Source organism: Sphingomonas sp. CCH9-E2 (assembly GCF_001557215.1).
GTDB lineage: Bacteria > Pseudomonadota > Alphaproteobacteria > Sphingomonadales > Sphingomonadaceae > Sphingomonas.
Genome location: NZ_LSJM01000305.1, coordinates 1 through 57,442, shown reverse-complemented (window position 1 = coordinate 57,442; position 57,442 = coordinate 1). Strand labels below are relative to the sequence as shown.

The 57,442-nt window shown below is 66.2% G+C and carries 51 protein-coding genes and 1 tRNA gene (1 of these 52 cut by a window edge); 25 read left to right on the top strand and 27 right to left on the bottom strand.

The window, feature by feature from the left end:
• The 11 genes from AX681_RS14215 to AX681_RS14165 form a co-directional block, all read left to right on the top strand.
• On the top strand, positions 1-1,012 hold the 3' portion of the coding sequence (locus AX681_RS14215; protein WP_066661496.1) for a glycosyltransferase. It extends 146 nt beyond the left edge of the window; 1,012 of the gene's 1,158 nt are visible here — the last part of the coding sequence; the start codon falls outside the window, past its left edge; its stop codon occupies positions 1,010-1,012.
• A 72-nt stretch (positions 1,013-1,084) separates the two neighbouring features.
• Positions 1,085-1,966: an FkbM family methyltransferase gene (locus AX681_RS14210; protein ID WP_066661494.1), complete on the top strand. Its 882-nt coding sequence runs from the start codon at positions 1,085-1,087 to the stop codon at positions 1,964-1,966.
• Positions 1,963-2,736: an FkbM family methyltransferase gene (locus AX681_RS14205; protein ID WP_066661492.1), complete on the top strand. Its 774-nt coding sequence runs from the start codon at positions 1,963-1,965 to the stop codon at positions 2,734-2,736. Before AX681_RS14210 ends, AX681_RS14205 begins: the two co-directional genes overlap by 4 nt.
• Positions 2,729-3,910, top strand: a complete 1,182-nt coding sequence (locus AX681_RS14200; protein WP_066661490.1) for a glycosyltransferase family 4 protein — start codon at positions 2,729-2,731, stop codon at positions 3,908-3,910. Before AX681_RS14205 ends, AX681_RS14200 begins: the two co-directional genes overlap by 8 nt.
• Positions 3,894-4,967, top strand: a complete 1,074-nt coding sequence (locus tag AX681_RS14195) for a CgeB family protein (RefSeq protein ID WP_066661486.1) — start codon at positions 3,894-3,896, stop codon at positions 4,965-4,967. The genes AX681_RS14200 and AX681_RS14195 overlap by 17 nt, the downstream gene beginning before the upstream one ends.
• A complete protein-coding gene (locus AX681_RS14190; protein ID WP_066661484.1) occupies positions 4,964-6,325 on the top strand; it encodes an oligosaccharide flippase family protein in 1,362 nt (453 codons plus the stop codon). The genes AX681_RS14195 and AX681_RS14190 overlap by 4 nt, the downstream gene beginning before the upstream one ends.
• Positions 6,318-7,301, top strand: a complete 984-nt coding sequence (locus tag AX681_RS14185; RefSeq protein ID WP_082738010.1) for an FkbM family methyltransferase — start codon at positions 6,318-6,320, stop codon at positions 7,299-7,301. Before AX681_RS14190 ends, AX681_RS14185 begins: the two co-directional genes overlap by 8 nt.
• Positions 7,302-7,330: 29 nt before the next feature.
• Positions 7,331-9,253, top strand: a complete 1,923-nt coding sequence (gene asnB, locus AX681_RS14180; RefSeq protein ID WP_066661478.1) for an asparagine synthase (glutamine-hydrolyzing) — start codon at positions 7,331-7,333, stop codon at positions 9,251-9,253.
• Positions 9,254-9,307: 54 nt separating this feature from the next.
• The gene (locus AX681_RS14175) at positions 9,308-10,132 is read left to right on the top strand and encodes an FkbM family methyltransferase (protein ID WP_066661475.1); all 825 of its coding nucleotides are present in this window, start codon (positions 9,308-9,310) and stop codon (positions 10,130-10,132) included.
• A 5-nt stretch (positions 10,133-10,137) separates the two neighbouring features.
• Positions 10,138-10,998, top strand: coding sequence for an FkbM family methyltransferase (locus AX681_RS14170; protein WP_066661472.1), 861 nt, complete (start codon positions 10,138-10,140; stop codon positions 10,996-10,998).
• An 8-nt stretch (positions 10,999-11,006) separates the two neighbouring features.
• Positions 11,007-12,233: a hypothetical protein gene (locus AX681_RS14165; protein WP_156442805.1), complete on the top strand. Its 1,227-nt coding sequence runs from the start codon at positions 11,007-11,009 to the stop codon at positions 12,231-12,233.
• A 1-nt stretch (position 12,234) separates the two neighbouring features.
• On the opposite strand, the gene AX681_RS14160 is transcribed toward AX681_RS14165, so the two are convergent.
• Positions 12,235-13,332 carry a glycosyltransferase family 4 protein gene (locus AX681_RS14160; RefSeq protein WP_197421968.1) on the bottom strand — a complete coding sequence of 366 codons (1,098 nt, stop codon included), beginning with the start codon at positions 13,330-13,332 and terminating at the stop codon, positions 12,235-12,237.
• Positions 13,333-13,515: 183 nt separating this feature from the next.
• Between AX681_RS14160 and AX681_RS14155 the strand changes: the two genes are divergently transcribed.
• The 6 genes from AX681_RS14155 to wecC all read left to right on the top strand — a co-directional run bounded on the left by AX681_RS14155 (position 13,516) and on the right by wecC (position 21,673).
• Positions 13,516-14,913, top strand: a complete 1,398-nt coding sequence (locus AX681_RS14155; RefSeq protein ID WP_066661467.1) for an O-antigen ligase family protein — start codon at positions 13,516-13,518, stop codon at positions 14,911-14,913.
• 46 nt (positions 14,914-14,959) lie between these two features.
• Positions 14,960-15,673: a polysaccharide biosynthesis/export family protein gene (locus tag AX681_RS14150; protein ID WP_066661465.1), complete on the top strand. Its 714-nt coding sequence runs from the start codon at positions 14,960-14,962 to the stop codon at positions 15,671-15,673.
• 89 nt (positions 15,674-15,762) lie between these two features.
• Positions 15,763-17,943 carry a GumC family protein gene (locus AX681_RS14145; protein WP_066682406.1) on the top strand — a complete coding sequence of 727 codons (2,181 nt, stop codon included), beginning with the start codon at positions 15,763-15,765 and terminating at the stop codon, positions 17,941-17,943.
• An 11-nt stretch (positions 17,944-17,954) separates the two neighbouring features.
• Positions 17,955-19,211 carry a hypothetical protein gene (locus AX681_RS14140; protein WP_066660996.1) on the top strand — a complete coding sequence of 419 codons (1,257 nt, stop codon included), beginning with the start codon at positions 17,955-17,957 and terminating at the stop codon, positions 19,209-19,211.
• A 76-nt stretch (positions 19,212-19,287) separates the two neighbouring features.
• Complete coding sequence (gene wecB / locus AX681_RS14135; protein WP_197421953.1) at positions 19,288-20,421, top strand: non-hydrolyzing UDP-N-acetylglucosamine 2-epimerase; 1,134 nt, start codon at positions 19,288-19,290, stop codon at positions 20,419-20,421.
• Positions 20,411-21,673: a UDP-N-acetyl-D-mannosamine dehydrogenase gene (gene wecC / locus AX681_RS14130; protein WP_066660999.1), complete on the top strand. Its 1,263-nt coding sequence runs from the start codon at positions 20,411-20,413 to the stop codon at positions 21,671-21,673. Before wecB ends, wecC begins: the two co-directional genes overlap by 11 nt.
• A gap of 55 nt (positions 21,674-21,728) precedes the next feature.
• On the opposite strand, the gene AX681_RS14125 is transcribed toward wecC, so the two are convergent.
• Together AX681_RS14125 and AX681_RS14120 are read right to left on the bottom strand one after the other, a co-directional pair.
• The gene (locus AX681_RS14125) at positions 21,729-23,009 is read right to left on the bottom strand and encodes an exopolysaccharide biosynthesis polyprenyl glycosylphosphotransferase (protein ID WP_156442783.1); all 1,281 of its coding nucleotides are present in this window, start codon (positions 23,007-23,009) and stop codon (positions 21,729-21,731) included.
• Between the two features lie 273 nt (positions 23,010-23,282).
• The gene (locus tag AX681_RS14120; RefSeq protein ID WP_066661002.1) at positions 23,283-23,984 is read right to left on the bottom strand and encodes a class I SAM-dependent methyltransferase; all 702 of its coding nucleotides are present in this window, start codon (positions 23,982-23,984) and stop codon (positions 23,283-23,285) included.
• A 150-nt stretch (positions 23,985-24,134) separates the two neighbouring features.
• Here AX681_RS14120 and AX681_RS14115 point away from each other — a divergent pair, with 150 nt between their 5' ends.
• A complete protein-coding gene (locus AX681_RS14115; protein ID WP_066661006.1) occupies positions 24,135-25,406 on the top strand; it encodes a nucleotide sugar dehydrogenase in 1,272 nt (423 codons plus the stop codon).
• Positions 25,407-25,486: 80 nt separating this feature from the next.
• Here the strand turns inward: AX681_RS14115 and AX681_RS14110 are convergent, their stop codons facing one another.
• Positions 25,487-26,089, bottom strand: coding sequence for an FKBP-type peptidyl-prolyl cis-trans isomerase (locus tag AX681_RS14110; RefSeq protein ID WP_066661014.1), 603 nt, complete (start codon positions 26,087-26,089; stop codon positions 25,487-25,489).
• Positions 26,090-26,185: 96 nt separating this feature from the next.
• Positions 26,186-26,392 (bottom strand): 30S ribosomal protein S21, encoded by a 207-nt coding sequence (gene rpsU, locus AX681_RS14105; protein ID WP_066661016.1) that lies wholly within the window; start codon positions 26,390-26,392, stop codon positions 26,186-26,188.
• Between the two features lie 226 nt (positions 26,393-26,618).
• Here rpsU and AX681_RS14100 point away from each other — a divergent pair, with 226 nt between their 5' ends.
• The 5 genes from AX681_RS14100 (at position 26,619) to AX681_RS14080 (ending at position 32,589) form a co-directional block, all read left to right on the top strand.
• Positions 26,619-28,046 carry a S41 family peptidase gene (locus tag AX681_RS14100; protein ID WP_066661018.1) on the top strand — a complete coding sequence of 476 codons (1,428 nt, stop codon included), beginning with the start codon at positions 26,619-26,621 and terminating at the stop codon, positions 28,044-28,046.
• Between the two features lie 54 nt (positions 28,047-28,100).
• On the top strand, positions 28,101-29,279 hold the full coding sequence (locus AX681_RS14095; RefSeq protein WP_197421954.1) for a nucleotidyltransferase family protein: 1,179 nt from the start codon (positions 28,101-28,103) through the stop codon (positions 29,277-29,279).
• Positions 29,276-30,562, top strand: a complete 1,287-nt coding sequence (locus tag AX681_RS14090; protein ID WP_066661022.1) for an MFS transporter — start codon at positions 29,276-29,278, stop codon at positions 30,560-30,562. The genes AX681_RS14095 and AX681_RS14090 overlap by 4 nt, the downstream gene beginning before the upstream one ends.
• Positions 30,563-30,707: 145 nt before the next feature.
• Entirely contained in the window at positions 30,708-32,462 is a 1,755-nt protein-coding gene (recJ, locus tag AX681_RS14085; protein WP_066657177.1) for a single-stranded-DNA-specific exonuclease RecJ, read from the top strand.
• A 52-nt stretch (positions 32,463-32,514) separates the two neighbouring features.
• Positions 32,515-32,589 (top strand) — tRNA-Glu (locus AX681_RS14080).
• 169 nt (positions 32,590-32,758) lie between these two features.
• On the opposite strand, the gene AX681_RS14075 is transcribed toward AX681_RS14080, so the two are convergent.
• From AX681_RS14075 to AX681_RS14065, 3 genes are read right to left on the bottom strand one after another with little or no spacing between them, the layout of a single operon-like run.
• Positions 32,759-33,538, bottom strand: coding sequence for a sulfite exporter TauE/SafE family protein (locus AX681_RS14075; protein WP_066573316.1), 780 nt, complete (start codon positions 33,536-33,538; stop codon positions 32,759-32,761).
• A gap of 7 nt (positions 33,539-33,545) precedes the next feature.
• The gene (locus tag AX681_RS14070) at positions 33,546-34,058 is read right to left on the bottom strand and encodes a rhodanese family protein (protein ID WP_066573313.1); all 513 of its coding nucleotides are present in this window, start codon (positions 34,056-34,058) and stop codon (positions 33,546-33,548) included.
• 4 nt (positions 34,059-34,062) lie between these two features.
• Complete coding sequence (locus tag AX681_RS14065) at positions 34,063-34,380, bottom strand: ArsR/SmtB family transcription factor (RefSeq protein WP_066573310.1); 318 nt, start codon at positions 34,378-34,380, stop codon at positions 34,063-34,065.
• A 68-nt stretch (positions 34,381-34,448) separates the two neighbouring features.
• On the opposite strand from AX681_RS14065, the gene AX681_RS14060 reads away from it, so the two are divergent.
• Positions 34,449-35,324: an MBL fold metallo-hydrolase gene (locus AX681_RS14060; protein ID WP_066573305.1), complete on the top strand. Its 876-nt coding sequence runs from the start codon at positions 34,449-34,451 to the stop codon at positions 35,322-35,324.
• 89 nt (positions 35,325-35,413) lie between these two features.
• On the opposite strand, the gene AX681_RS22875 is transcribed toward AX681_RS14060, so the two are convergent.
• From AX681_RS22875 to AX681_RS13965, 19 genes are all read right to left on the bottom strand, one after another.
• Positions 35,414-35,617, bottom strand: coding sequence for a DUF6771 family protein (locus tag AX681_RS22875; protein WP_066573302.1), 204 nt, complete (start codon positions 35,615-35,617; stop codon positions 35,414-35,416).
• Between the two features lie 81 nt (positions 35,618-35,698).
• Positions 35,699-35,935 carry an AlpA family phage regulatory protein gene (locus AX681_RS14050; RefSeq protein ID WP_066573299.1) on the bottom strand — a complete coding sequence of 79 codons (237 nt, stop codon included), beginning with the start codon at positions 35,933-35,935 and terminating at the stop codon, positions 35,699-35,701.
• A 5-nt stretch (positions 35,936-35,940) separates the two neighbouring features.
• Positions 35,941-36,165: a DUF2274 domain-containing protein gene (locus AX681_RS14045; RefSeq protein WP_443026117.1), complete on the bottom strand. Its 225-nt coding sequence runs from the start codon at positions 36,163-36,165 to the stop codon at positions 35,941-35,943.
• Positions 36,165-37,394: a TrbI/VirB10 family protein gene (locus tag AX681_RS14040; protein WP_331710022.1), complete on the bottom strand. Its 1,230-nt coding sequence runs from the start codon at positions 37,392-37,394 to the stop codon at positions 36,165-36,167. Before AX681_RS14040 ends, AX681_RS14045 begins: the two co-directional genes overlap by 1 nt.
• On the bottom strand, positions 37,391-38,272 hold the full coding sequence (trbG, locus tag AX681_RS14035; RefSeq protein WP_082737834.1) for a P-type conjugative transfer protein TrbG: 882 nt from the start codon (positions 38,270-38,272) through the stop codon (positions 37,391-37,393). Before trbG ends, AX681_RS14040 begins: the two co-directional genes overlap by 4 nt.
• On the bottom strand, positions 38,269-39,087 hold the full coding sequence (gene trbF, locus AX681_RS14030; RefSeq protein WP_066573294.1) for a conjugal transfer protein TrbF: 819 nt from the start codon (positions 39,085-39,087) through the stop codon (positions 38,269-38,271). Before trbF ends, trbG begins: the two co-directional genes overlap by 4 nt.
• Before the next feature lie 3 nt (positions 39,088-39,090).
• Positions 39,091-40,395 carry a P-type conjugative transfer protein TrbL gene (trbL, locus tag AX681_RS14025; RefSeq protein ID WP_066573929.1) on the bottom strand — a complete coding sequence of 435 codons (1,305 nt, stop codon included), beginning with the start codon at positions 40,393-40,395 and terminating at the stop codon, positions 39,091-39,093.
• Positions 40,396-40,515: 120 nt separating this feature from the next.
• Entirely contained in the window at positions 40,516-41,271 is a 756-nt protein-coding gene (gene trbJ / locus AX681_RS14020) for a P-type conjugative transfer protein TrbJ (protein WP_066657190.1), read from the bottom strand.
• A gap of 25 nt (positions 41,272-41,296) precedes the next feature.
• The gene (gene trbE, locus AX681_RS14015) at positions 41,297-43,741 is read right to left on the bottom strand and encodes a conjugal transfer protein TrbE (RefSeq protein ID WP_066573290.1); all 2,445 of its coding nucleotides are present in this window, start codon (positions 43,739-43,741) and stop codon (positions 41,297-41,299) included.
• Positions 43,735-44,010, bottom strand: coding sequence for a VirB3 family type IV secretion system protein (locus tag AX681_RS14010; protein ID WP_066573287.1), 276 nt, complete (start codon positions 44,008-44,010; stop codon positions 43,735-43,737). The genes trbE and AX681_RS14010 overlap by 7 nt, the downstream gene beginning before the upstream one ends.
• A complete protein-coding gene (locus AX681_RS14005; protein WP_075152901.1) occupies positions 44,010-44,339 on the bottom strand; it encodes a TrbC/VirB2 family protein in 330 nt (109 codons plus the stop codon). The genes AX681_RS14010 and AX681_RS14005 overlap by 1 nt, the downstream gene beginning before the upstream one ends.
• A gap of 2 nt (positions 44,340-44,341) precedes the next feature.
• A complete protein-coding gene (gene trbB, locus AX681_RS14000; RefSeq protein ID WP_066573926.1) occupies positions 44,342-45,295 on the bottom strand; it encodes a P-type conjugative transfer ATPase TrbB in 954 nt (317 codons plus the stop codon).
• A 41-nt stretch (positions 45,296-45,336) separates the two neighbouring features.
• Positions 45,337-45,741 (bottom strand): CopG family transcriptional regulator, encoded by a 405-nt coding sequence (locus AX681_RS13995; RefSeq protein WP_066573285.1) that lies wholly within the window; start codon positions 45,739-45,741, stop codon positions 45,337-45,339.
• 2 nt (positions 45,742-45,743) lie between these two features.
• A complete protein-coding gene (locus AX681_RS13990; RefSeq protein WP_066573283.1) occupies positions 45,744-47,768 on the bottom strand; it encodes a conjugal transfer protein TraG in 2,025 nt (674 codons plus the stop codon).
• A gap of 376 nt (positions 47,769-48,144) precedes the next feature.
• Positions 48,145-49,050: a HEPN domain-containing protein gene (locus tag AX681_RS13985; RefSeq protein WP_066573281.1), complete on the bottom strand. Its 906-nt coding sequence runs from the start codon at positions 49,048-49,050 to the stop codon at positions 48,145-48,147.
• A 394-nt stretch (positions 49,051-49,444) separates the two neighbouring features.
• On the bottom strand, positions 49,445-51,268 hold the full coding sequence (locus AX681_RS13980) for a UvrD-helicase domain-containing protein (RefSeq protein WP_066573275.1): 1,824 nt from the start codon (positions 51,266-51,268) through the stop codon (positions 49,445-49,447).
• Positions 51,269-51,276: 8 nt separating this feature from the next.
• The gene (locus AX681_RS13975; protein ID WP_066657192.1) at positions 51,277-53,136 is read right to left on the bottom strand and encodes an ATP-dependent nuclease; all 1,860 of its coding nucleotides are present in this window, start codon (positions 53,134-53,136) and stop codon (positions 51,277-51,279) included.
• A 275-nt stretch (positions 53,137-53,411) separates the two neighbouring features.
• Positions 53,412-55,394, bottom strand: coding sequence for a relaxase/mobilization nuclease RlxS (rlxS, locus tag AX681_RS13970; protein ID WP_066573271.1), 1,983 nt, complete (start codon positions 55,392-55,394; stop codon positions 53,412-53,414).
• 330 nt (positions 55,395-55,724) lie between these two features.
• Positions 55,725-56,084, bottom strand: a complete 360-nt coding sequence (locus AX681_RS13965; RefSeq protein WP_066573268.1) for a hypothetical protein — start codon at positions 56,082-56,084, stop codon at positions 55,725-55,727.
• Between the two features lie 440 nt (positions 56,085-56,524).
• On the opposite strand from AX681_RS13965, the gene AX681_RS13960 reads away from it, so the two are divergent.
• The gene (locus AX681_RS13960; RefSeq protein WP_066573264.1) at positions 56,525-57,196 is read left to right on the top strand and encodes a hypothetical protein; all 672 of its coding nucleotides are present in this window, start codon (positions 56,525-56,527) and stop codon (positions 57,194-57,196) included.
• The last annotated feature ends 246 nt before the right edge of the window (positions 57,197-57,442 follow it).

Genomic DNA, 57,442 nt, shown 5'->3' with positions numbered 1-57,442 from the left:
CGGCGCGGCGGAGCCTTTGGTGGAGGCCGGGCGCTGGCACGATCTGGGCTATGCGAAAGCCCATTACCTCCCCGTCGGCCGCGCCGGGGCGCAGGGCCTGGCCAGGCTGCTGCGCGAAACGCCGCACGACATATTGCTGCTCAACGGCTTTTTCGACCGCGAGTTCACCATCCCCGCGCTGATCGCGCGCCGCCTGGGCCGCACATCGCGCGCGCGCGTCATCCTGTCGCCACGCGGCGAGTTTTCGGGCGGCGCGCTGGGGCTAAAAGGCGGGCGCAAGGCGGCCTATCGCCAGCTCGTTACCCTCGCCGGGCTGATGCGGGGCGTGACCTTCCACGTCACCAGCGAGGCGGAGCGTGCCGATGTCCGCGCCGCCTTCCCCGCGCATCGCATCGAACTGATCGGCAATGCCCGCCCGGCCTTCCCGCTTCCGACACACCGCCCGCGCGGTGAGGGCGAGCCGTTCCGCGCCGCGTTTCTCGGGCGCATCTCGCCGGTCAAGGGCCTCGACGTCGCGCTCGAAACGCTCGCGCAGGTGCGGTCGCCGGTCTCCTATTCAATCTATGGCCCGATCAGCGATCCCGCGCATTGGACACGCTGCCGCGACCTGATCGCCGCGCTGCCGCCGCATGTCACGGCCGAACATCGCGGCGAGCTCACCAATGCCGAGGTCGCCGAGGCGATGGCCGGGCAGGACCTGATGTTCATGCCGTCGCGCAGCGAGAATTTCGGCCACGCGATTTTTGAATCGCTGTGCTCGGGTACGCCCGTGCTGATCGGCACCGAAACGCCGTGGCGCAACCTTGCCGCCGATCAGGCCGGGTTCGACCTGCCACTTGCCGACCGCGCGGCGATGGCCGGGGCGATCGATACGCTGGCGCAACTGCCCGCCGGGGAGCTGGCAGCGTGGCGGCACGGTGCCCGCGCGCGCGCCGAAGCCTTCCTCGCCGGGAATGAGGCTGCGGCCGAGATGACCGCGCTGTTCCAGGAGCTTGCCGCCAGTGACGCTTGACCTTTGCGCACCTGTCTGCAATCCGCCGCGCGAGCTTCCGCACGCCCGTGCCGAAGGTCAGGGGGACCAGCATTGACCGGAACGACACCCCAGGGCGAGCTGCACCCGGGCGCTGCCGCACGCGCCGTGCGTGCGCTGCGCGGCCTGCGCCATCTGCGCGGCTGGGGATCGCTGGCCAACCGCCTGGCCGGCCCCACGGGCAGCTTCCGCGTCGCCAATGACGGGGTATGGGTCGAGGGCGAACTCAACTCCTTTGTCGAGCGACAGGCCTATCTGTTCGGGGGCTATGAGCGCGACGAGATCGCCGCCTTCCTCTCGCGCATCCCCGCCAACCGTCGCCGCACGATCCTCGACATCGGTGGCAATGTCGGCACCCATGCGCTGCAGTTTTCGCGCGCCTTTGGCCAGGTCCACAGCTTCGAACCGAACCCGCTGGTCTTCGGCCGGCTCCAGCGCAACCTCGCGCTCAACAACGCTACCAACGTCACCCCGCACCAGCTCGGCCTCGGCGCGGAGCCGGGCAGCTTCCAGCTCTACTCGCCCGCCGGCGACAATGGCGGCCTCGGCACGCTCGTCACCACCGACCAATATGACGCCCCGCTCGAAGCCGTCGCAACGGTGCAGGTCGAACAGGGCGACGCGCTGCTCGCCCGGTTGAACGTCGGTCCGGTCGATGCGATCAAGTGCGACGTGCAAGGCTTCGAGATTTCGGTGCTGCAGGGCTTGCAGGAAACCATCCGCCGCGACCGCCCGGTGCTGTGGATCGAACTCGGCGGTGGCGCTCGCATTGCTCCCGACGAAGCTGCGCAGATCGTCGCCCTCGTGCCCGAGCGCTCCCGCTTCTACCGCATCGCCGGGGTCCGCCACGGCGCAACCCATGGCATTGCGCTGCACGAGGTCGCGCCCGACGCGCTGATGGGCGGCGATTATGTGATCGTGCCGGAGCCCGCATGACCAGCCTTCGCACCCGCATCAACCGCATCGTCGGCCCGATCCTTGCCAACCGCACGACCGGCGTGATCGCCGCCAAGCTGCTGCGCGACCGCATCCCGCATCGCGGGCTGACCATCGACACCAGCGACCCCGTGGTAACGCCGGAGATCAAGGCGGCATTGCTGCTCGGCGGCTATGAGAGCGGCGAATATCGCTTCGTCCAGCGGCATTTGCCGCGCGATGTGGACGTGGTCGAGCTGGGCGGCAGCCTCGGCGTGATCAGCTGCACCACCCGCCGCGCGATCGCGCCCGAGCGGCGCATGGTGATCGTCGAGGCCGATCCGCGCCTCGCCCGCTCGCTGCGCCGCAACCTCGCGCTTAACGGCTGCGAGACCAACACGACCGTCGCCGAAGTCGCGATCAGCTATGGCGGCGGCGACACCGTCGCGTTCGCGATGGGCGAAAGCTCGGTGTCGGGCCGCATCGCCAGCGAAGCGCCGGACCTTCAGACGGTGCAGGTCCCCGCGCGCACCCTGTCGGGCCTGCTCGACGAACATGGCATCACGGATTTCGCGTTGATCAGCGATATCGAGGGGGTGGAGTGGCAGATATTGCGCCACGACCTCGACGCGCTTGCCCGCGCGCGCATCATCATCATGGAAACCCATGACAGCCGTGAGCATGGCACGCACCAGCAACTGGTCGCGACCCTGCTCGACAGCGGCCGTTTCCGCCTGCTCGACAGCCACGGCCCGGTCGTCGCGTTGCAACCGGTGACAGCCAATGGCTAAGGCGCGGCTGGCGATCGTGGTCACCCACCCGATCCAGCATTTCGTCCCCTTCTACCGCGCGCTCGCCGCGCGCGACGATCTCGACGTGCATCTGATCTTCGGCGCGCCGGTCGGGGTTCAGGCCTATTTCGACGAAGAGATGAACGCCGAGATTTCCTGGAACATGGAAATGCTCGGCGGCTACTCGCACGAATTCCTCGAAGACGCTCGCCCGGGCCAGCAGCCGAGCCCGAGTTGGCCGAGCAGCCCAAAGGTTGCCGAGCGGCTCGCCGCGTTCCGGCCCGACGCGGTGCTGCTCTACGGCTATAATCAGGCCAATGTCCGCCGCGCGCTCTGGTGGTGCGGACGCAACCGCGTGCCGGCGATGATCATCTCCGACAGCGAATTGCTGCAGGAGCGCGGCGGGCTAAAACAGGCGGTCAAGGCGCTGCTGGTGCGCCTTGTCTACTCGCGCATCTCCGCCTTCCTCTCGGTCGGCGACCGCAACGAGGACTATTACCGGCATTTCGGTGCCCCAGCCGACCGCATCTTCCGATCACCCTTCACGATCGACGAAGAGACGTACCGCGCCGCCCGCGCCAACCGCGCCGCGCTGCGGGCGCAGGTGCGCGCCGAATTCGGCATTCCCGAAGACGAGATGCTGGCGCTGTTCGTCGGCAAATTGTCAGCGCGCAAGCGGCCGCAGGACCTGATCGACGCGCTCGCCCGCTTCCATCCCGGCCACGGCATCGGCGCGCTGTTCGCGGGCAATGGCGAGCTGTTCGAGGAGCTGAAGACGCGCGCCGCCGCCGAAAGCCTGCCCGCGCGCTTCGCCGGCTTCGTCAATGTCGACCGCCTGCCCGCGCTCTATGCCGCCGCCGATGTGCTGGTGCACCCCTCGCAGGCCGACCCGCACCCGCTGATCACGTCGGAGGGCGCATGCATGGGCCTGCCGATGATCTATAGCGACCGGATCGGCGCGGTCGGGCCGACCGACATTGCGCGCGAAGGCGAGAATGTCATCGTCTATCCGTGCGGTGACACTGCGGCGCTGGCCGAGGCGCTGGCGATCCTCGCCGCCGATCCGGACAAGCGCGCGACGATGGCGCAGCGCTCGCTCGAGATTTTCGACGAACTCGACATGCGCCGCAGCGTGGGCGGCGTGATGGCCGCGCTTGATGCAGTCCGCCGCTGATCCCCGCCGCCCGATCCGCGCCGTCATGGCGACGGAATTCTGGCACGGCTCGACCGGCCGCGCGCTGGCGCAGGGGCTGCGCGGGCAGGGCTGGGATGTCGCCGAGGTCGATCTGGGATCCTATCTCGGCCGCGCGCACGGGCTGATCCACCGCATCGCCAACCGCCTGCTCACCGGCCATGGCATCGCCGCCTATAACCGCGAGATCCTCGACCACGCCGCGCGGATCGATGCGGAGGTGCTGGTCACGGTCAAGGGCAGCTACATCACCGCCGACACGCTCGCGGCGCTTCAGGCGCGCGGGGTGCGGACGGTCAATTTCTACCCCGATGTCGCCTATAATCACGACGGCTCGTCGCCCGAGGCCTATGCCCGCTACGACCAGATCGTGACGACCAAGAGCTATCATCTCGACCATCTGCGCGAAACCTATGGCCCGGAACGGACCGGCTTCGTCCACCACGGCTATGCGCCACACGTGCATGCCCGGCGGCATCACGGCGAAGTCCCCTATCGCTGGGATATTTCGCACATCGGCAATTTCTCGCCCTACAAGTTCGACTATATGCTCGCCGTTGCGCAAGCGTTTCCCGACCGCAGCATCGCGGTGATCGGCAATGGCTGGACCGGCCCGGCACAGGGGACCGCGCTCGAGCGCCATGTACTCGGCTATCCCCTGGTCGGCGACTATTTCGCCCGCGCGATCGAGGAAAGCCGCATCAACGTCGCGATGCACCACGGCCCGGTCCCGCCCGACGGGTGGCAGGACGTGACTTCCACCCGCACCTTCGAAATTCCCGCGTCCGGCGGCTTCATGCTGCACATCGACAATGACGAGGTGCGGTCGCTGTTCGTCCCGGGCGAAGAGATCGACGTATTCGCCGACGCCGCGTCGCTGTGCGAGCGGATCGGCCATTATCTGGAACATGACGACGCCCGTCGCCGGATTGCGCTGGCGGGTCACGCGCGCTGCGTGCCCGCCTACAGTCTCGACGCGCGCGCAGCGGAGCTCGCGGCGCATCTGCGCGCACGCGGCGTCGTGCGGAGCGACGCATGAGCCGTATCGCGTGGCTGCGCGCGCGGCTCACGCCTTCCTATCTGCTCGGGGCAAGCCCGATCGCAACCTGGCTGCGCGGTGCGGGCTGGATCTTCGGATCGTCGATGGTCGAGCGCGTGGCGGCGTTGGTCCAGACGATCCTGATCGCCCGCGCGATCGGCGTCGACGATTATGGCCGCTACGGGCTGCTGCTCAGCACCATCGCGCTCGCCTCCCCGATCGCCTCGCTGCAGCTGCCCTATTCGGTCATCTCGATCGTCTCGCGTTTCTCGGAGCGCGATCCCGAGCGCGCCGGCGCGGTGATGCTGCTCGCCGACCGGCTGACCTGGGGCCTGACCCTCGCCTTTCTCGCGCTCTGCCTGGTCTGGCCGGCGGGCCTGTCCAGCTGGCTGCTCGGGGAGAGCCAGCATGGCTGGGCGGTGATCTTCAGCGGGATCATCCTGCTCACCTCGGTCCAGGCGGGGCTGAGCGACGCGCTGCTGCAGGCGAAGCAGGAATTTCGCGTACTGGCGCTTGCCCGGTCCTGGACCGCTGCGGCAGCCTTCATGCTGCTCGTTCCCGTCGCGCTGTTCGCGCCCAGTCTGAACTATGTGATGGCAGCAGTCGCGGCGGCCAACCTTCTGCGCCTGCTCGCCGTCGCGATCCCCGCGCGGAGCCACCGGCGGGCACTGCGCACCGGCATATCGCTGCGCGGCGCGTTTGCGCACGCTGATCTGCTGCTCAGCTTTTCACTGCCGAGCGGATTATTGGCGGTGGTGCAGGGGGTGGCGGCCTGGATCGGCAACTACGCGCTGTCGCGCGTGCCGAGCGGCTTTACCGACCTCGCCGTGATCAACACGGGGGCGCAATGGCGGCTGCCGGTGCTGATGGTTCTGACCGCGCTCGCCTCGGCGGTGTTGCCCATGCTCGGCGCGTCGATCGGCGCGGGCCGCGCGCACGACACGGAGCGGCTTCAGCGCTACAATCTGCTGCTCAACCTCGCGCTGGCGACGGTCTTCAGCGCGATCACGATTGCCGCCTCCGGCCTGATCCTCGGCCTGTACGGTCCCGAATTCCGCGATCATCGCTACATGTTCGCGCTCGTCGTCATTGCCGTCATCCCGACCGTCTATTGCAATGTGCAGCAACAGCTGCTCGTCGCGCGCGGCCATATGTGGACGCAGTTGATGATATTCGTGCCCTATGCCGCGATCGTCATCGGCGGGACATTATGGGCCGGCAATGCCATCACGGGTGAGGCCCTTGCCTATATCCAACTGGGCGGTTGGATGGTAACCGCGCTCGTCATTGCTGCGCTGCGCTGGACGGAACGCAGCACGGCGCACCCGCAACCGGGAGGATCTAGGCCCGATGAGTGAAGTCAGCCTGTTTAAATCATTGAGCTCGGCGCGTTTTTGCGAGCGCACTGGTTTCAGCGCGATCGATATCGGCGCGCGGGGCGGGGTCGATTCCGCGATGCTTCCGCTCGCTTGGGCCACCGACATGATCGGCTTCGAACCCGAGCCGGGCGAAGCCGCCGCGCTGGCCGGGCGCGATCCTGCACCCTGGCGCAGCCGCACGATCCTGCCGGTCGCGGTCGGCGGGTTCGACGGACCGGCAACGCTGCACATCCCCCCGTCGCCGGAGAGCGCATCGCTGCTGCCGCACAATCAGGAAATGATCGCGTGGTTCGGCACCAGTGCCCAGCACCAGATCGATCAGCGCATCCCGGTTGACACCCGCTCGCTCGACGGACTCGCCGCCGAAGGCGCACTCACCGGGTGCGACTATCTGAAGATCGACGTGGAGGGGGCCGAAGGCGACATCCTGTCGGGCGGCGCGGCATTTCTGCGGTCGTGCCTGGCGATCCGGGTCGAGACGTCGTTTCTTGAGCAGCGCGTGAACCAGCCGCTGGCATGGGACATTGGCCGTCAGCTCGCCGATGCCGGATTTCTGGTTATCGACCTGATCGGCATTCAGCATTGGCGCAACCGGCAGCGTCCCGGTTTCCCCTATAGCAGCCGGGCCGCGATCCCCTGCTCGCGTCCGGTGATTGCGCAGGCGGATTACATCGCAGTGCGTGACTTCAGGTCGGTAACCGACCCTGTTATGGCGGCCAAGCTGGTGCTGGTGACGGCGGCGCTTGGCTATATCGACATGGCCGAAACCATGCTGAACCACCATCGCTCGGCGCTGGGCGAGCTGATGGCGGAAACCGGCATGAATCTGGAGGCGGACTTGGTCGCCGTTTCACAAGCGCTGGCCAAGCAGGGGCCGGGGCCGGCGATCTGGCAACGGGTGCGCGATCTGGTTCCGCTGGGCCGATCGCTGCTCGGCGGCCTTCCGGCGCGCTGAGCGGAAACGGAATTGGGGATCAACTAGGCATGTGCGGAATTCTGGGTTGGGTCGGCAAACGACCGCTGGAAGTCGAGCGGTATCGCGCTGCGCTCGACCTGATCGCGCATCGCGGCCCTGACGGGTCGGGCGAGTGGAGCGATGCCGAGGCGGGCGTGTGGTTCGGCCATCGCCGCCTGTCGATCATCGACCTGAGCCATGCCGGCGACCAGCCGATGCATTCGCCGGACGGTCGCTACGTCCTGATCTTCAACGGCGAAATCTACAATTATGTCGAGCTGCGGCAGGAGCTGATCGCGCTCGGCGCCAGCTTCACCTCGCACAGCGACAGCGAAGTGATCATCGAGGGGTATCGCGTCTGGGGCCGCAAGGTCGTCGACCGGCTGAACGGCATGTTCGCCTTCATGATCCTCGACCGTCAGGCGCGCACCATGTTCGGCGCGCGCGACCGCTATGGCGAAAAGCCGCTATTGTTCGCACGCGGCGACGGCTTCATCGCGTTCGGATCGGAATACAAGGCGTTGCTGACCCTGCCCGGCGTCGGGCGCGGTTACGACGATTTCCGCGTGCTGCGCGCGGCGGTGAACCCGAGCAAGGGGCTCGACGCCGACCGCCAGACGGTGTTCGACGCGGTCGAACAATTGCTGCCGGGTGAGGCGATCGCGTTCGACCTCCAGCGGCTCGAACCCGAAATCTGGCGCTATTACGCGCCGCGCTATGACGCCGGCCGCGCCACGATGAAGGACGCCGACGTCTTCTCCGAATTCCGCGAGCTGCTGATCGATTCGGTCCGCATCCGCCTGCGCAGCGACGTGCCGGTGGGGTCGTGCCTGTCGGGCGGGCTCGATTCCAGCGCGATCGTGTGCATCGCGCGTCAGCTGGTCGGTGACGATGCCGAGTACAACACCTTCACCGGCCATTTCCCCGGCACCCCGGCGGACGAGTATCACTTCGCCAAGGTCGTGATCGACGCGACCAGGGTGAAGAGCCATCTGGTCGAACCGACGGTCGACCGGCTGATCGACGACCTGCCCGACTTCATCTGGCACAATGAGCTGCCGACCGGCGGGTCGAGCCAGTTCGCGCAATGGTGCGTGTTCCACCTCGCCAAGCAGCATAACGTCACCGTGCTGCTCGACGGTCAGGGGTCGGACGAGCTGCTCGGCGGCTATGAGACCTATTTCGCGCTCTATCTCGACAGCCTCCGCGAAACCGGCGACCGCGCGCGGCTCGACGCAGAGATGCCGCAGATCGAGGCGCGCTATCCCGGCGTGCTCACCCCGCCGGCACGCGCGCTGCGCGACCGCCTGCCCTTCCGCCTGCGCCACCTGCTCGCCAACCGTTTCGGCATGGGGTCGAGCGTGCTCTATGCGATCGAACCGGGCGTGGCGCAGCAGATCATGGCGCAGAACGACCGCGTGCGGCAGGACGCATTCCATCCGCTCGCCAGCGCGCTGGCCGAGGACAGTTTCGGCGGATATCTGACGACCTTGCTGCGCTATGGCGACCGCAATTCGATGGCGCATTCGCGCGAAGTGCGCCTGCCCTTCTGCGACCACCGCCTTGCCGATTTCGCGCTGTCGCTGCCGCCGCACCTGCTGATGGGAGAGGTGCAGACCAAGCGCGTGCTGCGCGAGGCGATGCGCGGCATCCTGCCCGAGGATATTCGCGCGCGCTGGCGCAAACAGGGGTTCAACCCCCCGCAGGATCTGTGGTTCAAGTCACCGCGCCTGCAAACCATGGTCCGCGACCTGTTCGCCTCGCAGAGCTTCCGCCAGTCGCCTTATTGGCAGGCAGGCTATTGGGACAAGATTCTCGATCGTGCCGTTGCGGGGGAGGCCGGGCTCGGCTGGATCCTGTGGCAGCCGTTCATCGTCGAAAGCTGGCGCCGCGAATTCTTCGACCGGCTCGACAGCGCCGCTCCTGCCCCAAGTCTTCGCACGGCCGCGTAATTCAGGCCGTTCTCCACCGCGTTTCCACCCCTCGCAGACCGCAAGGTTCTCTTCATGCTGAATGCCAAATCGCGCCATCATCTGCTCCAGCGCATCTTCTGGAACCCGGTCGGCGCACGCTTTGCCCGCGCCTTCATTCGGTTCAGCCGCAAGTTCGACGTGGTCGTCCGCAATTATTCGCTGAATGGCGAGACCAATGGTGAGCGCTGGCTGCTGACGCTGATGGATCCGGCCCCGACCGTGATCGATGTCGGCTTTCATGACGGCGCCTCGACCGCCGAGATGCTGAAGGCGCGGCCACAGGGCAAGGTCGTCGGCTTTGACCCCTCGCGCTTCGCCGCCGAGCGCTATGCCGCCGATTTCGCGCAGGATGCCCGCGTCACCTTCGTCAACCAGGGTCTCGCCGCCGAGCCGGGCGAGCTTGAGTTCCACGATTACGAAAACATGTGCAACAGCCTCGCCCCGCGCAAGGAACTGCCGGGCGAAGTGCCGACCACCTACAAGGTGCCGATCACCACGCTCGATGCCTGGTGCGCGGAAAACGGCGTCGATCACGTCAACTTCATGAAGGTCGATGCCGAGGGCTATGACCTCCACGTCCTCGAAGGCGCGAAGAAGCTGCTGGAAGAACAGAAGATCGACCTGTTCATGTTCGAATTCGCCAGCGGCTGGACCGCGTCGAAGCGCTATCTGTGGGAGGTCGACGAATATTTCGCGCCGCTCCCGTACAAGCTCTATCACCTGTTCAACGGCTTCCTGACGCCGCTGACCTATGAGGTGGAGCGCGATTCCTGCACGACGCGCTACGCCATGTATGTCGGCGTCAGCGACCAGCGGATGGCGCGCGGCGACATTCCCGTGCGCGATTACGGGCTCTGATCGTCATGGCTATCGAACACGCCGTCATCGCCCTTGCCACCGCGCTTCCGCGCGGCGGGCACAGCCTGATCAAGCTGCTCCGCCCGGTGCTGCCGGGGCTGCGCCACTATCCCGCGAAGCTCAAGTCGAGCAGCATGACGCTGCGCGGCGATCTCGCGCTCAACGTCTTCTACCCGCTCGCCGTCCATGGCTATTACACGCACCAGACGGTCGAGGACGACGTCATCGCCTGGGTCGCCCGCGACGCGCGCGTGATCGCCGATGTCGGCGGCAACATCGGCTACATCACCGCGCTGATGGCGAGTGCCGCGCCGAATGCGAAGATCGTCGCGTTCGAACCGCTGCCTTTGTGCCAGCCCTATCTGGCGCAGGTCGCCGCGCACTATCCCGGCGTATCGATCGTGGCGAAGGCACTCGGTGCAGAGCCGGGCACCGCCGAGTTCAGCCTGCGCCCGCAGGTCGATCGCTCGTCCTTCTCGGGCAGCGGCGACACCAATGCCGAGCTGTTGCAGGTGCCGGTGACCACGCTCGACATCGAATTGGCCGGGCAGGATGTCGACCTGATCAAGATCGACGTCGAGGGGTTCGAGGATGTGGTGCTGGCGGGCGCGCACGACACCGTCGCGCGCTGCCGCCCGTTCGTGGTGTTCGAAGCCTATGAGACCGACGTGCTGCGCCGCGTGCTCGCCTTTTTCGAGCAGGTCGGCGGCGATTACGCCATCTACCGCATCGCCGAAAATGGCGCGCTCCGCCTGCTCGCCGACCATGAGCGGCAGGATGACGAAACCTGCAACTTCGTCGCCTGGCCCCCGCACCGCCCGCTGCCCGAGGGTCTGCGCGTCCCCGCCAGCTACGCACGCCCCTGAGCACGCCCATGCGCTGCGTCTTCGTTTCCGACATGTCGCCGGCGCTGGGGCATGTCTATGGCTTGCGGGTCATCTCGCTCGCCCGCGCGATGGCGGCGCGGGGGCATCAGGTACTGGTGCTTGCGCCGGTCGCCGACCCGGATTCGCCCGGCGAAGATGCGCGGAGCATCGCCGCCAAGATCGCCGCACAGGACTGGTCCACCCCGCTCCTGCTCGAACTCGCACCGCGTGGCTATCCGCTGTTGCGGCTTCAGCGCGCGCAATCGGTCCCGGCCCCGCTCCGGCGCCTGCTCACCGCCTGGATGATCGCGGTCGAAGGCGGCGTGCATGGCGACTGGGTCGCGGCGGTGCGTGCTGCCCAGCCGGCGATCCTGCAGGGTTTCACCCCCGACATCGTCTGGGCCAATTTCGGCAATTTGAGCAACCTCGTCGCCGGCCAGCAGCTGGCGCATGCGGCGGGCGTGCCCTGGACGATCGACTTCAAGGACAATTTCGCCAATTATGTCCCGGGCCGGCTGCACGGCGTGCTGCAACGCCGCTTCGCCGATGCCGCCGCCTTCACTAGCAACGCCGAACTGCACGCGGGCTTCGCCGCTCAGTGGTTCACCCAGCCGCATGCAGTGATCTATTCGAGCGTCGCCCCGGACATGATCGCCGCACCGGACAGCCGTCCGCGCAGCGACCGCTTCCTCGTGACGCTGATCGGCAGCACCTATACCGATGATTTTCTGACGCGCTTCATGCGCGGCTTTGCCAGCTGGGTCGAAGCGGGCGGTGCCGAGCGGCGCGACGCCACGCTGTTCCATTATGCCGGAGCGGCGGACGGCAATGTCCGCGCCGCCATCGCGCGCGCGAACCTGAACTGCGCCGCCAGCGTCGAGCGCAACGTCCCGCACGACCGACTGGCGAAATTGTGTCACGATGCAGCCGTCAATTGCTACATCTGGTCCACCTTCACCTTCCACCACAAGGCGCTGGAGCTGATGGCATGCCGCCGTCCGCTGATCGCGTTCCCCGGTGAATATCCCGAAACCAAGGCCTTGGCCGCGCGCGTGGACGGCGATCTACGCATCTGCTCGGACGAAGCACAGCTCGCCACTGCGCTCGATGCCGTCTGGGATGCGTGGCGCGCTGGAGCGATCCCCGCGACCGACCCCGATCTGTCATCGGTCACCTGGGAGGCAGGCGCGGCGCAGCTCGAACGCGTTCTGGCAACCGCGATCGCAGCGCGCTGAACTACGCCACCAATCGGGTGAGCAGATCGGCAATCCGCGCGCGATAGGCGGGCAGCGCGAAGTAATCGAGGCCGTCGGGCACGCCCTTGGGCTGGTCGAGCGCGCGTAGCACCGCCGCCTTGAGCGCGACGCGATCGCGCGGATCGACGGCCTGGCCCAGCTTGCCCTCGCGCACCGCCTCGCGTCCGCCGTCGAGGTCGCTGGCGACCGTCGGGATGCCGCACGCCATCGCCTCGAGGAACACGAAGCCGAACCCCTCACCCGTGCTCGGCATCGCATAGACGTCGGCCAGGCGGTAGGTCGCGACCTTCTCCTCCTCGGGCACCATCCCGGCGAACACGACGCGGTCGGCCACCCCCAGCGCCGCCGCCTTGGCCTCCAGCCGCGCGCGATCATCGCCCTTGCCCGCGATCAGGTAGCTGATGTCGGGCGCCAGTTCGGGGAGCAGTTCGATGATCTCGTCAAACCCCTTGTACCGCTCCTCCGGGTCGAGCCGGCCGAGCGTCAGGATCACGCGCTTGCCAGAGAGGCCATAGCGCGCCTCCAGCGCCGGATCGCGCGGCCCCGGGGCATAGCCGGCAAAGTCCATCGCATTGGGGATCACCATGCAGCGCGCGGGATCGACGGGGCACCAGCTGCGGAACCGCCCCAGGGTCAGCGCGCTCACGCTCACGATCGCATCGGCGCGCAGCCCGAAGAAGCGCCGCCGCGGCGTCGCTGCGGCGGGCCAGGCATCGATGCCGTGCAGACACAGTGCCCAGCGTGCGCGCGTCAGCTTCGCGGCCAGCCATGCCACCGGAGCCAGGTTGATATGCGGCACGATGATCGCATCGATTCGACCGGTCAGCACATGCCGCAACACCGCGCGCAGATAGGCTCCGCGCCCGCTCAGTCCGCTGAGGTCATAGGTCAGCTTGGCCGGCAACGGCCCGATTTCGCCATCGGCGATCCGCGGGGGGCACAGGATTTCGGCGACACGGTCATCGGCGTCGAGCGCCTCGATCAGATTGCGGCTGAACAGCGCGATGCCGCCATGTCCGCCATAGGCATCGGTCGCGAGATAAAGGACGCGCAGTCCGCGACGCGGGCGATCGACCAAGTTCAGCTCCTCTGCGATCCGGCCCGCGCGTGGCCCCATCGTCACGCGACCTAACCCGCTTGCGGTGAATTGCAAGCGCCCGACGCCGCGCGCGCTTGGCAAGGCTGGTGGCGATGGTTAAGGACCGCGCTGCGCCGTCGAACAAGGGGATGCGGGGTTTTGTTCAATTCCAGTCGACCAGGCATGCTCTATGCTGCCTTGGCCGTCTTGGCCGCGGCGATCCTGTTCGGCGGGGCGTCGCGGATCGAGACCGGGGGGGCGTTCCTTACCCGGCTGGTCACGCTCGGCGCGTTCGTGTGGCTGGTGTGGCAGCGCGGATCGACCATGATCCGGATCGAACGTCCGGCAGCACTGATCTGGGTTGCCGTCATCGCTCTCGTGCTGATCCAGCTCATTCCACTGCCCTACGCGCTGTGGACCGCCCTGCCCGGCCGCGAATTGGCCAAAGCCGCAGTCGATCTGGTCGGCGAACAACCCTGGGGCGCGATCAGCCTGACGCCGCTACGCACGCTCGATGCACTGCTGATGCTGCTCTGCGCCTTTGTCGCCTATGTTCTCGGGTCACAGCTGGATGCCGCCGGGCGGACGACCCTGCTCACGGCCGTGCTCGGCTTGATGGTGGTCAGCGCCCTGCTCGCCATCGCCCAGTTCCTGTCAGGCGACCAAAGCCCGCTCTATTTTTACGCGATCACCAATCGCGACGCGGGGGTCGGTTTCTTTTCCAATGCCAACCATCTCGCCAATTTCATGAGCGGGGGCATCGTTCTGGTTGGCTGGTGGCTCGCCCAGCGCGCCTCGGATCGGCGCCGCCCATCAACGGGCGAGCTGTTCACCGCCGGCATCGTCATCCTGCTGTTTCTCGCCGCGATCTTTACCAGCGCTTCGCGCGCGGCGACCGTGTTCGCGCTGATCGCGCTGGTGTTCGCGGCGACCTTCGTGCCGTTCCGCCAATTGGGGATCAGCCCCAGACTGGCGCTCGGCGGCGGGCTGTCGGTCCTGGCGGCGGGCGGCGCGGTCGTCGCGCTGCTGCTGACCGGGGTGATCGGGAACGGTGCCTTCTCGTTTAGCGGCGGCGAATCGGAGCGGGTTGCGCTGGTGCCGCAGTTGCTGGGCATTGCGCGCGATTTCCTGCCGTTCGGGACCGGTGTGGGCAGCTTCGACCCGATCTATCGCAGCTACGAAACGCGGGACGGACTGCAGTTCGCCTATCTCAACCAGGCGCATAATGAATATCTTCAGGTCCTCATCGAATTCGGCGTGTTCGGTGCGGTCGCGCTCGCCGCGGGTCTGATCTGGTATGTGTGCCGGGCGTGGCAGGCGTTTCGGGTCGAGCCCGAAAGCCGCACCATCAACCGGCAGCAGCGCGCCGCCGCGATGGTGATGGTCTTCGTGATCCTGCATTCGGCGGGCGATTATCCGCTCCGCACCGATGGTTTTGCGGTTTATTTCGCACTGCTCTGCGCCCTGCTGACCCCGCCCATCGCCGCCTCACGGGGCAGCGCGGGGCGGATCGGACGGGCGTCGGGGCCGCGCATCGACAACATGATCCCGGGGGTTTCCTATTCGCAATCGCACCCCTAAAGATGGGCGCCGCAGGGGTATGCGGCGCGCAGCTCGACACCATTTGATGGAGGCCGTTATCAACGCCCGGTTCCTTACCCTAATGACGCTGGCCGGTGCCCTTTCGGCATGTGCGGGCAAGCCCAATTTCAAGCCTGAGCTGGCGACGACGGCACAGGTTGCCGAAGGGCTGCCGGCACCGACCGCGGCCGACACCGCGCCGCGCCAGCGTGCGCCGCGCATCGGTGCCTTCGACAAGCTGACCGTCAGCGTGTTCGGCGTGCCCGAACTGACGACGTCGGGCACGGTCGATGCCAGCGGCACGTTCAACCTGCCGCTGGTCGGTGCCGTGCCTGCCGAAGGCCTCACCTCGAGCGAGCTGGCCGCCGATCTGCGCCAGCGCTACGCCCGCTATGTCCGCGATCCGCAGGTGAATGTCGTGATCGACCAGGCGGTGAGCCAGCAGGTGACGATCGACGGCGCCGTCGCGCGCCCCGGCGTCTATCAGGTGTCGGGCGAAACCACGCTGATGCGCGCCATCGCGATCTCGGGCGGCCTGACCGAAGACGCGCTGAAGCGCGAGGTGCTGGTGTTCCGCACGGTGCAGGGCAAGCGCATGGTCGCCCGCTTCGACATGAACGAGATTCGTGGTGCCCGCGCCGAGGATCCTGCCGTGTTCGGCAATGACGTGATCGTGGTGGGCAACAACGCCAACAGGTCGCTGTTCCAGGACGCGATCCAGGCCGCTCCGCTGCTCAGTCTCTTCTATCTTCTCCGTTAAGGGTTCGACCTTCCATGAACGACGTCACTGCGCAGCCCCGTCCCCCGGAAGGGCGACAGTCTGGTGCGAACGGAAATTCGGCGGACCCGATGCTTACCGCGCTCGTCCAGGACGAGCGGCGCGAAAGCCCGCTGACCTATTATCTTCAGGTGCTGCTGCGTCGGCGCTGGTTCATCGTCGCCACGGTGCTGATCGCGATCGCGCTTGCGGTGTATATCAACGCGACCACGGTGCGCCTGTACCGTTCGACCGGCTCGATCGAAATCGCGCGTGAAGCAGCACGCGTGGTCAATGCCGACGACGGGTCGGCAAGGCCCGCATTCTATTCGCAGGAATTCTACCAGACCCAATATGGCCTGCTGAAGAGCCGCGCGCTGGCCGAACTGGTGGTGCGCAAGCTCAACCTCGCGAACAATCCGACCTTCATGTACGGCTATTCTGGCCGAGAGCCCGGCGAACGGCCCCGCGCACTGGGGGCGGAACAGCGCAAGAATCTCGAACGCGCGGCCGCCGGCATGCTGATGGCGAACCTGACGATCGAACCGACCCGTTCGTCCAGCCTCGTCACGATCAGCTTCGACAGCCCCGATCCCCAGCTTTCGGCACGGATCGTCAACACGCTGTCCGAAGCGTTCATCGAACAGAATCTGGCGCGTCGCTTCGCCGCGTCCAGCTATGCCCGCAAATATCTCGAGGACCGCATCGCGCAGACGCGCCAGCGGCTTGAGGAATCCGAACGCAAGATCGTCGATTATGCGTCGGATCAGCGCATCATCAACCTCGATGCTCCCGTCCAGAAGGAAGGCGGCGGCACGACCGCGGCACCCTCGCTGGTCGGGACCGAACTCGGCGCGCTCAGCTCCGCGCTGACCACGGCCAAGGCCGAACGCATCGCCGCCGAGGCGCGTTACAACGAAGCCCGCAAGAGCGGCCCGCTCGCCGCGTCGGAGGGGCTGAGCGACAACACCATCACGGCGCTGCGCGGTCAGCGCGCGGAACTGATGGGCGAATATTCGAAGCTGCTCGCGCGGTTCGAACCCGAATATCCCGCCGCGCAGGCGCTCAAGCGCCAGATCGACGAGATCGATCGCCAGCTGCGGTCGCAGGGCGGCAACGTCCTCGCCTCGCTGCGGTCGAACTATGAGGCGGCCGCCGCGCGCGAAGCCCAGCTGCAGGCCCAGGTCGACGGGCTCAAGGACGGCGTGCTCGACCTGCGCCGCCGCTCGATCCAGTACAATATCTACCAGCGCGACGCCGACACCAACCGCTCGCTCTATGACGCGCTGCTGCAGCGCTACAAGGAGATCGGTGTGGCCGGCGGCGTCGGGACCAACAATGTCTCGATCGTCGATACCGCGCTGCCGTCCTACGGCCCGATCAAGCCGCGCACGACGATGAACCTGTTGCTCGCAACCATGCTCGGCCTGTTCCTCGGCGCTGCGCTCGCGTTCCTCGTCGAACAGCTCGACCAGTCGATCATGGCGCCGGACGATCTGGAGTGGAAGCTCGGCATCCCGCTGCTGGGCAGCATCCCGCGCCTGCCCGATGCGGAAAACCTGCTCGAGGTGATGGAGGACCGCCGCACGCCGCTGGCCGAATCCTATCTGTCGCTGTTTACGGCACTGCGCTTCACGACCAGCCATGGTGCGCCGCGCGTGATCTTCATGACGAGCTCGCGCGCAGCGGAAGGCAAGTCGACCAGCTCGGTCGCGCTCGCCCGCAACTTCGCACAGCTGGGCAAGAAGGTGCTGCTGATCGACGCCGACATGCGCGACCCGTCGATTCACCACATGCTCAAGCTCACCAACAGCGGTGGCCTGACCAACGTGCTGGCGGGTGCCGAGGACATCAAGCGCTTCATTCAGCAGGGTCCGCACCCGGATATGGCGGTGATGACCGCCGGTCCGATCCCGCCCAACCCGGCCGAGCTGCTCGCCGGCCCGAACCTGCCGCTGGCGTTCGAGACCCTGCTCAAGACCTTCGACCATATCGTGATCGACGGTCCGCCGGTGCTGGGCCTCGCCGACGCGCCGCTGATCGCCAACTATGCCGAAGCGACGGTGTTCGTGATCGCGTCGAAGCAGACCCGGACCAAGGTGGTGCGCGTGTCGCTGCGTCGTCTGGCCGACGTCAATGCCCGCATCATCGGCGCAGTGCTCACCAAGTTCGACGCCAAGACCTCCGGCTACAGCTACGCCTACAGCTATGAATATGGCGAGCGTCGCAACCGCCAGGGCAAGACCCTCGCGCGCCGGATTCTCCGCGGCTGAACGGATCCGCCATGACCCTGTCCGGAACCAAGCCGGTGCGGCTGCCCACCGGCAGCTGGCCGGCGCGGATCGCGGCGATCGTGATCGCCCTGCTCTTCGTCGGCCTGCTGTTCCAGTCGCGGGTCGGCTTCATGCTGGCCCGGGTTCAGCCCGACGCGGCGCTCGCAGTTGCGCCGGGCAATCCCGATGCGCTGAAAAGCCAGATCGAATATCGGCTGATGCGCGCCAAGCGCGAGGATCAGGCGGCACTGATCGACCTCAGCCGTCGCGCGGTGCGCGCCGAGCCCTATAACCCGGTCGCGCTGCGCACGCTGGGCCTGTTCGCCGCCTTCGAGAAGAAGGACGCCCAGGCCGACGCGTTGTTCAGCATGGCCGCCAAATTCTCGCTGCGTGACCTGTTCACCCATGCCTGGCTGTTCGAGAATCGGCTCGCCACCGGCCGCTATGCCGAAGCCTTTTCCGAAGCCGACATCCTGCTGCGCCAGCGCTCGACCAACTGGGAGGTGGTTATCCCGCTGCTCGCCCAGCGGATCAAGGATCCGCGCGTGATCGACCCGATGGCGCGGATGCTGGCAACCAACCCCAGCTGGCGCGGCGCGCTGTTGCTCGAACTCGCCAGTCCGAAGGTCGATCTGGAGGCCGGTCACGCCCTGCTCGCCCGGCTCGCAGCGCTGGGCGCACCTGCCACCACGGCTGAGGCAACCCCCTATTTCCAGCGTGCCGCAGGCGAAATGCGGCTGCCCTTGCTCCACCGCCGCTGGATGCAGATGCTGCCTCGCGCGACGCGGATCCAGGCGGGCGGATTGCTGCGTGACGGCGATTTCACAGGCTTGGATGTGCCCCCGCCCTTTGGCTGGCGCTATTTCAACGATGACGGGGTGATCGCCGAACCGGGAGAAAGCCTGATCCCGGGCCAGGGCCGGGCGCTCTACATCTCCTATCCCGGCGACCGACAGGTGACCTTTGCCGAGCAGCAGCTGGTGCTATCCGCCGGCCGCTACCGCTTTGCCGGGCGCGCCACCACCGATGCCGAGGTCGCGGCCGGGCAGGTTCACTGGTCGCTTCGCTGCGGGCGCGGCGTTCAGGAACGCGAGATCGCACGGCAGCCACTGGCGCCCGGCGTCGACCGCCCCCAGCGCTTTACGCTGGCGTTCGACGTTCCCGCCGGGTGCGTCGGACCGAAGCTCAGCCTGATCGGGCTCAAGAGCGACACGATGGAAAGCGCCAATCTGTGGATTGACGCACTGACGATGACTCCGATTTCGTAACTGGCACGCAACAGGATCGCCCTACCCGCGCCGAATAATACTTGCCTCCAAATTGCTGATCTGGAAGGGGACCGGCATGGCCACTGCACCGCGATTGCGCGTTCTCATCGTGTTCGGGACCCGGCCAGAGGCGATCAAGCTCTACCCGTTGGTTCAGCGCCTGCGCGACGACCCCGCCGTCGATCTGCGCGTGTGCGTGACCGCGCAGCATCGCCAGATGCTCGATCAGGTGCTGGCGATTGCCGGCATCGTCCCCGACCATGACCTCGACATCATGCTGCCCAACCAGTCGCTCGACGAGCTGACGGCGCGACTGCTGCGCGAAATCGGCCGGGTGCTGGACGCGGAAAAGCCCGATCGCGTGGTCGTGCAGGGCGATACCGCGACCGCGATGGTCGGCGCGCTCGCCGCCTATTACCGCAAGATCCCGGTCTCGCATGTCGAGGCGGGGCTGCGCAGCGGCAACATCCATCATCCCTGGCCCGAAGAGGTCAACCGCAAGATCATCGGCACCATCGCCGACCAGCATTTCGCACCGACCGACACGTCGCGTGACGCGCTGCTGGCGGAAAACGTCCCCGCCGAGCGGGTCGAGGTGACCGGCAACACTGTGATCGACGCGCTCCACACCACGCTGGAGGCGATCGAGCGCGATCCCTCACTTGCGGCGCAGATCGATCCGATCCTCGCCCCGTTCGCCGGCAAGCGGATCATCGCCGTCACCACCCACCGCCGCGAGAATTTCGGGGCAGGGCTCGAGGGCATGGCGCGCGCGGTGCGCCGTATCGCCGAGCGCCCCGATGTCGCGGTGATTTTCCCGGTCCATCCCAACCCCAATGTCCGCGCGCCGATGCAGGCGGTGCTCGGCGGCATGCCCAATGTCGCGATGATCGACCCGCTCGATTATCCCAATTTCGTCGCCCTGCTCGCGCGCTGCCACCTCGTCCTCACCGACAGCGGCGGGGTGCAGGAAGAGGCGCCGGCCCTCGCCAAGCCGGTGCTGGTGATGCGCGAAACGACCGAGCGGCCGGAGGGCGTGGTCGCCGGGACCGCCCGGCTGGTCGGCAGCGACGAGGAAACCATCGTCGCCGCAACGCTTGAGCTGCTCGACGACGAGCAGGCCTATGCCGCCATGGCGCGTGCCCACAACCCGTTCGGAGATGGGAAGAGCAGTGACCGAATCGCACGGACCATCGTCAATGCCCGCTGACGCCCAGCTTCGCGTCGGGGTCGTCGGCCTCGGCTATATCGGCCTGCCGACAGCGGCGGTGATCGCCCGGACCGGCGCCCGCGTCGTCGGGATCGACGTGAACCCGCATGTCGTGGAGACGATCAACCGCGGCGAGATCCACATCGAGGAGGCCAATCTCGACGCGCTGGTGCATCAGGTCGTGTCGTCGGGGCACCTCGCCGCGTCGCTTACGGCCGAACCGTGCGACGTGTTCGTGATCGCCGTCCCCACCCCGTTCGACGACGACCACCGCCCCGATATCAGCTATGTGCTGAAGGCGGGCGAGACGATCGCCCCCGTCCTCAAGCGCGGCGATCTGGTCATTCTCGAATCGACCTCCCCCGTCGGCACGACCGAACAGCTGCGCGACCAGCTCGCCGCCGCACGCCCCGACCTTAGCTTCCCCCAAGGCTGGGACGACACCGCCGATGTCTGTGTCGCCTATTGCCCGGAACGGGTGCTGCCCGGCCGCATCCTGTTCGAACTGGTCGACAATGACCGCTCGATCGGCGGGATCAGCAAAGGCTGTTCGGACGGCGCCACCGCCTTCTACAAACGCTTTGTCGAGGGTGAGTGCATCGTCACCACCGCGCGCACGGCGGAGATGTGCAAGCTGGTCGAGAACTCGTTCCGCGACGTGAATATCGCCTTCGCCAACGAATTGTCGATCGTCTGCGACACGCTGCAGCTGGACGTGTGGGAGGTGATCCGCCTCGCCAACCGCCACCCGCGCGTCAACATCCTTCAGCCCGGCCCCGGCGTCGGCGGGCACTGCATCGCGGTCGATCCCTGGTTCATCGTGCACAGCGATCCCGCCAATGCCCGGCTGATCCGCACCGCGCGCGAAGTGAATGACGGCAAGATCGGCTATAGCTTCGACCGCGCAGCCGCGCTGGCGGAGTCGGCGCCCGACGCAAGGATCGCCTGCCTCGGCCTCGCCTTCAAACCCAATATCGACGATCTGCGCGAAAGCCCCGCGCTGCGCGTGGCGCAGCTGATGGCGGAGCGGTTCGGCGCCCGCGTGCAGCTGGTGGAGCCGCATGTCGACACGCTGCCGCGCGCATTTGACGGCACTGGCGCGCAGCTGACCGACCTCGCCACCGCGCTGGCCGAATGCGAGGTGCTGGTGCTGCTGGTCGACCATGACGCGTTCAAGGATGTCACGGTCCAGCAGCGCGCCGGCAAACTGATCTACGATTGCCGGGGTATCTGGACCGCGGCACGGAGCTGATCCGGGTTCAGCTTGAGGCGAATGGCGGCACCGACGCGTGCCGCCCTACAGCAAATTACTTCGCGCCGAACCCGCTGACGACCGTGGCGACGGTGCGGAACAGGATCAGCAGGTCGAGCCAGGCCGAGAAGTTCTTGATGTAGAAAAAGTCGTAATGGAGCTTGAGGTTGACCGAGGTCAGGTCCGCCACATGCCCCTGATTGACCTGTGCCCAGCCGCTGATCCCCGGCCGCACGATATGGCGATAGCGGTAGTGCGGGATTTCCGCCTCATACCATTCCGACAGCGGGATCGCCTCGGGCCGCGGGCCGATCCAGCTCATCTCGCCGCGCAGCACGTTGAACGCCTGGGGCAGTTCGTCGAGCCGGGTGCGGCGCAGGAAGCGCCCGATCCGCGTGATGCGGTCATCCTCGTCCTGGGTCACGCAATCGTCGCGATCCTGTCTCTCGTCGCGCGGCCGCATGGTGCGGAACTTGATCACCGTGAACGGCTCGCCGCGAAATCCCATACGCTGCTGGGTGAAGAACACCGGTCCGCGCGAGTCGAGGCGGATGGCGAGCGCGATCACGCCAAGCACCGGCAACAGCACCGGCAGGATGAACAGCGTGCCGATCACGTCGATCACGCGCTTGATCTTCACATAGGCCAGGTTCGGCATCAGCGAGCCGAAGCTGTTTTCCGACAGATGCTCGATCGCGACGCGACCGGTCAGCGATTCGGCGACCTGCTTGACGTGATAGACCAGATGCCCGCGAATCGCCGCTTCGGCCAGCATCCGCTCCCACGCATCGGAATGGTCGTGGCGCAGATCGGCGACGATCACCGCGCGCCGCAGCGTCGGCACTTCGGGGCTGAGCAGCGGGATCCACTCGACCTCGGGCGTCTGGTCGACCACCGACATGTCCCCGGCCGTGACGTAATGGAACCGCAGGGCGGTGGTCTTGTCGAGGTGGAAGCGCAGCGCGAAGGCCACGGCCACCGCGATCAGGAACGACGCGGCGAGGTAGAGGCGGCTATAATCGGCGCGCGAAAGAAATAACGCGGCGAGCGCGATGCCATAGGAGCTGACGAACGACGGCAGAATGTAACCGAACACCGTCGTCCCGGGGAACGCCGACACCCGGCGCAGCAGCACCACGCCCAGCGTTACCGCAAAACCGGCTGCAATCACCGCATAATCGATTGGCCGCGATGCGATGCCCGGCACCAGATAGCGCCCCAGCAGCGGTGCCGGCGCGGCGACCGCGAGCACGAGCAGCACCAGCAGCTCGACCCGCATCGATTCGAACAGGCTGTTGCGCGGCCGATGCGTCAGCTCGGCATACATCTTCAACATAATTGCCCCCCATGAGCGGAGCGGCCGATCAGCGATTCACGCATGTTCAAGCCGAGCCTCCCATAGCCCTGTTTCCGATTCCAACCCGGCCTCCCGCCGTTGCGCCGGGGACCGGCTGCAGCGAAAGGCTTCGACACGCTGGACAGGCGGCGACCATAGCCGAAAATCCGCCCGACCGCGAATCGACGGAATCGGTCATCGGTTCCACCGCGCCTGACGGTAAAAACCTTTCGCTGAGCATTCTTACCGCGCCGTGACGATCCGGTAACAGAATCACGCTGCCCCGCGCTGTCCGACCATCACCACCAGCGTCTTGCTGCGATTCACTCCCAGTTGCGCGAGGAGGCGATCGCCCGGCGGCGCTGCGTAGAAATGATGCTCAACCGGCGCGACCCCCTGTCGGCGATAGAGCGCGGCGAGTTCATCCGCGCTCGCCATCGATCGGACATGCGCGAAGTAACGCGGCCGCCCGGTCAGGCCGAATGCGATCCGCTCCGCCTTGCGGTACAGCGATTCGCTGTTCGGCAGCGACAGGATCAGCCGCCCGCCCGGCTTGAGCAGTCGCACCAGCCGCGCGACCTCACCCGCTAGATCGGGCAGATATTCCAGTACGCTGGAGCTCAGCACCACATCGAACTGCTCCGCCGGCCAAGCCGACAAGCTGTCGAGCAGCGCCACGTCGAAGGCGATATCGCTCAGCCCCAGTTCCTGCTGCCGCTTCCGTGCCAGCGCGATCATCGCCGCGCTGCCGTCGATCGCGGTCACCGCTGCGCCCACCCGCGCCGCCTCGAAGCTGAACGTGCCCGCGCCGCACCCGGCGTCGAGCACGCGGTCGCCCGGCGCGACATGCCGCGCGATCAGGTCGCGCCACAGCGCCAGCCGTTCGCGAAAACGCGGCGAATGATCATATCCGGCCTGGAAGGATTCGGCGATCGACTCGTGCCAATCCACCGCATCGGCTGTCTTGGCTGTCACGGGTCGTCGCCTCCAATCGGCGTGGCGTTTACGGTCGGGGGCGGTGGATATCAAGGCTTTCCGCAGCCTTACTGCGCTTGCCATGCCCCCGGCTCTTTGCGAAAGGGCGCGCCGAGACCTGCCCAGTCGGGCATGGGCGGGGGACCGGGAATGTCGGCAGATACTCGAGTTACAGTCGTCGGCCTGGGCTATGTCGGGCTGCCGCTGGCGGTGGCGCTGGCCAGGCACTTCGACACCGTTGGCCTGGATATCGACACCAGCCGCATCACCGAGCTGAAGGCGGGGCATGACCGTACCGGTGAGATCAACGCCGATCGCCTCGCCGCGTCCAGCCTGGTTCTGACCAGCGACCCGGCGGAATGCCCGGCCGCCGATTTCATCATCGTCACCGTGCCCACCCCGGTCGATGCCGACAACAAGCCGGACCTTGGCATCGTGATGGCCGCGACCCGCACCGTGGCTGGCATGATCGATCCCGCCCGCGCGCCGATCATCGTCTATGAAAGCACTGTCTATCCCGGCGTGACCGAGGAACTGTGCGGGCCCGAGATCGAGCGGATCGCCGGCCTCGTCTGCGGCAAGGACTTCTTCCTCGGCTATTCGCCCGAGCGCATCAATCCCGGCGACCGCGAGCATACGATCGACAAGATCACCAAGGTCGTGTCCGGCCAGACACCCGAAGTGCTCGACCGCGTCGCCGCGCTCTATGAGCAGGTAACCAGCGGCGGTGTGTTCCGCGCCGCATCGATTCGCGCCGCCGAAGCGGCAAAGGTGATCGAGAACGCCCAGCGCGACATCAACATCGCCTTCATGAACGAGATTACGCGAATCTTCTCCGCGATGGACCTGTCGATCTGGGACGTGCTGGCAGCGGCGCGGACCAAGTGGAACTTCCTGCCCTTCCATCCCGGACTCGTCGGCGGCCACTGCATCGGCGTCGACCCCTTCTATCTCAGCCACAAGGCCGAGATGCTGGGCCACAACCCCGAGGTGATTCTGGCCGGGCGCAGCACCAATGATGCGATGGCCGGTTGGATCGCCGACCGGCTGCATGGACTGCGCGGCGGCGTCGCCGGGCGCGCGCTGGTGCTGGGGCTGACCTTCAAGGAAAATGTCCCCGACCTGCGCAACTCCAAGGTCGCCGACCTGATCGCGCGCCTCGCCGAACTGGGGCATGCGGTCACCGTCCACGACCCGCTCGCCAATGCCGCCGAAGCGCATCACGAATATGGGCTGGAACTGGCCGACGACGCCGCGCTGGCCGAACAATATGACCTCGTCCTGCTCGCAGTGACGCACGACGATTATGTCGCGATGGGCGCCGACAAGCTCTCCGCCCTGGTCGCGCCGGGCGGGCTGTTCGCGGACCTCAAGAACGCGGTGCCGGGCGCCGGTGCCGCAACGGGCCGCTGGACGCTTTAGGCACCAAACCACCCCCCGAAACGAAAAAGGGCGAGGCCATCGGCCCCGCCCTTTTCATGTCCGCAGTCCCTGCCGACCGATCAGTTGCCCGGCGGCGGCGGGGCGCCGCCCGGGGCACCGCCCATCTGCTGCTGCATCATCTGCTGATAGACGCTCATCGGCAGGAACTCGATCAGCTCGACCTCGAACACCAGCAGCGAATCGGCCGGGATCACCTCACGCCCGCTGCGCGGGTCAGTCTTGGCCTCGCTGCCATAGCCCAGCTCGGGCTTGATCCAGATGCGGTATTTGCCGCCCTTCTTCATCAGCTTCAGCGCTTCGCTGAAGCCGGGGATCATGCCCTGGACCGGAAGCGGAGTCGGCTGCTGGCTGGCGTCGAACGTCTCGCCGTTACGCAGCGTGCCCTTGTAGTTGACCAACGCCACGTCGCTGTCGGTCGGGCTAGCGCCGGTCCCTTCGGTGATCGTCTGGATCTGCAGGCCCGACGCCGTCTCGGTCACCCCGGCCTGCGTCTTGTTGCGCGCCAGGAAGGTCGCATTGTCGGCGCGCTCGGTCACGACCTTCTCGGTCCCGACCCAGGCCAGCGCGACGGCACCTGCAACCGCGACGATGATCCCCAGCCACAGCCAGACAAGCGCGCTGCGCTTGGTCGGTGCGATCGGCACGGCGGTGACGGACGACATGGCTCAGCTATCCTGAAGGGGCCGGCCCGCGGCGCGGCGAACGATCACAAACGTCACGCCGTCGGCACGCCCCGCGCGCCGACAGCGAATCGGGCCTTAACGGGCGCCGTCGCGCTCCATGCGCTTGCGCTCGAGCTTGCGCGCACGACGCACCGCAGCGGCACGCTCACGGGCGCGCTTTTCGCTCGGCTTCTCGAAGTGACGGCGCAGCTTCATCTCGCGATAGACGCCCTCACGCTGCAGCTTCTTCTTGAGCGCCCGCAGCGCCTGGTCGACATTATTGTCGCGAACGATGATTTGCATAAAGCCGTCTCAACTCCAGATTCGAATTCAACAGAACAGGGATCGCCGAAGCACCTGCCCCGGGCGTTGGGACGCGCCCCTAGCAAAGGGGCGGCTCAAAGACAAGGCACAGCGGCGATTTCCACGACAAGTCGGTGATTCCGGTCCGCAATCGCGCACGGGTGCGGCAAACGCGCCACATTTACCGCATGACGACCGCCCCGCCTTGCGATATTCTGGCCGGGCTATGCGCCAGTTTCGTCTTCATTTGCAACGTCTTACGGCATCCGTCGCGATCCTGACCCTGTTGTCCGCCTGTGGCGGCGGGGGCAGCGGATCGGTCAGCACCGGGGGCAGCGGGTCCACGCCAGCGCCGACCGGCACCTGCTCGCTCGCCTCGCGCCAGTCCTGGGCGGCGCAGCAGCTCAACGAATGGTATCTCTTCCCCGAAACGCTGCCGACCAGCCTTAGTGCAACGCCCTATACGACGGTTCAGGATTATATCGACGCGCTCACCGCTACCGCGCGGGCGCAGAACAAGGACCGTTATTTCACCTACATTACCTCGATCGCCGAGGAGAATGCCTATTACAACTCCGGCTCCAACGCCGGGTTCGGCATCCGCCTGTCGGTCGATTCGGTCGCGCGCCGCCTGCTGATCGCCGAGGCATTTGAAGGCACCCCCGCGCTGACCGCCGGGATCGACCGCGGAACCGAGATTCTGGCAATCGGGTCAAGTGCGGCAACGCTGCGCAATGTCAGCGACATCATCGCCAGCGAAGGCTCGGCCGGCATTACCAACGCGCTCAACGGCGACACCCGCACCTTCCGCTTCCGCCCGCTCGGCGGGTCGGAACAGACCGCGACGATCACCCGCGCGACCTATACGCTGACCCCGGTCTCGGCCCGCTATGGCGCGAAAATCATCGACGATGCAGGCAAGAAGGTCGGCTACATCAACCTGCGCACCTTCATCAACACCGCCGAAACGCCGCTGCGCACCGCCTTCGCCGATTTCCGCGCACAGGGGGTGAGCGAAGTGATCATCGACCTGCGCTACAATGGCGGCGGGCTGGTTTCGATCGCGACGCTGATCAACAATCTCCTCGCCCGCGACCGGACGAGCAGCCAGGTCGCCAACTACACCACCTTCCGCGCGTCGAAGGCATCGAACAACGAAACCACCTTCTTCAGCCCGCAGTCGCAATCGATCACTCCGACCCGGATCGCCTTCATCGGCACTGGCGGGAGCGCGTCGGCGAGCGAGCTGGTGATGAACACCTTCATCCCGCTGCTGGGCAATCGCGCGGCGCTGGTCGGCACCAACACCTATGGCAAGCCGGTCGGCCAGATCGCGGTCGACCGCACCGCGTGCGACGACCGGCTGCGTGTCGTCGCCTTCGCCACCGAAAACAGCGCGCGCCAGGGGGCCTATTATACCGGCCTTGCCAGTTTCATGGGCGCGACCTGTCAGGCGAGCGACGACGTGACCCGCCCGCTCGGCGATCCGCAGGAGGCGTCGATCAAGACTGCACTTGATTTCCTCGCCGGTCGCAGCTGTACGCCGATCACGGCGTCGAGCATGGAAGTTGCGCGAAGCAGCAAGGGCGGGCTGGAGCTGGTGAGCCCGACACGGCCGAGCACCGCACAGCGCGAGGTGCCCGGGTCGTTCTGACGGCCGACACCGTGCGGCGGGGGCCGCACGCGAATGGGTTCTGGGGGATTGAAGGTGCCAAAGCCGCAGCGGGCAAGTGATGCGACGGGTGCCTTCGGCTTTCTGGCTGCGGCGTGCCGTTGGCCCGACAATGCCGCCCGGCACGACGCGATCCGGACCGCCGCCGCCCGCGTGACCGATTGGGAGGCGGTGTTCACCGATGCGACCCGGCACCGCGTCATGCCGCTCGTCGCCGGGGCGATGCGGCACTGCGCCAAGGTTCCCGCCGCGATTGCCGAGCGCAGTATCGCCGCCGCCCGCCGCGACAGCATGGTCGCGATGGTCCAGACCGCCGAGCTCTGCCGCATCGGCGCGGCCTTCACCGCACGCGGCATCGACTGGATCACCGTCAAGGGGCCGGCCCTTGCCCTGCTCGCCTATGGCAATGTCGGGACCAAGGCATCGCACGATATCGACCTGCTGATCGATCCGGCCGCCCGCGCCGAGGCGTTCGCCGCGTTGCAGGATCTGGGCTATGTCTCGCTCGACGGACAGGACCGCGCGGAGCCGGGCTCACTCGATCATGTGCTCAAGGACAGCGCGTGGCGGCATCCCGGCAGCCGGGTGATGGTCGAACTCCACACGCGCTTGTTCATCAACCGTGCGCTCGTCCCCACGCTCGGCCTGAACTCGCCGCGCGAGACCGTCGCGGTCGGCGCGGAGCATCGCCTGCCTTCGCTCGCCCGTCCCGAAATGCTGGTCTATCTCGCCGTGCATGGCGCGAGCACCAATTGGCACCGGCTGAAATGGATCGCAGACTTCGCCGCATTGACCCGGTGCAGCAGCGACGCGGAGCGCGCCGCCGCGCGCGACTGCGCCGCCCGGATCGGCGCGGGCGACGTGCACGACAGCGCGCTGGCGCTCGCGGCCGATCTGTTCGGCGACTCCGCCTGCCCGCCGCCCGCGACGCTCTCGCATCAGGCGCGCCGCCTGACCGCAGCGGCGCTGCGCGACCTCACCGCCCCGCACCGCGCGACGCTGCGCGAAGTCGACTGGGACCGCAGCCTGGTTGTCTATCTCGACAAAATCCGGTTCATGCCGGACTGGGCCTATCGCCGCGAGGAGCTGCGCCTGATGCTGATCGAAGCCTCGTCCTACTCCCCCGATGCGCCATGGTGGCGCCCCTGGGTCGCGCCCTTCGGCCTCGCCGGGCGTTTCGTCCGGCGCAAGCTCACCCAGGCGGTTAGCCGATGAGCGCCGCGACCGACACGCGCCAGCGGCTCAAGTCGATCTTTGGCGGGTCGGCGGGCAATCTGGTCGAATGGTATGACTGGTACGCTTATGCCGCGTTCAGCAGCTACCTCGCCCCGCATTTCTTCCCCAAGGACGATCCGCTGGCGCAATCGCTCAACGTCTGGGCGATCTTCGCGGTCGGCTTTTTCATGCGCCCGATCGGTGCGTGGCTGATGGGAATTTACGGCGACCGGCGCGGGCGCAAGGCTGGCCTCACGCTGTCGGTGACTTTGATGTGCGGCGGATCGATGCTGATTGCGGTGACGCCGAGCTATGACAGTATCGGCACATGGGCGACGGTATCGCTGGTCGTTGCGCGATTGATGCAGGGCCTGTCGGTCGGCGGCGAATATGGTGCGAGCGCGACCTATCTGTCCGAAATGGCGGGGCGCGAGCGGCGCGGTTTCTATTCCAGCTTCCAATATGTGACGCTGATCTCCGGCCACCTCGTGGCGCTGGCGGTGCTGCTCGCGCTGCAGGCGGCGATGGCCGACACCGCGCTGGCGGAGTGGGGCTGGCGCATCCCCTTCTTCATCGGCGGCGCGCTCGCGATCGGCGTGTTCTGGCTCCGCCGCAACCTGCCCGAAACGCAAAGCTTCGCCAACCGCAGCACGGCGGCGGAGGACAAGTCGAGCTTCGGCGGCCTGTTCCTGCGCCACCCGCGTGAGGCGGCACTGGTGATGCTGCTCACCGCCGGCGGCACGCTCGCCTTCTACGCCTACTCCGTCTATTTGCTCACCTTCCTCAGCGGCACCGGCGCGTTCACAAAGCAGGTCTCGACCCAGATCAGCGCCGCCGCTTTGTTCGTGTTCATGTGCCTCCAGCCGCTCGCGGGTGCGCTGTCCGACCGGATCGGGCGCAAGCCGCTGATGGTCGGGTTCGGCGTGCTCGGCGTCGTCTTCACCTGGCCGATCTTCACCACGCTGGAGAGCGTGCAGACCCCGCTCGCCGCCTTCCTGATCATGTCCGGCGCGCTGGTGATCGTCACCGGCTACACCTCGATCAACGCGGTGGTGAAGGCGGAGTTGTTCCCGGCGCATATCCGCACGCTCGGCGTTGCTTTGCCCTATGCGCTGGCCAACGCGATCTTCGGCGGCACCGCGCCCTATGTGGCGCTGTGGTTCAAGGATCAGGGGATGGAGCGCGGCTTCTACTGGTATGTGACCGCGATGATCGGCGTGTCGCTAGTCACCTATCTGCTGATGCGCGACACGCGGGTGCACAGCAAGATTTTGGAAGACTGAATCTCCCCTCCCGCTTGCGGGAGGGGTCGGGGGAGGGCCTGTCCTCTTGAGTCCGCCGCCTGCGGACAGCCCCTCCCCTAACCCCTCCCGCAAGCGGGAGGGGAACCTGATTCACACTGCCGCCAATCCACGCTAAAGCCCCCCGATGACCCCCGTGCTCAACGTCCATAGTTCGATCCTCGGTCAGGCCTGGCGCTGGCGCGGGCTGGCGGCGGATGCGCGCGATCCCTCCTTCGCCCCCGACGATCTCGTCACCCAATTGCTGCTCACCCGCGGCTGCCCGCGCGAAGAGCTGGAGGCGCATCGCAGCCCCAGCATCCGCGCCTTCATGCCGGACCCCTCCATCTTCCGCGACATGGACCGCGCCGCCGAACGCTTGGCCGACGCCGTGCAGCGCGGGCAGCAGGTCACGGTGTTCGGCGATTATGACGTCGATGGCGCAACCTCCGCCGCGTTGCTGATCCGCCTGCTCCGCGATCTCGGCCTCGCCCCGCGCGCCTATATCCCCGACAGGCTTATGGAGGGCTACGGCCCCTCGGGCGAGGCGCTGGTGCGGCTGAAGCACGACGGCGCCGACCTGATCGTCACCGTCGATTGCGGCGCGATGGCCTATGACGCGCTGGCCGAGGCCAAGGCGGTCGGGGCCGAGGTGATCGTGGTCGACCACCATAAATGCGCCTCCGAACTCCCGGTCGCACTCGCGCTGGTCAATCCCAACCGCCTCGACGAGGATGAGGGGCGCGCGCATGGCCACCTCGCCGCCGTCGGCGTCGCCTGGCTGCTCGGCGCGGCGTTGGTCCGCGTGTTGCGCGGGCGTGGCTTCTTCGCCAGCCGCGCCGAACCGCGCCTGCTCGACCTGCTCGACCTCGTCGCGCTCGGCACCGTCGCCGATGTGGCGCAGCTTAAGGGGCTCAACCGCGCCTTCGTGGCCCAGGGCCTCAAGGTGATGGCCCAGCGCCGCAACATCGGCATGAACGCGCTGATCGATGCGAGCCGCCTGACCCGCGCCCCGACCTGCACCGATCTCGGCTTCGCGCTCGGCCCGCGCATCAATGCCGGCGGGCGCGTCGGCAAGTCGGACCTCGGCGTCCGCCTGCTCACCACCGAGGATATGGACGAGGCGCGCGGCATCGCGCAGGAGCTCGACCGTCTGAACGAAGAACGCCGCGCGATCGAGGCGGAGGTCCAGCAATCCGCCGAAGCGATGGACTGCGACGGCGCGGTAGCGGTCGTTGCCGCGCGCGGCTGGCACCCCGGCGTGATCGGCATCGTCGCCGGACGACTCAAGGAAAAGCACGGTCGCCCGGCCATCGTCATCGCGATCGGTGAGGATAGGATCGGCAAGGGCTCGGGCCGCTCGATCTCCGGCGTCGATCTCGGCGCGGCGATCATCGCGGCCAAGGAAGCCGGCCTGCTGATCGCGGGCGGCGGCCATGCGATGGCGGCGGGCGTCACCGTCGCGGAGGATCAGATCCCCGCCTTCGTCGCCTTCCTCAACGCCAAGCTCGCCGAAGCGGTCGAGCGCGCCTCCGAATCGCGCGCGCTGCTGCTCGACGCGGTGCTCGCGCCGGGCGGGGTCAATCCGCAGCTGGTCGAGGCGATGGAGGCGGGCGGCCCCTATGGCATGGGCTGGCCCGCGCCGCGCGTCGTCGCCGGGCCGGTACGCCTGATCAAGTGCGACGTCGTCGGCAACGGCCATGTCCGCGCGATCGTCGCGGGCGATGACGGGCGCAGCATCAAGGCGATGGCGTTCCGCGCCGCCGACACGCCGCTCGGCCTCGCCTTGCTCGGCGCCCCGCGCGACCGCCGCCTGTGGATCGCCGGCCGCGCGAAGATCGACGACTGGGGTCCAAGGCCCGCCGCAGAAATTCATCTCGACGATGCCGCCTGGGCCGACTGAAAACCCCTTGACCCGGCGCGCGGCTTTGCCTAACCGGCGCCCTCGCCATCACGGCCCCTTCGTCTAGCGGTTAGGACGCGGCCCTTTCACGGCTGAAACACGGGTTCGATTCCCGTAGGGGTCACCAAGTCTTTTCAAAGACTTAGCGGAAATTTACGCCGATTTTCAGGCGATTTCTCTCATATTTCTCTCAAATAGATTCCGGGACGCCGGGGGATTGCGTCGGAATCGATTGCGAGATCACATCGCCTGAAGTCGGATGAGCACGGCTCTCTGACCCGTGAGTCGTCTGAAGCTCAAAGGGTGGACAGGACGACGTAGGCACCGACCGCAACAACGACGCCCGCGAATCCCTTTTCAAGGACACCCTTGCGGGCGGCGAACAAACGCCCCAGCCAGATGCCGAAGATCGTTCCGCCCACGCCGCCGGCCACCAGCAGCGCGGTCACCGTCCAGTCGACCAGCCCGGATGCGGCATAGGAAGTGGCGGTCGTCAGGCCAAGCGCACTGACGACGACCAGCGACGTGCCGATGGCGTAGGGCAAAGGCATCGCTGTCGCGAGCATCAGTCCCGGCACGATCAGAAAACCGCCTCCGATCCCAAAGAAGCCGGCGGCGAGCCCTACGGTGAGCCCGATCGGCACGAGTCGCGGCAGGAGTGTTGCGGCGCTTTCGCGCGTGAGGCGCACGTCAGGCACCTCGGCGGCTCTCCGCCTGCGGAGCATCGACAGGCCCACGCCGACCATCAGCAGCCCAAAGAGCGAGAGCAACCGCTCGCCGTCGATTGCCTTGCCCAGTTCGGCGCCGAGTGCCGCACCGATCATCCCGGATGCGGCGAACACGGCGGCGCAACGCCACTTCACCCGGCCGGCGCGGGCGTGTCCTGCTAGGCTGGCAAGCGCGTTCGCCGTCACCGCGACGGCGGCCGTGCCGATCGCTGCGTGTGCCGAACCGATGCCGACCACGTAGACCAGGAGCGGCACCGCGAGGATAGATCCGCCGCCGCCGACAAGGCCGAGCACGAGGCCGACCAGTCCGCCCGATGCCAGCGCCGCAACGATCGAGAGGGCGCCCATCGGTGCCTCAGGCGGCCGCGCGCCGATTCCAGGGCATGACGCGAAGCAGGTTCGCCATGCCACACCAGCCCGTAGTACCGGCGAACATCAGCCCCACGCCGACGAAGGCGGACAGCCCGAAGAATCCCGGTGCAACCAACCACCCGAGCAGGACGCCAGCGAGCACCAGAGCGCCAGCGGTGATCTGCACCTGCCGCATGATCTCCAGCGGCTGTCTGCGATCGGCGACGGTCGCGAAGCCGGCGCGCCGCCAGTTATCGATCCCCCCTTCGAGAAGGTAGGCGGGCGCACCGGCGGCGGCCGCCTGAAGCTGCGCCGCGTTGGCTGCCGTCCGCATGCAAGAACGGCAATGAAATATGACAGGACGGCCGTCGGCCGCCAGGTCGCTGATCCGCGCGAGCGGCAGGTTGAGCGCGCCGGGGATGCGCTCGCGCGCATGTTCGTCGGCGTCGCGGATATCGACCAAGCGTGCGCCGGTCTCGATCGCCGCACGCGCCGCAGTCGGGGACAGGGTCTCCATGTCATCAATCCTTGCAGAAGAGCTGGTAAAGTGTGGTGAGCAGCGTCTCGACGCGCGGATCGGCGATCCGATACCAAAGCGTCTGGCTGTCGCGCCGGAAAGCGATGAGCCCCTCGTCGCGCATCTTTGCGAGATGCTGCGAGCAGGCCGACTGCGACAACCCGACATCGCTGGCGAGGTCGCGCACCGTCACCTCGCCATGCTCGACGAGCTTGCAAAGCAGCATCAGTCGGCGGGCATTGCCGATCGCCTTCAGTGTGTCGGCAACCTGCCCGGCCTTCGCCTCGAACGTCGCCAAGTCCATGGGCGGCTTGAGCATCATCGTTACTCCGTTAGGTATTGCTAATTTAGTATATGCTAATATATAGTCAAGCCAAACGGAGGACGATTATGACCCGGCCCCATATTGAGGCTTTTTTCGACGAGCCGACGAACACGATCAGCTACCTCGTCGGTGACCCCACCACTCGCACCGCCGCCATCATCGACCCGGTGCTCGACTTCGATCTGGCCAGTGGTGTTGCTGACACGCGCTCGGCGGAACGCATCCTTGCGTTCGCAAGCGATCAGGATTGGCGCGTCGAGATGGTGCTGGAGACGCACGCGCACGCCGACCATCTGTCAGCCGCTCCGTTCATCAAGGCTCACACCGATGCATGGATCGGCATCGGCACGCATATTCGCGACGTGCAGCGCATCTTCCGCCCGGTTTTCGCCATGACCGATCTGAAGACCGACGGCTCCGATTTCGATCGGCTGTTCGAGGACGGCGATCGTTTCGCGATCGGCGCGCTGGAGGTGGAAGTGCTGCATGTTCCGGGGCACACGCCGGCGGACATCGCTTATCGGATCGGCGACACGGCCTTCGTCGGCGACACGCTGTTCATGCCCGACTATGGCACAGCGCGGGCCGACTTCCCCGGTGGCGATGCGCGCACGTTGTACCGGTCCATTCAGCGCCTGCTGTCGTTGCCCGACGACACACACTTGTTCATGTGCCACGACTACAAGGCGCCAGGCCGGGACGAGTATTGCTGGGAGACCACGGTGCGAGAACAGCGCATGGCCAGTGTCCATGTGCACGATGGCGTGACCGAGGATGCGTTCGTCGCGATGCGTGAGCAACGCGATGCCGGACTTGCGGTGCCGAAGCTGCTGCTACCCTCGATTCAGGTCAACATTCGCGCGGGACGGTTCCACGAGGCGGAGGCAAACGGCGTGACTTACCTGCGGATACCGGTGAAGTGGCAAGGCCATGCAGGTTAAGCCGGGCCAATAAACGGAGCCGTCTAGCCCAGCTCGGCGCGGCAGCTTCTGGCGATCGACCGAGAACCGAAGTTCGAAGCCGAAAGCGGTCAGATTGGCAGCGTCAACTGGTCCATATCCAGGCTGGGCTCAGTGTGATGTAGCCGATCGACGATCGCGCGCGCCAACTCCTCCGCAGCCTCCGCACGCAATCGATCATTCGGCATCGTGATCCCGACGCGCGCCCATCCTGGCGCGGCAAGGATGGCGGATGAGATGGCGGCACGCGAGGGCTCTGGGGCGAATCGTTCCATGCCGAAGAAATGGCACAAAACAAGAACAAATGGAACGAGTGTCTCGCCGCCTGCCTATGGGAACGCGACGGACCGAGGCCGCTACCCGGTCGGCAAATCTCGGTCTACGATCCTCCGCCGCACCGTCTCCCGCAAACTGGCGACGATGATCAGCGTGCTCCGTCGGTCCTTCGCGATCTGGATTTCGCCACAAGCGATCAGCTCGTAGATCCTCGATCGGCTCAGCCCGGTCATGGCAACGGCGGTGGGGATGCGAACGCTGATCGGCTCGATCGACCCGTTTGCGGGGTATCTCTCATCCAGGCTGGCGGTGCCCATGGCGGTCACTTCCCACCCGACCGGGCTTTCGCGAAGGCCCGGTCGCTGTCGAGGAAGGCGGTCAGCATGGACGGGATCAGGTCGGCGACGGCCTCTTCCTGGCTATAGGCCTCCTTGTAGAGCGCTGCGTATCGCGTGAGATCGGCGAAGAGGTGCGGGGGCACCTGGATGCTGATCTTCACCGGGGTGCGGTCGGGAAGCCGCGGAAGACGTAGGTCCGCCATCGCCATTACTCCATCCAGGGTTTCAGGATCAGGTCGTGATGCACCAGCAGCCGGACGGGTGCGCCCGGGCGAATGGTGATCGTCGGTTGGATCTGCAGATTCCGCGAAGTGAGTTGATCGCCGGCGCGCGAGACGCTTTGCTGGGTCGACTGCCTCACGGCCTGGACCAGATCGCTCTCACCGCTGAACTGCAATTCCGAACCAACGCCGAGCAGGGTCGACAGCACCACGCCCTTGAGCAGCGCCCAGGTATGGAAATCGACCTTGTCGGCTAGCCCGGCATAGCCCGACGGATCGGTGGCCGGCGCGTTGTCCAGGCGGATCGAACTACCGTCGGGGAAGATGATCCGCTGCCATACGACCAGTGCCCGCCATTGCCCGAACGCGACGACGTTGTCGTATGCGCCGATGAGCCGGGCACCCTGCGGTACCAGCAGGATATTGCCAGTCGCGCTGTCGAAGACCCGCTCGGTTACTTGCGCGGTCACGAGACCCGGCAGGTCCGATCTCAGGCCGGTGATCAGGCTTGCCGAGATCACGCTGCCCGTAGACAGGGTGAACGGCGATGGACGCGGCGTCACCGCATGCGGGTTGATGTCGGTAGCATTGCCGGGGGTACGGATAAAATCGGCTTTGCGCTCCTGGCCGTTGGGATCGCGCTCGGCATCGACTGCGACCTTGGCGATCTGTTCACCAGACCGCGGCGGTCCCGGCGTCGGACCCGCCGGCATCGGTCCGCCCTGCGCTTGCTGGCCGGCGGTCTGGATCAGCAATCCGGATTCACGCGCCGCCTTGAGTTCCGCAGCCCGGCGCTGGCGGGCGTCGTCGGCGGTTTGCGGTACTGCCGATACCGGCGGAACTGGTGGTATCCCCTCGCCAGCAAGCTGGCGCTGACGATCGAGGATGGGTTTGCCCAAATCTCCGGGCAGCGGCGGCCCCAGCTTCGGCACTGTATCGTAGCTCGCCGGCAGCGCGCCCAGTGTATCGGTCGGCGCCTTGGCCGCGAGGTTCTTGTCGTCGCCGTCCGCGGCGAGATGCAGCGCGCGAGGCTCGAGCGCGAACCAAGCCGTGCCGACGACGCCGGCGACGGCGATCGCGGCGAGCGACACGATCACGCCGCGCTTAAAGCGGATCGCGCGTCCGGGCCGGGCGCGCAGCACCAGGGTCTCGGGATCCACCTTCGGCGACCTCATGGAAGCGGCGCCGTCGGGCGCCTCAGCGATTTCTGCAGTCACGACGCTCTCCCCTTCGTCCGACCGCGGCGCCCGGCTTCATCGATGCGGGTAAGCCGGACGATCTCCTGGCGCTTGGCGCCGAGGCGGAGCTCGGCAACGTCGAAGATCCTGTCGACCACATAATAGCGTCCGCGCAGGCGGTAGTTGACCAGCTGCGCCTCGCCCTTCGCGCCAACGAGGAACAGCGGCGGCGCTTCCCCGACCGCCAGGCTCGCAGGAAACTCGATATAGGTCTGCCTGCCGTCGTCGAACGCGCGCAACGGCCGCCATCGCGGCGTATCCCCGGAGATGGCATAGTTGAAATGGAGCTGATCGACGTCGAGTCCGGCGGCCACCGGGGTAGCCGCAGCCGCCGCTTCCTCGGTTCGCTGGATCGCCAGCAACGCATCCTGCGGATAGGTCCAGCTCAGCGCCGACATGCCGACGCTGCGCGCGCTGGTGAGCGCGAGATGATAGGTCCGCCGATCCGTGGTGATGACGAGATTGGTGGAGAGACCCGCAGCATAGGGCTTCACGAGGATATGGACGCGCTTGCTGCCACCTGCGCCGCTCGTGGTATCGCCGATCACCCAGCGCGCCGTGTCGCCGCTCGCCACCGCGCCCAGCACCTCACCGGGCTCAAGCACGATGTCGGTCACGCGTTCCGGCGTGGTGTAGACCTGATAGATCGCGCCTTCGGCATAGGGCATGACCGCAGCGGCATTGAGAAAGGCCAGCGGAGACGGTTCGCGCGTTGCGGCCCGGTTTGCCGCGGCGATCGTCGATGTCGTCCGCTGGGGAGCATTGGCGGCGCTTGAACGCTGCGCAAAGGTGCTGGTGGGTACGATCAAGACAATCGCCACCGCAAACAGCGTGGGCAAGTTGCTGGGGCGTTTCATTGCCGATTCTCCGGATTGGCAGGGATTGGGCTCGCCGAGGCGGCGCCATCAGTCGCGGCGGTGATCGAAACTTCGGGGGCCGGTTGCACCGGGCGCGCGGCTGCTCGCGACGAGACCGCCGGGTTGGCCGCCGGCTCGATCTCGCGGCTCCAGTCGATCGCATCGACATAGAGGCCGAGCGGATTCTTGCGCAGCACCTCCGCCGATGCGGGCGGCTTGAGCTTGACGGTCAGGATGCCGGTCCAGTGCGAGGTTCCCGCCTGCGCGCCCCGGTCGAAGGCGGTCTCGATCCACTTCACCTGAAATGACTGATCCGACGCACGGACCACGCTCGTGACCTGAACCGATACCGTCTTTTGGCCAATGGCACCGAACGGGTTCGCCGACCGCGCATAGTCACCGAGGAACACCGCGCCACGCTGGCTGGCGAAGTCATAGGCCGATAGCCAGTCGCGCCGCATCAGCACCGGGTCGAGCGAGACTGAGCGCACCTTCTCGATGAAGCGGGCCAGATGCCAGGAGATCTGGGGGTCCGTAGGGCGATGCCCAGCCTCGGCTTCGCTGATCGCGCGTGCCTCGCCGAGGCGATCGACCTCGACGACATAGGGCGTCACCCGACTCTGCAGCGACTGCCATATCAGCGCGCCCGACATGGCCGTAGTGAGCGCCAGTCCGCCAAAGGCCATCAGCCGCCAATTGCGCGCCTGGACGCGCGCCGATCCGATCCGCTCGTCCCAGAGCTGGCCGGCACGATGAAAGGGCGTGTCGGGTTCGGGCGTTCGCCCGTAGCGCTGGACGCTTCGCTTGAAGAGCATCGCTCAGTCCTCCTTTTCCTTGATGTCAGGGGTTGCCGACGCGCCGCCGCGATCGCCCTCGCGCAGGGTGTGGGCGACGACCTGGCGATGATGGCGCGCATCCTGCTGGCGGCGCAGTGCCTGCGCCCAGGCCGGCTGGTGCTCGGCGGCCTGATCGGATCCGCTGGTGGCGGGCGTCTGCCGGTGGGCAAGCGCGTCGAAAGCTGCCTGGCGACCCGAAGCCGCGGCCTCGCCGATACCGAAAGCCCCGGCGGCGCGATTGCGCAATGCGCTGCCCGCCGCGCTCGCAACCCCCTTGAGCCCGGTGCCGACGCTGGTGGAGCCCGTGCTCTCCTGGCCGAGCTTGTAGGCAGTCGACGCTGCCGAGCCCATCGATGTGCCAGCACGGACCGCACCCAGAGCGGCCCCTCCGATGGCACGTCCACCGGCAAGGGCGGCACCACCACCCAGCGCAACGACGCCGGCGGCACCGAGCGCCGTGCCGGCGACCGCGCCGGCGCCGAGCTGAGGCGCACCGGAGACCAGGCCGGTCGCAATGCTCGGACCGAAAATGCCGAGTCCGAACAAGGTGAGTGCGGCGAGCGCCAGGCTCATCGCCTTCCCGATATCGGGCTCCTGACCCTGTAGGGATCCGACGAAATCGTTGAAGTAGTTCGAACCGATCCCAACGATAACGGCGAGCACCATCACCTTGATGCCTGAGCTGACAACGCTTCCCAGCACGCGCTCGGCGAGGAAGCTGGTGCGGTTCCACAACGCGAAGGGCACCAGCACGAAGCCGGCCAAGGTGGTCAGCTTGAACTCCAGGATCGTGATGAACAGCTGGATCGCGAGGATGAAGAACGACAGGATCACCAGCACCCAGGCGAAGAGCAGCACAGCGATCGTCAGGAAATTGTCGAAGAAGGTCGTGAAGCCGAGAAGCTGCGAGACCTGCTCGAGCAGCGGCCAGGCAGCGGAGAATCCCGTTCCGGCCAGCCTGCCCGGCTTGAGCAGATCGTCGGCCGAGATGGTGCCGCCGCCCGCGGTCAGCCCGGCCGCAGCGAACGAGTTGAACACGATCGTCGCGAGGGTTGGGAAGCTGTTCAGGATGAAGGCGAACGCGCCAACATAGAGGATCTTCTTAAGGAAGCGCCCCATCACATCCTGTTCGCCGCCCAGCGCCCAGAACAGGCCCGCCAGCGTGATGTCGATGCCGATCAGCGTCGCCGCCAGAAAATGGACATCGCCGCCCAGCAAGCCGAACCCGCTGTCGATGTAGCGAATGAACGCCTGCAGGAACTGGTCGATGACGTTGAGGTCGGTCATGGTCATTTCCTGTCGGCGGGGAGAAGTCCCGCGGAGCGCGCTCGGGGAACCGGAGACGCGCCCCGCGGGGTGACGGCGAACCGAGGGCAGCGCCCGCCGTCACGCTCGGACGGGAGGCCCCTAGCGAGGGTGGTAGGCCGTGCCGTTGCCGAGGAACTTTCGAGTGGCGGCCTGCGCCTCGGCCTGGGCCTGAGCGCGGCGCGACGCTTCGAGCGTCTCGACACGGTACTGCGCCGCCATCATGTTCTGGATCTGGAACTGCTGCTTGGCGGTGAGCGCCAGCAACTGGTTGGTCGCCTGTTGCGCCTGGAGTCCGCCCTCGGCGCCCTGGCTCTTCGCCACGATCGCGGCGAGCGCCTGTGCATCGGCAGCGACATTGCCGACAACCTGCGCCTGCACCTGCATCGTCCGATTGAACGCGGCGACCGAGGTGTCGAGGCGAGTCCGGGCACCGACGACAAGATCGTTGGTGGTCAGCGCCTGGTCGAAGCTCTGCGGAAACAGCCGCCGGAACTCGCTGTCGACATTATCGACCCGAAAGCCGATCCCTTGCGCCTGGCCCATCAGCCGGTCGATCTGCTGTAGTGTCCGGGTCAGCGCCTGGAGTTCGGGGAAGTCGATCCGGCTCAGATTCTTCGCCTGGTTCGTCAGCATCGTTGCCTGGTTCTGGAGCGATTGAATCTGGTTGTTGATTTGCTGGAGCGTTCGCGCCGCAGTGAGCAGGTTCTGCGAATAGTTCGACGGATCGAACACGGTGATCTGCGCCCGCGCCGGCGGCGCATGTAGCGCCATGCCGAGCGAACCGGCGCTGCCGAGCGCGAGCGCTGTGGCGACGAGATACTTCGAGAAGTGTCGGCGGAGGTTTCGCTGGGACATGGGTGTTCTCCTTTCGGTTAGAGGGTCAGCGAACCGGGGGAATGAAGTCGCCGAGCAGCGCGGCGGCCCATGCGAGGTCGCGCGAGGCGAGGAATTCGGCGGCGAAGGCGCTTGCGCCACGTTCGGTGAGCAGCGCATCGATCTGCTGCTGGCTGTCCGGATCAGAGGCGCCGCAGAGGGTGAGCGCGATCGGTCCCAGGCCGAGCTCGAACAGGCGATTTCCGCGGGCGGACTGGAGATAGTAATGCCGCTTGGGCGTAGCCCGCGCGACGAGCTCGATCTGCCGCGCATTGAGTCCGAAGCGCTGATAAGCGGCCTGGCTCTGCGGCTCGATCGCCCGGTCGTTGGGAAGCAGGATGCGCTGCGGGCAGCTCTCGATGATCGCGGGCGCGATGCTGCTGTCGGCGATATCGGCCAGGCTCTGCGTCGCGAACAGCACCGCGACGTTCTTCTTGCGCAGCGTCTTCAGCCATTCGCGGATGCGCGCGGCGAACAGCGGATGGTCGAGGAAGATCCAGGCCTCGTCGAGGATCAGCAGCGTCGGACGACCGTCGAAGCGCTCCTCAAGCCGGTGGAACAGATAGGTCAGGACCGGTGCGACCACACCCGACTGGGCCATCAGCGCCTCGGTCTCGAAGCATTGGATATCGGAGAGCGCCAGCGCCTGTTCGGCAGCATCGAGCAGCCGGCCATAAGGGCCATCGAGCGTATAGGCGGTCAGCGCGGTCCGCAGTGCATTCGACTGGAGCAGCAGCGTAAACCCCGTCAGCGTCCGCTCCTCGACCGGTGCTGAGGCGAGCGAGCCCAGCGCCGACCAGACCGCTTCCTTGACCTCCGGGGTGACGAGGACCTTCTCGTGCGCGAGCAGCGCTGCAATCCATTCCGCCGCCCAGCTACGCTCATCGGTATCGTCGATCTTCCGCAGCGGCTGAAAGGCGAGCCCACTTCCTCCGTCCTTCCCTGCGCCGCTTCCCAAGCCGAGCGCGTGATGCGCGCCGCCCATAGCGAGCACCGCGGCGCGTGCGGAAAAGCCCTTGTCGAAGATGTAGAGCTGGGCACTCGGATAGCGCCGGAACTGCAGCGCGATCAGCGCCAACAGCACCGACTTGCCCGCGCCGGTCGGCCCCACCACCAGCATATGGCCGACATCCCCGACATGGGTCGATAAGCGGAACGGCGTCGTGCCCGCGGTCTGAGCGACCAGTAGCGGCGGCCCGCCGAGATGGGCATTGGTGACCGGCCCCGCCCAGATCGCCGAGAGCGGCATCAGATGGGCGAGATTGAGGGTATGGACCAGCGGCTGCCGGACATTGGCATAGGTGTGGCCGGGCAGTGAGGACAGCCATGCCTCAACCGCGTTGACGCCCTCGCGCACGCAGGTGAAGCCGAGGCCGTTGACGATCCGCTCGACCGCGCGGACCTTCTCGTCGGCGCGCATACGGTCCACGTCCGAGACGGTGATCGTGACGGTCAGATAGCCGAACGCGACATAATCTGCGCCGAGCGCCTGCAAAGCCTGGTCGGCGTCGACAACCTTGTTGTCAGCGTCGCTATCGAGCAGCTGCGCCGGCTGATTGTACATCACCTCGCGCAGCATCGCGGTGATCGACTTGCGCTTGTTGAACCATTGGCGCCGGATCCTGGTCAGCGCCTTGGTCGCGTCGGTCTTGTCGAGCGCGATGAAGCGGGTGACCCAGCGATAGCCAAAGTCCGAGGCGTTCAGCGCGTCGAGGATTCCCGGACGGCTCATATTGGGGAAGCCGAGCACGGTGATGGTACGCAGATGCCGGTCGCCGAGCTTCGGCTCCAGCCCACCGACCAGTGGCGTATCGGCGAGCAGCCCGTCGAGATACATCGGCGTCTCGGGCACCGCGACCGGCTGGCAGCGGGTCGAAATGCAGGCATGAAGATATGCAAGCGTCTCCTCGGAGGAGAGCCCGCGTACCTCAGGCATGAAGCCCGCGAAGAGATCGAGCACACGGTCGGTCTCCGCGATGAAGCCGGCCAGCGCCATGCGCCAGTCGCGACCATCGACCTCTTCGTTGCGCTCGACCAGCGACCGGCCGGCAGCATCGCTCGCATCGGCCGGCGGCAGGAAGGTGAGCGTCAGGTGATAGTGGCTTTCATAATGCGCGCCCTCTGCTTCGAAGGTGGCGCGGCGCTCCTCGTCGACCAGCCAGGAAGCGGCATCGGGAAAGGCGCTCGCCGGATAGGCGAGCGCCTCGACACGCTCGGCCTCGAAGAACAGGGCCCAGCCCGATCCGAACCGCTTGAGCACATTGTTGGCGCGGGCGCAGGCGCCGACCAGTTCGGCCTCGGTCGCGCTTTCCAGATCCGGCCCGCGGAAGCGAAGCGTGCGCTGAAAGCTGCCGTCCTTGTTGAGCACTACGCCCGGTGCGACGAGCGCTGCCCAAGGGAGATGATCGGCGAGCCGGTCGGCGCACTGGCGATATTCGCGCAAGCTCAGCATGCGAGATAGCTCCTCTGGCGGAGATGGCGGAGCAGGACCGGCGCGAAGTCCGGGTCGCGGCGCGCTGCGAACACCGCGACGCTGTGCCCGACCGCCCAGAGGGCCAGCCCGACCAGCCATTGCTGGAGGCCCAGCCCGATCGCTGCGGCGATCGTGCCGTTGACGATCGCCAGCCCGCGCGGCGCGCCGCCGAGCAGGATGGGCTGCCCGAGGCTGCCATGGATCGCTGCCTCAAACCCTTCGATGTGATGGCCGACGCGAGTCGACATCAGACCAGCGCCCCGCCGCCGAAGCTGAAGAAGCTCAGGAAGAAGGAGGAGGCGGCGAACGCGATCGACAGGCCGAACACGATCTGGATGAGCCGGCGAAAGCCGCCCGAGGTCTCGCCGAACGCGAGTGTCAGGCCGGTGGTGATGATCACCATCACCGCGATGATCTTGGCGACCGGCCCCTGGACCGATTCGAGCACCTGCTGGAGCGGCTGCTCCCAGGGCATGCCGGAGCCACTCGCGAGGGCCGGCGCGGAAACGGCGATCGCCAGCCCGAAGGCAAGCGCAGCTAAGGGGAGCGGAGGGCGGCAAGATACGGACAGGCGCATGGTCAATCTCCTTGAGGTGCGCGGGCGAAATCGAGGGGGTGGTCGAAAAGAGCGTAGTCGCCGTCAGGATCGAGGCCGGCGACGCGTGCGAGCGTGTCCACCCGGCGAGCCGAACCCCGCCCGGCGATGAACACGACCAGATCGATCGCATCGGCGATCAACCGGCGGGGCACGGTGACCACGGCTTCCTGGATCAGTTGCTCGATGCGCAGCAGCGCGGAGGCTGCGCTATTGGCATGGACGGTAGCGATTCCGCCGGGGTGGCCGGTGTTCCAAGCCTTGAGCATATCGAGCGCCTCGCCGCCGCGTACCTCGCCGACGATGATGCGGTCGGGCCGCAGGCGCAGCGTCGAGCGGACCAGATCAGCCATGGTGACATGGCCGGCGCGGGTGCGCAGCGCGACGGTATCGGGCGCAGGCGACTGCAACTCGCGCGTGTCCTCGATCAGGATCACCCGCTCGTCTAGATGCGCCATTTCGCCGAGCAGCGCGTTGGCCAGCGTCGTCTTGCCCGAACTGGTGCCGCCGGCGACGAGGATGTTGCGGCGTTCGACCACAGCCAGCGACAGCAGGCGCGCCATCTCGGCCGACATGATCTCGTCAGCGACATAGTCGAGCAGCGTGTAGATGCGAATCGCCGGCTTGCGGATCGAGAAGCAGGGCGCGAGGCTGACCGGGGGCAGCACGCCTTCGAACCGCTCGCCAGCGCCTTCGCCATGCGGCGGCAGCTCGGCCGAGACGATCGGCGACGCAGCATGCACCTCAATACGGGCGTGGCTGGCGACGAGCCGAATAATGCGCTCGACCTGGGCCGGCTCGAAGCGGATGCCGGTATCGGTCCGCCCTTCGCCCAGCCGATCGAGCCGCAGCGCGCCATCCGGGTTTATCATCACCTCGAGTACGAGCGGGTCGGCGAGGGCTGCGGCGATAGCTGGCCCCATCGCAGTGCGCAGCATCGCGCGGCGCCGGCCTTCCGACACGGTATCGGCCGCGCCGCTCACGACCCCTTCTCCAATGGCTCGGTGGGGCCGAGGGTGCGCCTGCCGCTGGCAAGTTGGCGTCCGACCTGGCCGACAAATTTCTCGAACCGCTCGAGCCCGATCGCGAGCGCCGCGCTGTCGGCCTCGGGCAAGGGCGCCGTGACCAGCAGCTGGTAGCGCACGAACAGCGCAAGGCTCTCAAGCACCACGTCGATGTCGCGGCGGACCAAACCGATCTCGCGCGACATGCGGTCGAGCCGGACCTTGAGCAGGTCATCGACCTCCTTTGAACCGTGCCGCGCGAGCCAGCTCGCCAATGCGTCGTTGACCAGCCGAGACTTGTTCGCGCCGGGACTGGCGGCGAGTGCTTCGAGCGCTTCGCTGAGCTCGCGATCAATATAGAGGTTCTGGCGGACCTTCATCGTCAGAGCCCCGGAATGAGGTCGCGATGCGCGCCCTCGTTGATGCCATAGGCGCGCGCCGCCGGGGTCAGCCCCTGCGCCTGCTCCATCGCGCGCTTGTCCGCGGCAACATTGTCGTCGTCGTCCGGCGCGACCTGCACGGCCTGGTCCGCCTCGACAGAATGGGCCGTGCCCTCCTGGGCGAGGCCGGGATGCCGCTGTTGCTGCATGCCGCCATCATCTCCGGCATCGGTCAGATCCGCGGCGAGCTCGAGCCGCGCGTCGGGGAACCGCGCGAACCGGCCCCAGTCGTTCGATCGCTGGCGGGGGCGGTCGCCATAGACACCATCGGCGAGAACCGGTGCCGGCTGCACCCGACCGCTGAAATTACGGTCCTCGAAATAGCGCAGTTTGGTCGCGCGGACCGGCGCGAGCCCGGAGAGCAACACCAGCTCATCGGTCGCCGGCAGCTGCATGACCTCGCCGGGCGTCAGCAGGGCACGGGCGGTTTCCTGGCGGCTGACCATGACATGCGCGAGCCAGGGTGCGAGCCGATGGCCGGCATAATTGCGCATCGCGCGCTGCTCGGTGGCGGTACCGAGCGCGTCGGAAATACGCTTGGCGGTGCGCTCGTCGTTGGTCGCGAAGGCGACGCGGACATGGCAATTGTCGAGGATCGAATTGTGCTCGCCATAGGCCTTTTCGATCTGGTTGAGGCTCTGGGCGATCAGGAAGGCGCGGATGCCGTAGCCGGCCATGAAGGCGAGACTCGTCTCGAAGAAGTCGAGCCGGCCCAGCGCCGGGAACTCGTCGAGCATCATCAGCAGCTGGTGCCGGCGCGTCGTAGCGTCCCGCTGCTCGAGCCGCTCGGTCAGACGGCGGCCGATCTGGTTGAGCACGAGGCGGACGAGTGGCTTGGTGCGGCTGATGTCCGAGGGCGGAATGACCAGGTACAGCGAGACCGGCCGCTCGCCATCGATCAGGTCGGCGATTCGCCAGTCGCAGCGTGAAGTGACCTCGGCAACGGTCGGGTCACGGTAGATGCCGAGGAACGACATCGCGGTCGACAACACGCCCGAGCGCTCATTCTCGCTCTTGTTGAGCAGTTCGCGCGCGGCCGAGGCGATGACCGGATGGACGCGCGGCGTCTCAGGAGTGCCGAGATGGTTGGTCGACATCATCCGCCGAAGCGTCGCGACGAAGCTGCGCTGCGGATCGGACAGGAAAGTCGCGACGCGGGCGAGCGTCTTCTCCTCCTCGGCATAGAGGATATGGAGGATCGCCCCGACCAGCAGCGCATGGCTCGTTTTTTCCCAGTGGTTTCGCCGCTCGAGCGCCCCCTCAGGATCGACCAGGATGTCGGCGATGTTCTGGACGTCGCGCACTTCGTCGGCGCCGCGGCGGACCTCGAGCAGCGGATTGTAGCGCGCCGAGCGCGGGTCGGTGGGGTTGAACAGCAGACAATGCGAGAAGCGCGACCGCCAGCCGGCGGTCAGCGTCCAATTCTCGCCCTTGATGTCGTGGACCACCGTCGAGCCGGTCCAGGACAGCAGAGTCGGCACGACCAGGCCGACGCCTTTGCCAGACCGGGTCGGCGCGAACGCCATGACGTGCTCGGGGCCGTCGTGACGCAGATACTGGCCGCCGAGCCGACCGAGCAGCACGCCGCGGTCGCGGTACAGCCCCGCGCGCTCGATCTCGCCGGGCTTTGCCCAGCGCGCGGAGCCATAAGTGGTGACGTTGCTGCGCTGGCGGGCGCGCCACAGCGACCCGGCTATCGCCGCGCCACAGCCGAGGAAGCCGGAGGCGCCAGCGAGCATGCCCGCCTTGTCGAAGACGTGCGGCGCATAGGCGTCGTAATGATACCACCACGAAAACAGCGCCCAGGGCCGGTAGACCGGGACATCACCGACGATCAGCCAGGGCCGGCCCAGCTCGGGCTGATAGGCCAGCATCGCCGCCGCCCATTGCGTCGCCGCCCACAGGCCCGCGATCACAAGTCCGAAGACGATAAGGATTTGTCCGATCAGCAGCTTGGTGGGGGTCACGAAGAGGCTCCCGCCGGGGGAAATCCCGACGGGCAATGACTCTTCCAACGGCGCTCGAAATTACATGGTGCCCAGCGGCGCTGTGCGGCCAGCTAGGGCTGAGATGACGATGCAGTCATTCGACATATGGCCGGAAGCATTCGACTGATCAAACGCGAAAGGCCGCCCCTCTCGGGACGGCCTTTCCATTGTCATCCGAACGCGGACAGCTCAGCCGAGCCGGACCCCCGCGGTGGAGGTCATGCTCAGAGATTCTGCCGCGCGCGGCGTGCGACAATGAGACATCTGACCACCTCCTTTCCGTTGTTGAACGATAGGAGGGATGTCGGTGGTGCACGGCGCCGTTTCAAGTCAGGGCATTGATCTTGATGGAGTTCTACGACCCAGCCGTGGCGCGCAGCTGCTCCAACCTCTCACGCGAGACCCGCTCGATGATGTCGCGCAGCGCTCGCACGCACGCCAGAATCGCGTTCAGCTCCTCGATCGTAATCTCATAGGCGCTGGAATAGCGGGCTTCGACATAGCCGCGCTTGAGCAACTGGAAGCGCCGACGATCGATGCGGGTATCGCGGGGCCAAGCCTCGATCAGCCGGGGCTCGTTGCCCTCAGCGAGCGAGCGTAGGAACTTGATATTGTGCGAGCGTGGGAAATAGAGGGTCCGCACCAGTAGGAAGCAGACGTAAGCGCGCTCAGTTGCCTGATGCAGGGTGAAGGCTGCGTCCTTCCATTCCTGCTCTCCGATGTAGAACTGCGCGCCCTTGAGAGAGCTGTCGATCTTCTTCAGCCACTCCTCGAAGTACGTCTTCGCCATCTGGTAGGCGTCGGCTTGGGTGAGCGGCATCGGCGTCGCCAGCGGATGGCAGGGCAGCTCGTAGAGGACGATCCCGTCCCGCGCGATGTCGACCCAGAAATACTCGCCGCGCTTGAGCGACTGGTTCACCTCGTCGAGCGAATGCACAATGATGTTGACCGGCCGCGCGATCGCCGCGTCGCGCAGGATGCGATCCTCTGCGATGTACCAGTAATGGGCGATGTCGGTCAGGTCGTCGTGGTTGACGATCACCAGCAGGTCGAAATCGGATTGATAGCCGTTCTCGGGTTCGTCGACCCAATCGGAACGCGCATAGGATCCGAACAGGATGATCTTGAGGATCTTGCCGTTCTTACGGCTCGGCGTTGTAGCCCTGCCGATCGCCTCTTCGAACTCCTCCATCAGGACGCCCTGGACACGCTCCAGCTCGCCCCTTTGCACCTCAGGCAGATGATCCACGTCGTTCTTCATCAAGGGAATCTTCGGCGAGCGCGGGCGGAATGGCAAGCGCGGGTTGGCACCGCAATCGTTTGAACGATAGGAAGAGCCCGTTCGGCGGCGTCGGATGGCCCTCATGGGCGCGCGTCTCAAGCGCGTTTCTCAACTTCCGGGGCCGCCGGACACCCCAGGTAGGTTTGCGCGAACGCGATGGCGACTACTGGCTGTGAGTCGTCTGGCGGCTTTCGGGGACGAGAGCGCGTTAGCCGTGTCGCCAAACATGCTGACATGGACTTGGCGTGAGCAGTTGCCTTGGGGAGATCGATGAAGCGTTGCGTGCCCCCTTGGCGCCGGCTCAGCCACCGCGGTTAGGATGCCGGGGCTGACCTAGCCGAGGTCCCCGACGCATTGCAGCGCGCTAGTCAGGCTATTCGACGGGGATCAGCAATACGCAGACGTCATCTTTAGGGGACATGATCGTCGTACGCATCTTGGCGCGGGTCACGCTGACGCGAAAATTCTGGCGGGCCTGAGTCATCGCGCCTGAGTTCACATTGCCGCCAACGATACGATCAGGGTTGCCCACAATTTCGCCTTTGAACCGCTTCGGCCAGCCTTCGAAGATGATGACTTCGTCGAACTGCTTCCCTTTGGCCTTGTGCATGTTCATCACGACGATGCCGGATTCGGGTTTGTGTGCCGTCGCGAAGTGCTCCTGGACGAAGGACTGCCGCGTAATTGGGAGGGCGTTCTTATAGCCGCCGGTTTCGCGCCAATCCTGTGAGAGGCTTTGACGCAGCTGTGTGCCGCGTTCGAGCAGGCGGACATTGCGGGCTTCCTGCGCCACCTCAACAAGCCGCGTGCAGGCGCCAGCTTCAAGGACGGCTCGAACCGCAGCCCAATCGGCATCGGGCTGTCCGGTCAAGGCGATGGCCGTCGCAGCCTGGTGAACCGCGAACGTGGCCTGGAGGACACTGTTACCTGGCGGTGCCTTGCCCTTGGCGAGGCATCCATTCCACTTTTCCAGTGCCGACCTAAAACGCGCGGCGTCGGCCAGATGGCCCTTCGTCGGCGCTGCCCCGCCGCGTCCGTCGAAGAAGCTACAGAGCACGTCGACAAATTCATCCAAACAACCGCTGTGACTGCGCTGTTGCAGGAGGAAGGCGATCACCTCGGCGGCGAGGATCGGGCCTTCCATATCCACCGCCGCTGTATGCGCAATTGGCGGCACATTTCCGAATGGCGCGCGCAGATTGTCAGACACGAGACGCGTCATACGCTTGGTCGGAACCAGGATCGCAAGCGACCAGTCCCGGCGACCCAGCGCAAGGAGCCGTTGCCGCGCCTGAAGAACCTGCGTGACGAGCGACGCATAGGCTTGGTTAGGGTTCGACGCGAACCCCTCATATTCGACGCCCTGATAGGGCTCGTCGCGAAACTTGCCCGTGAGGAGGTGATTGCCGAAGATCGCGATATCGGTGCCTTTGCTCCGGTGATTGTCCCCGGCCAGGTCGTGCTCGGACGGCTTGAACGCCTGCTTGAAGTGGTTCAGCCGCTCCGGATCGGCACCGATAAAATCGAAGATTCGCTGTTCAGGATCGGCCAGCGCGATTAGCGTGCTGCTCTTGCCAATCGCCTCGACCGCGCGCCATTGCTCGGCGCTAGTGTCCTGGAACTCGTCGAGGATGATGAACGGGTACATGGTCGACACAAGCTTGCGGACCTTGGTCGAACCGTGCAGCAAGATGGCCACCCGCTCCGCGAACAGGTCGAAACAGACCTTGCCCTCCTCAGTCGCCAACCGCATGCGCTCGGCCACTTCCAGAGCGGCCTTCTGCGCCTTCTCCTCGTCCGACAACTTGGACGGCGCCTTGAAGCTGCTGCGGATCGCCGACAGCGCGATCGCCTCGTTCGGCGGCGTCAGGATCGTCATCCGCCGCGGAAATCCGACCAAATAGCCGTGCGCCTTGAGGATTCTCCAGAAGAAGGAGTGATAGGTATCGACTTCGATCCGCTTCTTTTCCTCCTTTGTGACCGACTGTTCTTCATCGATCGCCTCGAACACGCGCGAGACGGTCGCACGCGCAAAGCTGAGAAAAAGGATGCGCTGCCCCGGCCTCAGTTTCTCCCGCGCGATCTTCGCTGCCTTCAAGATCGACACGGTGGTCTTGCCCGAGCCAGGACCGCCCACGACGAGCTGATGCCCCTCGGCAGTCAGAACATCCTTTTGCGCCGACGTCAGATCGACCATCGCGCCCTCTAAACGCCCGGTGCGGGGGCAGCGACTTGCCCGCTGTTCCCTGCCGGGGGAGCTGGCGGCACAGGCGGGATCGGCGCCGCAGGCGGCGCGGCCGGTGGATCACAGATCGCCTTCAGCATTATGCAGGCATCGCGGATCCAGGACGGGATTTCGGCCTCGGAGCACTGGCCGAGGAAATCGGCGATGCCCCAGTTGCCCTTTGCCCAGCCGAAATACTCTTTCAGCGCCGCGATCACATTGGCCTTCGGATTCGCATGTTTCGCAAGGATATGCGGCGGCCAGTCGAGCGCGTCGGAGAACCGTTCAAGCGCATCCTGGGTCGTATTCTTGAGGATGAGATCTTCGATCCCCTTTTCCTCGTGCATGAACAGCCGCTCGACCTGGGCTTCGATTGCCGCCTTCGCCGGATCGGTCTGCTTGTCGCAAAGCCCGAACGTCCGCTTGCCGAGACCCTTATACAGCCCGGCGAGATCGGCGATCTGGGACTCGGTGCCCGCATCGATGATGCAGATGCCGAGCGCCTCAAGCGAGGCATAGGTGGCGGGATTTAGCTCCGACAGCCGCCGCGCGGCCACCGGAAAGGCGCTGGCCTCGGTGGCGCCTTCGGCGATCAGCACGCGACGGGACAGGAGGCCTTCGCAGAAACGCGTGCGAAACTCCTGCCGATAGCGCTTGTGCTTTACGCTGTCGGGTAACGCTATCTGCGCTTGAGTGAGCACACCGTCATTGGCCCGCGACAGGATCACGGTCTCGTCGAGCTTGAATTCTTCCAGGACATAGGGCGAGTGCGATGTGACGATCGACTGCGCGGCCAACTTTCGCAGCTCATGCACGATCCGCTTCTGGGCATAGGGAGGGATCGCAGTCTCGACCTCTTCCATGGCGAAGATAACGTTCTGCTTGTCCTCAGCGATCTGCGACAGCATAGCCAACACCAACATGTTTATCGTGCCGGTGCCCTGGCGATAGAAGGGCGCGGCGTGATCGCCATCGCCGGTGGCAATGAAGGCAGTCACGACCTTGCGCAGATGCTCACGCGTGAGATTCGACACCTTGAGGTGCGGCTTCACACCCCATTCGCGCGGTACATATTTCTTCAACGACTTGTCGATGCTGTCGAGCACGCCGGAAATGCCCAGCGCGGGATCACTTGCCACGTCGAAGGCAGCAAGCGTGCCGATCGTGCCCTCCCACATCTGCGGCCGAATTTCCTTCAGCCGCAGGATGATGTCGAGCAGGCTGCCATGCTCCAGGCTCAGCGCGCGCGAGCCGGTGCGCAGAGAGCGCAGGAACAAGAAGCCGCAATGCTGTTTGTCCTTCTTGGAGAACGGTTCGGGCTTATCTCCCTCCGTCAGGCTGCGCGAATAGAAGGTGTTGCCGACAAAATCGTCCTCATCGGAATCGTAGCCGCCGATGAAGGTGACGCGCAGCGCCGCCTTGATGTTCGCTGCATCAACACCCGCCGGGTTGGCCTCGGTGAAGAAATCGCCGGTTTCGACATTGAGCCACTCGATATTGCCGCCGAACCTAGCCTCCTGCTCTTCCGCCAGGCCGACTATGGTGACTTCGACGGTGATCTTCGGGGCTTCGGCGACGGGTGCCTCTCCAGACGCATCGGGCACGGCACCCCCCTCCGCGGAGGCTGCGGCCACGGGAAGATATTTGCCCTCAAAAAAATCATGCTCATCGACTGGAGGGCGACGACTCAGTCTATCCGGCCCGAGCGCAAGATCTATTGCTTCCAAGACCGAGGATTTGCCCGTGTTGTTGTCGCCGATGAGCACGGCATGGTCGGGCAGCACCAGATTCGCAGAACTAATGCCCCGGAAATTCTCGATCGATACGGCGTAAATCTTCAAAGCAGCCCCCCGGCGCCATGCCCTTCATCGTTTCACTCGCTGCTTATTTATCCCCGACTCGATGGGGAGGAAAAAGGCGCGAGACGATCATTATCGGCCTGCGATGGCGTTCTGCAAACCGTCAAAACTCTACCGGCAGCTTTTGGGAGTACGCAAAAACTCCTACTCGTCCGATTAAAGGGCGCGAAGCGGACAGAAGGGAATGTCCCCTACTAGCTTTTGCTACTTTCCAGCCTCCGCAGCAGTCGATCCGCGTTTTCGATGCCACTGGCAACTCAGTCGATCACCGGCCCCTGTCGCGCCCGCCCGAACGACCAGCTGACACCGTCACCGCGCATCATCCCCGACACCGGCTTTCCGACCTGCCGCTCCAACACTGGCCGCCAAGGCACCAGCGTGAATTCACGCGACTTCTCGATCAGCGCAAACCGCCCGCTGACCAAGTCAATCCGGCGCCGCACGATGCCCTCAATCCGCGCACCCGGCGCGGGATCGGCAAACGATAGGTCGAGCTCCTCCGACAGCTGTCCAGCAACCCGCAGGAGCTCGCGCCGCTGCAAGGTCGAGAGAAGGTCGGGACGATAGCCCGTTGCGCCTTCCGCTTGCTCGGCCAGACCCTGCGCGATCAGCCATTGCCGGCGGCGATCCTGCGCGTCGCGAACCTCGGAGCCGAATCCCGTTTCGCGCAGCGCCAAGGGTTCCGCCGCGACCAGGCTTCGATCGAGCCAGGTTGCGGCATCCGCCACTACCAGTCGGGACAATGGCTGCGAGGACAGGATCTCGACCGCCACAGGCCGGTCCCGCAGCAGCCTCGCCTCATGCGCCGCGGCGCGCTCGAGATGGTCCTCGGCGACGATCCATTGTCCGGAGGGTTCACGAGTCACATTTCCGCTTAGCCGCCGTATCGCCTCGAGCCGGCGGATATGCGTTTCGGCGAACGCCTGGGTCGCGCTCGGATCGTGGCGGAGATGCGCGTCGATATCGTAGCGTCCGGCATTGGCCGCAGCGACGGCGGCAACGGTGCGGTCGACCGCACGCGCATCCGCGCGCTGCGGGTCGATCCGAACCACCGCGCCCTCGGGCACGATATCGAGGCCCGCGCCCTTGCCGATCGCCACGTAATGGCTGCGCCCGTCAATCCCATCGACGATCAGATAGTGATGATCGGCATGCTCGTCGGCGAGGCCTCGGCCAATGAGACGACCCACCAGCGGACGCGCGTGTGGCGCTGACGGATCATAGATCGCCTGGTCAGCGCTTGCTCGGTCCATTCCGCGGCGCGTGAACTCGCGCTGCATCGTGCGAACGATGTCGCCGCGCTCGGCCAGGCGCCGAAGCGTGTCGTCCAGTCCGGGCGCGAGACGCCAGCTCGTCCCACCAACCGGCTCAGCCAGGCCAAGCCGCCTCAGCTTGGCGAGCCGCCCGGCGCGGAGCGCCTGATCGAACGCGTCGCCCCGGGCGGTCGACACGACCCCGGCCTGCGCATCGCGCAGCAACGACCGGTCGAGCGAGGTTAGCCGTTCCTGCTCGACCTCGGCGCGCAGGCTGGCTTCGATTTCACGCGCCGAGCGCGGCCCGAGATCGAGATCAACCAGCTCGCACGCCCGCTCGCGCATGCCGCTTGTCAGATAGTCCCGCGCGATGATGAGATCGGCGCCGAACTGGTCCCTGCCGCGCACGACGATATGGGTGTGCGGGTGGCCGGTGTTGAAATGGTCGATAGCAACCCAGTCGAGCTTGGTCCCGAGATCTTCCTCGACCCGCGCCATCAGCCGCCGGGTCAGAGGCTTGAGATCCTCATATTGCGCGCCATCCTCAGCCGAAACGATGAAGCGGAACTGGTGGCGGTCGCCAGCCCAGCGCTCCCGGAATCCCTTACCATCGACTACATCATCGTCAGGCCCGTAGAGCCGCCCCGGCTGACCATCGCGCGTGGTGCCGTCGCGCTGGAGATAGCGCAGGTGCGCGACCGCGGCTCCAGACCCCTTGCCGGCGAGCTTGACGATGCTCGCCTTGATGATGACGCGACGCGCGCCATAGGCGCTGCGACTGCCGCGACCGGCAAGCACGCGACCGATCCCGGCGCCACGGCCGATCCTGGCACCCGAGAAGCCGGCGCGCTTGACGCCGAAGCCCGCAGCGCCGCCCCGCGCGAGATTGGCGGCTGCGAGCACGCGACCAAGATATTTCCGGACCCGCTTGCCGCCGGTGCTGCGCATCCGGCCAAGCCGCGGTTCGAACTCGTTTTCGTCGGCCATGAGAGGCATTCCGCCATAGGTATCGAGACAGCATGGCCCGCCTCTGCGCGCATGAAAACCGGTGCCATCGAACGCCGCGGAAATCCGTCGATTCCGGCCAGAACGGCACTGGCGCGCGTCGGGCAGTGCCACAGAAATCCCTGAAAAACGATGTGCAGACAATCACTTGCGGCACCACCGGTGCCACAGCTTTATCTTGCCTTACGCGGCCCTTCAGCTCGGGCCGTCCATCGGTGTCCTGGTGGCTCGCTATCCACCCTCGCCGAGGACAAAAGAAGCCGGGATGCGATGCCTGTCCGACACCGCATCCCGGCCGCATCTTCGCTTCGATCAATGCAGTGTCTCGAACGCCTTTCGCGCTGCCCGCGCGCCTGAGAAGCTGCGCCGCGCGATCATCCCATGCGGGTTTCCATCGCCATCGATGATGCAGATCGCAGCGAACCAGTGGCCATCCAGAGCCCCGATCACGGCAACCCGGTCGAACTCGAACCCCTCCTCCTCAAGCGCTTCATAGGCACCCAGCCAGCGCTCTTCGACCCGTGCATCCCAGATGAAATCGCACTCCTCCGCCGCGATAAACCGTGCCGCCAGCGCTTCCGCGGCGCCGCGCCCGAATTCCAGTTCGAGCCCTGCCACGAGCGTCGCCATCACGCGATGCGAACACTGCGAAATCGGTTGAAACATGGTCATGAGAACCTCCTGTCGCTTGACGTCTTCCGCTTCGAAGACAGCCTCTCGACGGCGGTTGCCGGCGTGCCTGTCAGGGCTGCCGGAGCGTAGCGCAGGCACCGCGCAGCGGCGGCGGAGGAACCGATTTTGTTGCGCGGCTACGAACAAACGCGCGTGCGCAGCACGCTCATTGTCGCAGCAAAATTGGAGGGGCCGCCGGCCTTGCACAGGCGCGCTGGCAGCCGCCATGCTGGGACGATCCGAGACGAGCCTCCTTATCCACAAGCTTGGCGCTCGATCGTCTTGCCCGCCCCGCAGACCCGATTATGATGTGAAGCCGGTTCCTCTCACCTGACCTGTCGCCGGGTCCAAGCAGAGCAGAGCGACAAGCGTTCGACAGCCGGACCCTCGGGCCGTCTTGTAATCGGCGATAAGCGGCCTTCACATGAGGACGGTTCGTCATGCCTTTATTCATCCTGACTCAAGCCAATATCGACGCTGCCAAGGCGGCGCTGCGCATGTCCCTGCCTGAAATTCGTTCGGGACATCTCACCGAAGCGCTGGCATTCAGCCTCGGCTTCGGCACCAACGCTGCGCTACGCGCGGCCATCGCCGCCGAGACCTGCAAGCCGCCCGCGCTCGCCGACGCCGACGCCGGGCTGTTCGCCGGGCGGCTCGAGACACTCGGCTATCCCAACATCGCGGTCGGCGCTTTCCCGGCCGCGATGCGCGAGGATGTCCTCGACGAGACACCCTATACCTGGTTCAGAAAAGGCGATCGCGCCGCGAACGATCGTCACTATTATGTCTGTCAGGCACACAACCGGCCAATGATGATGGTCAAGATGGCGCGGCAATATGCCGAGCTCGCATGGGACTGCATCACGATCGATTCCGATTGCGACGATCATGTCAGCCGGCCGAAAAGCACCGAGCTGGTCCGTGTCATGTTTCGTCTGTTTCAGGAACGCGCCCGCGGCGCGCCCGGCAAGCCTCTATTCTATGCCAGCGCGTTCACCGGCTCGATCAAGAAGCTGCTGCCGGACACCGCGCGCCAGCTTGCCGAAGACTATTTCAAGTTGCTCTATCTGCCGCTGCGCGACCTGCCGCCGCCTCGGCGCCGCGCGGCCTGATCCTGCTCAAGAAGTAATCTCATCGCCATCGACCTCGACGACCCGTTCCAGCAGAGCGGGTCGTCGAGCGGAGCTGGGCGCGACGGTGACAGCAGGACGGATCAGGGGACCACGCGGTCCCGACGCAGAGTTACGAACAGCTCCCCGGCTGGCGCCGGAGCAGCCGCTGCTGGATCCGCCCTGACGTTCAGCACGACAAAGAGGGTGGGCTTGCGCGGTTCGATGGTCGCCGCAGGCGGGCTTTGA

Coding starts and splice junctions, on each gene's coding strand:
- AX681_RS14050 (WP_066573299.1), bottom strand. CDS start 35,935: ATGGGCACCGCCAGCCTGGATGAGAGATACCCCGCAAACGGGTCGATC.
- AX681_RS14100 (WP_066661018.1), top strand. CDS start 26,619: ATGCGCCAGTTTCGTCTTCATTTGCAACGTCTTACGGCATCCGTCGCG.
- AX681_RS14155 (WP_066661467.1), top strand. CDS start 13,516: ATGCTCTATGCTGCCTTGGCCGTCTTGGCCGCGGCGATCCTGTTCGGC.
- AX681_RS13965 (WP_066573268.1), bottom strand. CDS start 56,084: ATGACCATGTTTCAACCGATTTCGCAGTGTTCGCATCGCGTGATGGCG.
- AX681_RS14145 (WP_066682406.1), top strand. CDS start 15,763: ATGCTTACCGCGCTCGTCCAGGACGAGCGGCGCGAAAGCCCGCTGACC.
- AX681_RS14175 (WP_066661475.1), top strand. CDS start 9,308: ATGCTGAATGCCAAATCGCGCCATCATCTGCTCCAGCGCATCTTCTGG.
- wecB (WP_197421953.1), top strand. CDS start 19,288: ATGGCCACTGCACCGCGATTGCGCGTTCTCATCGTGTTCGGGACCCGG.
- AX681_RS14185 (WP_082738010.1), top strand. CDS start 6,318: ATGAGTGAAGTCAGCCTGTTTAAATCATTGAGCTCGGCGCGTTTTTGC.
- AX681_RS14190 (WP_066661484.1), top strand. CDS start 4,964: ATGAGCCGTATCGCGTGGCTGCGCGCGCGGCTCACGCCTTCCTATCTG.
- AX681_RS14200 (WP_066661490.1), top strand. CDS start 2,729: ATGGCTAAGGCGCGGCTGGCGATCGTGGTCACCCACCCGATCCAGCAT.
- AX681_RS14045 (WP_443026117.1), bottom strand. CDS start 36,165: ATGGCGATGGCGGACCTACGTCTTCCGCGGCTTCCCGACCGCACCCCG.
- rlxS (WP_066573271.1), bottom strand. CDS start 55,394: ATGGCCGACGAAAACGAGTTCGAACCGCGGCTTGGCCGGATGCGCAGC.
- AX681_RS14170 (WP_066661472.1), top strand. CDS start 10,138: ATGGCTATCGAACACGCCGTCATCGCCCTTGCCACCGCGCTTCCGCGC.
- AX681_RS14140 (WP_066660996.1), top strand. CDS start 17,955: ATGACCCTGTCCGGAACCAAGCCGGTGCGGCTGCCCACCGGCAGCTGG.
- recJ (WP_066657177.1), top strand. CDS start 30,708: ATGACCCCCGTGCTCAACGTCCATAGTTCGATCCTCGGTCAGGCCTGG.
- AX681_RS13960 (WP_066573264.1), top strand. CDS start 56,525: ATGCCTTTATTCATCCTGACTCAAGCCAATATCGACGCTGCCAAGGCG.
- trbB (WP_066573926.1), bottom strand. CDS start 45,295: ATGCTGCGCACTGCGATGGGGCCAGCTATCGCCGCAGCCCTCGCCGAC.
- AX681_RS14010 (WP_066573287.1), bottom strand. CDS start 44,010: ATGTCGACTCGCGTCGGCCATCACATCGAAGGGTTTGAGGCAGCGATC.
- AX681_RS14060 (WP_066573305.1), top strand. CDS start 34,449: ATGACCCGGCCCCATATTGAGGCTTTTTTCGACGAGCCGACGAACACG.
- AX681_RS14115 (WP_066661006.1), top strand. CDS start 24,135: ATGTCGGCAGATACTCGAGTTACAGTCGTCGGCCTGGGCTATGTCGGG.
- asnB (WP_066661478.1), top strand. CDS start 7,331: ATGTGCGGAATTCTGGGTTGGGTCGGCAAACGACCGCTGGAAGTCGAG.
- AX681_RS13995 (WP_066573285.1), bottom strand. CDS start 45,741: ATGAAGGTCCGCCAGAACCTCTATATTGATCGCGAGCTCAGCGAAGCG.
- trbF (WP_066573294.1), bottom strand. CDS start 39,087: ATGCTCTTCAAGCGAAGCGTCCAGCGCTACGGGCGAACGCCCGAACCC.
- AX681_RS14195 (WP_066661486.1), top strand. CDS start 3,894: ATGCAGTCCGCCGCTGATCCCCGCCGCCCGATCCGCGCCGTCATGGCG.
- AX681_RS13985 (WP_066573281.1), bottom strand. CDS start 49,050: ATGAAGAACGACGTGGATCATCTGCCTGAGGTGCAAAGGGGCGAGCTG.
- wecC (WP_066660999.1), top strand. CDS start 20,411: ATGCCCGCTGACGCCCAGCTTCGCGTCGGGGTCGTCGGCCTCGGCTAT.
- AX681_RS14070 (WP_066573313.1), bottom strand. CDS start 34,058: ATGGAGACCCTGTCCCCGACTGCGGCGCGTGCGGCGATCGAGACCGGC.
- AX681_RS14150 (WP_066661465.1), top strand. CDS start 14,960: ATGGAGGCCGTTATCAACGCCCGGTTCCTTACCCTAATGACGCTGGCC.
- AX681_RS14110 (WP_066661014.1), bottom strand. CDS start 26,089: ATGTCGTCCGTCACCGCCGTGCCGATCGCACCGACCAAGCGCAGCGCG.
- AX681_RS14075 (WP_066573316.1), bottom strand. CDS start 33,538: ATGGGCGCCCTCTCGATCGTTGCGGCGCTGGCATCGGGCGGACTGGTC.
- AX681_RS22875 (WP_066573302.1), bottom strand. CDS start 35,617: ATGGAACGATTCGCCCCAGAGCCCTCGCGTGCCGCCATCTCATCCGCC.
- rpsU (WP_066661016.1), bottom strand. CDS start 26,392: ATGCAAATCATCGTTCGCGACAATAATGTCGACCAGGCGCTGCGGGCG.
- AX681_RS14090 (WP_066661022.1), top strand. CDS start 29,276: ATGAGCGCCGCGACCGACACGCGCCAGCGGCTCAAGTCGATCTTTGGC.
- AX681_RS14065 (WP_066573310.1), bottom strand. CDS start 34,380: ATGATGCTCAAGCCGCCCATGGACTTGGCGACGTTCGAGGCGAAGGCC.
- AX681_RS14205 (WP_066661492.1), top strand. CDS start 1,963: ATGACCAGCCTTCGCACCCGCATCAACCGCATCGTCGGCCCGATCCTT.
- AX681_RS13980 (WP_066573275.1), bottom strand. CDS start 51,268: ATGGTCGATCTGACGTCGGCGCAAAAGGATGTTCTGACTGCCGAGGGG.
- trbJ (WP_066657190.1), bottom strand. CDS start 41,271: ATGTCCCAGCGAAACCTCCGCCGACACTTCTCGAAGTATCTCGTCGCC.
- AX681_RS14125 (WP_156442783.1), bottom strand. CDS start 23,009: ATGTTGAAGATGTATGCCGAGCTGACGCATCGGCCGCGCAACAGCCTG.
- AX681_RS14005 (WP_075152901.1), bottom strand. CDS start 44,339: ATGCGCCTGTCCGTATCTTGCCGCCCTCCGCTCCCCTTAGCTGCGCTT.
- trbL (WP_066573929.1), bottom strand. CDS start 40,395: ATGACCGACCTCAACGTCATCGACCAGTTCCTGCAGGCGTTCATTCGC.
- trbE (WP_066573290.1), bottom strand. CDS start 43,741: ATGCTGAGCTTGCGCGAATATCGCCAGTGCGCCGACCGGCTCGCCGAT.
- AX681_RS14165 (WP_156442805.1), top strand. CDS start 11,007: ATGCGCTGCGTCTTCGTTTCCGACATGTCGCCGGCGCTGGGGCATGTC.
- trbG (WP_082737834.1), bottom strand. CDS start 38,272: ATGAAACGCCCCAGCAACTTGCCCACGCTGTTTGCGGTGGCGATTGTC.